Source organism: Paenibacillus sp. LjRoot153 (assembly GCF_964253085.1).
Taxonomy (GTDB): Bacteria; Bacillota; Bacilli; order Paenibacillales; family NBRC-103111; genus Paenibacillus_E.
The window spans coordinates 7,565,001-7,622,671 of the sequence record NZ_CAXUQH020000001.1 but is presented as its reverse complement, the minus strand read 5'-3'; the positions used below and the strand labels follow the sequence as shown (position 1 = coordinate 7,622,671).

The window sequence follows — 57,671 nt, the reverse complement described above, 5'->3', positions numbered from 1 at the left end:
AGGGCACTCCACGATGAATGTTCCAGTCAAACGCTGGGGCGGAAATGCGATGACGCGTTACAACTGGGAAATCGATATGACCAACCGTGGCGGCGACTGGTACTTCCTGAACATTGCGAATGATAACACGGACCCGTCGAAGCTGCCGAACGGTTCCTTGTCAGACCGGTTCATTCAGGATTCCAAAAATACCGGCACAGAGGTCTTACTGCAAGTGCCGACGATTGGTTGGACGCCAAAGGACCGAAATACGAGCTGGAGCTTTTCCATTGATAAGTATGGTCAGCAGCAAGGCAACGAGTGCGATTGGCACGAGTCCTGGTGTCGCAAGGATGCCGGAAATGGCAGAAATGCGGACGGCAGTTATATGACCGGCAACAATCCTACAGATACATCCAAGCAGGTCAGCTATGATTTCGTGAGTAGATGGGTCCAGCATCTCCAGCAGCGCTTTGGTCCTTACGTGCACAACTATGCGCTCGATAATGAGCCTATGCTGTGGCCGCATTCCCATTGGGATGTTCACCCGCAAATGACAACCTATGATGAGGTTTGGAATTATACACAAGGCTATGCTCAGGCGATCAAACAGGCAGATCCAGAGGCCAATATCTTCGGTCCGGTTCCTTGGGGCTGGTGTGAGTACTTCTACTCGGCAAAGGATGGCTGTTCACCTGGCAAAGATATGGAGGACCATAACAACAAGCCCTATTTAGAGTGGTTTTTGGGCAAAGTAGAGGACTATCGCTTGCAAACCGGTCAACGTTTGGTTGACACGCTCGATATTCACTATTACCCTGCTGAAAATAACGTTGCGTTCTCAAGCGATGAATCTAAGCTGATGACGAAGCGCCGCTTTGATTCCTTGAAGTCGCTATACGATCCGAACTTCACCGATCCGTCCTCTTGGATTCAAGAGCCTGTGAACCTGATACCACGGATGCATGACCTCATTGCGCGTAACTCGCCGGGGATGAAGCTATCTATCTCCGAATATAACTTTGGTGACGGAGCAGGTATTGGAAGCGGACTTGCGCAAGCTGAGGCGCTAGCCTTATTCGCCCGTGAAGGCGTCGATTATGCCATGCGTTGGGGGGGGCTTCTTGGCAATACGCCACTAGAGGACGCGTTCAAGTTGTACTTGGATTATGACGGTCAAGGCAGCCGCATTGAAGGTGAAGTTGTCAGCGCAACGAGCTCCAACCTGAATGCGCTAGGCGCTTATACAATTGTATCGCCGCAAGGCAAGCAATACGTCTTGCTGTTCAATAAGGACACAGCCCCACGTGAAGCCAAGATCCAATCGGATCTATCACTGAATGCGGCAGCATCTGTATACCGCTTTGATGCACAAAAGCGTCTTGCCCCAGCAGGAACCGTTCAAGGAACAAGCCAAGGCCTCTCCGTGAAGCTGCCAGCGATGTCTGCAACACTGATTGTCATACCTTAATTAAGCGAAGGAGGAACCATAGATGAAAATACGTTTGCGAAACAAAGGAATCGTCATCTCCATACTAGCCGTTATGCTCACGCTCTTTTTGACGCAGCAGAGTTTGGGAGCAGGTACATTAACGGAAATTAATGTTTTTTTGAACACGGGTATCAAGGTGATGTTGAACGGCAAACCCTTTGAACCGACAGACAAGGACGATGGGACGAAGCTTGTGCCAATCACTTACAGAGGTTCAACTTATCTACCGATGCGGGCAGTAGCCGAAGCAGCAGGTATACAAGTCACCTGGGACCCTCAAACCGAAACGGCCTACTTGGGTGAAGCAGGTGGCAAGGTGGCTCAGAATTCTATAAGCTACATCAAAGCATCGCCGGAATTTGTCTACAATGGGAATCTAACGTATCGCTTGGCAAGCAGAACACCAGAGGAGTTAACAATCGCTGACGGAACTAAACTGAACTATGGGTATGTGACTGGAGGAAGTCGTTCAGTCAATATAGAGGTCACCACGGATTTCCAATACGATAAATTTAAAGCTAAAATATGGGCGGCAGACACCCTGACTAGCGATGATTTGCAGGTAAAGGTCGTGGATGAAAATAATGTTACTGTGAAGGATATGCAAGTAAAGTCAGGTAAAATCACAGAGCTAGAGCTCGATGTCAAAGATACGAAGGCTCTTCGGATCTATGTGCAAGGGAATAAAAGCATTGTAGGTGAACCGATGTTAGGGAAATAATCATCGAGCAACATGCATTAAAGTGACCGTCGGGACTTCCCTGACGGTTTTTCTTGCTTGTCTCCATTAAGATAGGTTTGCCAAAGTGTGGTTGTGTTCGATTGGGATGAAGTTGTGTTCAATTCTCTCATTTTCTTGGTGGGAGGGGTCTTTTATACTGAGGGTATAAGAAATTACTTTTAGAAAAGGGTGAGCCCCGATATGCGTACACAACCTACGACAAACTCCACTAAGCAGGCTCAAAAGTGGTTCGCCGCCTTCAATTGGAAGGGCCGCTGGGAATCGCCTTTAGCAGGGTATTTGTTCATCTCCCCATGGCTGCTTGGTTTTTTGCTCTTAACCTTATGGCCGATGATCCGGTCGGTTTATTATTCCTTTACCAAGTTTACTTTGCTGGACGCTCCTGAATGGGTGGGCTTGAGAAACTATGAGCGGATCTTCACCGATGATGAAACGTTCAGACAGTCCCTTTCTGTTACGCTGATGTTCGTTGTCATCTCCGTGCCGCTGAAGCTGATAAGCGCCCTGTTGGTTGCGATGCTGCTCAATAAGAACATAAAAGGTATTTCCATCTACCGGACATTTATTTATTTGCCATCTTTGATCGGAAGCAGTATTGCTGTCGCAGTTCTATGGAAGAATATTTTCGGAATCGACGGCTTTATCAATAAGTTTTTAAACATTTTCGGAGTTGAAGGGGTCAGTTGGATCAGCAGTCCTGGTACGGCCCTCGGCACTTTAATTATTTTGGTAGCATGGCAATTCGGCTCTTCGATGGTTATTTTCCTTGCAGGACTGAAGCAAATTCCATCGGAGCTGTATGAGGCTTCATCGGTCGATGGCGCGTCGAAGCTCAGACAATTTTTCAACATTACGCTGCCTATGCTCTCCCCGGTTCTACTGTTCAATCTAGTACTGCAAACGATTGGCTCGTTCCAAATGTTCACGCAGGCATTCATCATTACAAAAGGCGGTCCAATCAACTCCACGTATATGTATGCACTGTATTTGTACGAAAGAGCGTTCGCCCGCTATGATATGGGTTACGCTTCGGCATTGGCCTGGATTCTACTTGTTATTATCGGCATTGCGACTGCTCTGATCTTCGCATCGTCCCGTTACTGGGTATTCTATGAGACTGAAGGAGGCCGTAAGAAATGACTCTAACGCAACGCCGGACTCTCGGCTCCCATATCTTCTTGTCCATATTCAGCATCCTCATGGTCTATCCTATCCTGTGGTGGGTTGGAGCGGCATTTAAATCGAATGATGAGATGAGTTCGCCTAATCTATTCCCGAAAGTGTGGTTGTGGAGCAACTTCACTGATGGCTGGGTCGCTCTGCCGAAATTTACGTTCACACACTTCTATATCAACTCTTTTGAACTTACCGCGGGCGTGTTGATTACATCGGTGCTTTCCTGCAGTCTCGTCGCTTTCGGTTTTGCCCGTCTTGACTTTCCTCTCAAAAATTTCTGGTTCTCTATCCTGATGATCACGTTGATGCTGCCAAGTCAGGTGACGTTGGTTCCGCAGTATATTATGTTCAATACATTCGGCTGGATTAATACGTATCTGCCGTTCTATGTGCCGCATGCGCTAGCTGGCGGTATCGGTGGACCATTCTTTATTTTCCTTCTCATTCAGTTCATTCGGGGGCTTCCAAAAGATCTGGACGAATCGGCCAAGATTGATGGCTGCAGCTGGTTTGGCATTTACTGGCGCATCATCTTGCCACTTACCAAGCCTGCACTTGTTACGGTAGCCATATACTGCTTCCTATGGAACTGGGATGATTTCTTCGGTCACTTGCTGTATATCAATTCAGTGGATAAATATACGGTAGGGCTTGCGCTCAAATTGTTTGTAGACAGTCAATCTGCTCTGCCTTGGGGTCAATTGCTCGCGATGTCACTCGTATCGGTTGTTCCTTCATTAATTATCTTCTTTATGGCTCAGCGCCATTTTGTGGACGGCATTGCATCCGGTGCAGTGAAGGGGTAAAATTTGGTGAGTTACTTGAAAAGCTGCGATATTGTGCAGCTTTTTTGGCTTTTGTGATTGCAGCTCGAAGGGGGAGTCTTGATGAACTTATTCAAACGCGTGCGGATTGACCGCTTGTTTTTCAGGAGCTTCGCTTCTTTCCTATCGATCTTGCTGCTCGTCTTTACATGGATCAGCTACAGTATGACGTCCAGAGAACTGGCGAATACGTCATCTTACTACCAGCAAGATATGCTCAATGAGTTGAATAAGCAGATTGATATCCAGCTTAAGTCGATCGAGCAAATGTCGCTGGCTGCCTCCCGAAATATGAATACGATCGGCTATGATCCCTTTGAAATGGATTTGTTCGAGAAATTTCATCGCAAGGACGATATGCTGCGGATGCTAGCGAGTATCACTTATAGCACGACTATGGTACAGTCCATCTACTTATACATAGATAATCCATCTCAGACTGATCCCCAGGCTCCTGTGCAAATTCTCGATATGGCACATGTTCGGGAAGAACCGTGGTATCCGGAGATTCAGAATTCAGATTTCACCTGGATCGGGGAACGGACGCTCCCAACCTACAAGGGGCCGCAACAGTTTATCAGCTTCGCCCGCAAGCTATATAACAATTCGGACAAATACTATGGGCTGCTGATGCTAAATGTGAAGGCGTCCGCGATCGAGAGCATGGTTCGCGGGGAGACCGACGGTAAGGAGAAGAACCGGCTGCTGTTGGATGCCAGCGGCAGGACGATCGCAACGATTGGAAAGCCAACAATAAGTAAGGATGACCTTCAGCTGATCAGTAGTAAGGACATCGCATCGGATTACATACATCTTCCAGTCAATCGCGGCGAAGGGGCTCTGCTCGTATGGAGCAAGGTGCGATCGGACTGGATGTTGATTGAAATCACGCCATGGAATGACATTGTACATGGCAGTATCCGCCTGGCTTATATTTTAGTCTCCATTGGTCTGATAGCCATTTGCATCGCCGCCTTCTTCACGCTGTTTCTGTCTAGGCAATTCACGAAGCCAATTCGTTTGTTGCTTGCGCGAATGGGACGTGTGCCGGCCACAGGAGCTGCAATAGATCTGCCTACCGACTACGAGAACGAGTTCGGGAGCTTATTCAACGGCTACCGCCGGCAGATGGAGCGGATTGAAGAGCTGCTGCAATCGCTGCAGTCACAGCATAAGCGTAAGCGGGAAGCTGAGATATTGGCGCTGCAAGCGATGATTAATCCCCATTTTTTATACAATACCTTGGATCAGCTGAATTGGATTGCTATCGATTCCGGGCAAGAGAAGATCTCTACGATCGTCTCGCTTATGGGCAAAATGTTCCGTATTGGTCTTTCCAACGGAGAGACAGTCATTCCAATTCGGGATGAGTTGACGCATGTGGAGTGCTACCTGCAAATTCAAAAAATTCGTTGGGGAGATCGTCTTACATACAGTATTGATACCGAAGAGGAACTGAAAGATCTGTATATTTCGCGGTTAACCATACAGCCTTTTGTGGAGAATGCGTTCATTCATGGATTTCATGGCAGAAGGGCTGGCGAAGTTCACATCGCCCTTAAGCGTAAGGAAAACGAATTAGAAATTATCATTAGCGATAATGGCGTAGGACTGAAGCTTGATTGGGATATACCGAAGCCGCGCAAAACCGGAGGCTATGGCGTCAGAAACGTGATGGATCGCATCGCTGCCTATTTCGGGGAGCCATACGGGGTCACTATGCGAGGTCGAGAGGAAGGCGGAACCGAAGTAGTCCTGAGGCTCCCTGTTCTGCACAATAAAACAGAAGTGGAGGAGGCATTTCATGTGGAGAGTACTTATTATTGATGATGATTTTCAAGTGCTGGAAGGGATGAAAAAATCCATACCTTGGGAGCGGCTGGAGGCGGAATGGGTAGGGGAAGCGATGGATGGGCAAGAGGGGCTTCAAAAGGTTAAGGAAACGAGCCCGGACATTATCATTACCGACATCTATATGCCCGTGATGAATGGTCTCGAGATGATCGAGCAGCTGAAGCAGGTAGGATTTGCGGGGGAAATCATCATTCTCAGCGGTTATTCCGATTTTCAGTACGCGCGCCAAGCACTACGACTGCAGGTAAGTGATTATTTGTCGAAGCCGGTCACGATGGATGAGCTGGGTAGCGTGCTGGAGCGGGTTATCCGCGAGCTGGAGACCAAGGAACTGGCGAAGCTGGAACAGGAGGAGACGCGGCGCAGGTTGATGATGTACGAGCCATTTGTGCAGAAGGAATGGCTGAAGTCAGTCGTCACGGGTACGCTGGGGCGGGCTATGGCGGAGGAGAGTATGGAGCCCATCGATGAGAAATCGTGGCTTAGACAGAAACATCTGATCATGGGCATCGAGCTGCTTGGGACAAACCGTGTTTTGAACCTAACCTTAACGGACTGGAGCTTGTTCCGGTTCGCCCTGGCCAACATCATCTGTGAAGTACTGGAGCGGGATTGGCCGCTATCTGAGTTCATCGAACTGCACAGCCATCATGCTGCCATCGTTTTTCACATCCCTTTGGAGCAATCGGATGCAGAGGCCCTAGCGTGTATAAGAGGTATTGGAGAGTATATCACGGAATGCACCGAGACTTATTTGAAGCTGAGTACCCGTATCGGAATTGGAAGTGTGCAAGAGGACTGGAGGCAACTCTCCAATTCAACGGAAGAGGCCTTCCTGGATCTACTGCAGCAAACATTGACCGAGGATCAGGGTACTCGCTTGTCTAACCTGGATGCGGCAGAGCCCGATTTCACGATACGCCCCATCAAGTTTTATCAGGAACTGGCCGAGGCTATCGTATACGCCAAGAAGGAGGAGACGCTTGCGATTATTGACGCTTACTTGGAGCAGCTTCGCCAAATGCCTTCCGTTTCGCCAGCTTATCTCCAATACTTATGCTCGGAGCTATGGACGATTCTCGCTTATTCGTTATACAGCACCGGTGTCGTGCTCGACGACCTGTTCCCCGGTTTACCGGCAAGCCAGGAAATATCCAAAATCTCAACGATCGACGAACTCCGCGATTGGCTCGAGAACAAAATCTCTGGCATCTGCTCACAACGCGGATGGAGCGAACATTCCAAGCATAAGGAAGCCATCGATTTCATGATTCAATATGCGCATGAGCATTATGCAGAGGACATCGCCTTGGAGGATTTATCCAAAGAACTATATCTAACCCGCAATTATTTGAACCGGATGTTCAAGAAAGCAACGGGGGAAACCTTCACGAACTATTTGATCCGTGTACGACTGGAGAAAGCCAAAGTACTGTTGGCGGAAGGCAAGCACATGATTTACGAGATAGCCGAAAAAGTGGGCTACAAAAATGTGGCATACTTCAGTTCCATTTTCAAAAAACATTACGGTATGAATCCCAGCGAGCTCGGAAAGAAATAGGTTGTGCTCGATTGTGGTGGAAATGTGTTCATTACCCTTATTTTGATTGTGTCCTTCGGTTTATATAATGAAGATATAAGTGCTGCTGATGAATGGGGGTGCCACAGTACCTTCGTTCCTTTATCGGAAAGGCTTTGACACTTGGACCTGAATACAGGAAGGGGTTAACAGAATGATGAACAAGCAGATAAAAAGATGGGGTTTACTGACAGTTACGGCACTTACAGCTGTAAGCCTGACCGCTTGCGGTGGCAATACCACGACCCAAACGACCGAAACTGCAAAACCGAGCAGCGGCGCAGCAGCAACAGCAGCAGCGAGCGATAAGGCGGTGAAGCTTCGTATTGTATGGTGGGGCTCACAAGCCAGACACGATGCCACATTGAAGGCGCTTGATGCCTACACGAAGAAACATCCGAACGTTACGTTTGAACCGGAATTTTCCGGGTTTGATGGCTATGCAGATAAGTTGGCCACTCAAGCTGCGGCGAAGAATGCGCCCGACATCATCCAGATGGATCCAGCTTGGTTAGCGGAATATAGCGGCAGAAACCAGCTCGTGGATCTATCCAAAGGCATCAATACGGCGGATATCGATAAATCTTTGGTTGATTCCGGTAAGTATAAAGACAAGTTGTATGCGATTCCGCTAGGGAATAATGCTACGGGGATGCTATTCAACAAGAATGCAGTGGATAAGCTCGGCATCACACCTCCGGCCAATGGTTGGACATGGGATCAATATTTCCAATTTGGTAGAGACGCGAAAGCGAAGCTGGAGAAAGATAAATATGCGTTAATGGATGCGACAAATGATTACACCGTTTATGCTTCCTACCAGACCAGCCAAGGAAAAGGCTACCCGGTTACCGTAGACGGCAAATTCAATTTGGACAAGGATACGTACCTCACCTACACGAAGAAATATGCTGACCTTCGAAAAGAAGGCGTTGTTCCCCCTCCGGATATTGCAACGACAGATAAAGAATCGGATGCAAAAATGGATCTGATGAATAACGATACTCTCTTGATCAAGCGCAGCTTTGCGGCCCTGTTGCCTGGCTATGAAGGCGTGAAGCCGGGCGCTTATAAATTTGTTACACAGCCTAAAGGTGCTCAGGCCAGCGGCTTTTTGAAGCCGTCCATGTTCTGGTCGATCAGTGCGGATTCCAAGAACATTGAAGCGTCTAAGGCATTTATCGATTGGTTTGTGAACGATACGGAAGCAGCGGATATTTTGACGACAACGCGCGGTGTACCTGTATCCAAAAAGGTTCTCGAGTATTTGACACCGAAGCTAACTTCAGCAGATAAACAGCAAATCGAGCTGATCAAGAGTGTAGCTCCGGATGCGCAACCATTCAATCCTGGCGCTAAAGGCTGGAGTAACTATACAGCTAAGGACTTTAAGGATATTGGTGAAAAAGTGATGTTCGGCAAAATTACACCAGAAGCGGCGTATGAAGAATTGGTGAAGAAAGCAAAGGATTACCAATAATACGATTACACGAACTGGCTTTGCAGATGGAATTTCACCTGATTTGGATTCAGCTATCATAAGAGATTAATAAAAAACTCAGGCCGGCGAGATGTTCTCGACAGCTTGAGTTTTTCTCGTTGAGGAGACCTAATGCTGTGACCCCCTTTCGTGAATGGGTAATCCATCCTAGATTTGTGTATAATCAGGGAGAGAATCACATCATCGCGAGGAATAGGTGAATAGTATGATGGGGAAAGCGGTACTTAGGCAAATGGGCAGCTCAACGTTGGCATTGTCGCCACTAGGGCTCGGCTGCTGGCAATTCAGTAACGGTCAGGGGATGGTAGGGAAGTTCTGGCCTGTTCTGAAGAAAGAGGATGTGCGTAATATTGTTCAAACCAGTCTCAATGGCGGGATCAATTGGTTTGATACAGCGGAGGTCTACGGAAAAGGTCAATCTGAGCAAATGCTGGCAGAAGCGCTGCGCGAAGCGGGTCCTTTGGCGGACGGAGCGCATATCGCAACGAAGTGGTGGCCTATGCTGCGCACTGCGAGCAGCATCACGGGGACCATCGACGAGCGCCTGCGTTTACTCGAGAATCGGACGATTGAGCTGCATCAGGTGCATCAACCTTTCTCCTTCTCATCGGTACGGGCGGAGATGAACGCAATGGCTGAACTGGTGAAGATGGGCAAAATAAAAAACGTGGGTGTCAGTAATTTTTCTGCTGATAAAATGCGTGAAGCCGACCGCGTCCTGCGAGAGCACGGACTCCGCTTAATATCCAACCAAGTAAAATACAGCTTGCTAGACCGCCGCATCGAGCACAATGGCATCATGGCAGCTGCGCAGGAGCTTGGTATCGCTATAATTGCGTACTCACCGCTGGAGCAGGGGATTTTGAGCGGAAAATTCCACAAGAATCCCGCGCTCGTGAAAGCGATCAAGGGTCCGCGTAAATTCACGTCTGCTTTCCGCAATACAGGGCTGCAGAAATCGAAGCCGCTGATCGATAAGTTAGATGAGCTCGCTCGGGTGTATGATGCATCGCCAACGCAAATTGCACTGAACTGGCTGATTCATGCCCATGGGGAGACGGTTTTCGCCATTCCAGGCGCGTCGAAGACGCATCACGCGGAGGAAAATGTGAAAGCCATGCAATTCACACTAACCGAAGAGGAATTAAAGCAAATCGGCGATGTTTCGAATCGGGTGCTGAAGTCATATAAATGATCGGCAATAAGCCGTCATGTAAATGTAACAAGATTGAAATCTTATTTTCAGGTAGATTTAAGGAAACGAGCCTATACTAAATCTCGACCCCCTTTAAAATATAAACTTTAGACCTGCAGCCCGTTGCTGTGGGTCATTTTTTTTGTTGTAGATAACATAAGACTTAGAAAAATCCGAATTCAAGATCTATATGTGCCCATAAATACATCAAATAGGCCCCTGTCAGGATGGCGGTGAGTATAGAAATAAATGCTTTACCTTGATTGAAAACGATGGAGGCCAGTAAGATCGATAGTGGCAGATAGTACATGTAGATTTGACTAAACATCTTGTAATACGCCTCCAAATAAGGTGAACATAGAACCATAATGATGACGGATAAGATCAAATAAAGAGAACCTACGAGAATACCCAGCAGGATTAAACCAATGAACTCGATAACTTTCAAATACACACTTACTCTTTCCATACATCTCACCTACCTTTCAATACTTACATTTTATAAAATCAAGTTCGAGAGGATAAGTACTAACATTTCATAGTACCGATCTATGAGACTATCAATCTACTATTTACTGGTATATAATGCTATGTATTGCCTTTTAGTTGTATGTATTTTACAGGGGGATGGACATGAAGGTTTCTTTTCGAAAAGCAGTAGTTTCAATTTTGGCGGCGGTATGGATTGCGGCCGTTGTGGTTCCAATCGGCGTTCAAGCGAGCAGCGATGTATCGGCCTATGCGGACGTTCCGGAAGATTATTATGCGAGTCAAGAAATCGCCATTCTTAAGCAGCAGGGCATTGTCGATGCGAAAGAAGACGGTGGCTTTCATCCGGATGATGCCGTTACCCGTGGAGATGCTGCGGTATGGCTTAGTAAAGCGCTGAAGCTGAATAAACCGAAATCGCTGAACGCGTTTAAAGATGTATCCGAAACGAGTCCTTATGCAGAGGCTGTCAATGCTTTGAAGGAACAGAGCATCGTGCAGGGCAATGAAGGGCTTTACCAGCCGAATGCGCTTCTTACTCGTGAACAGATGGCGAGCTTGCTGGTCCGTGCTTTTCAGCTCAAAGATAACGGCATCCAAGCGTGGCTCAAGGATGAAGCAACCATTGGCAAGGCGCATCACGACGATGTCATTAGGCTGAAGCAAAATTTCATTACCGAGCAAGTGGCGTTTATGCCGCAGGAGCAGGTGACCCGTGCGCAGCTTGTCTTATTTCTATATCGGACAATTTCCCAGAAGGAAGAAACAACGCAAGGTGCTGTTCCATTGGATGACTTCTTGAAGCTGCCAGATAAGGCTTATCTGCGGCTATCGCCGAATAACCAAACGTTGGCTTTTTTGCAGCCCTGGGAAAACCGGATGAACCTCTACATCCAAAAGGTTGGCGAAACGCAAAGTACGCGGATTACGAGCTCCAAGGACGAGAATATCGGTAGAATATTTTGGATTACTGATAAGGTGATCCTCTACACGTTGGATAGCGGTGGTACCGAAAATACACATCTTCGGGTTGTAAATATGGATGGTTCCGGTGATCGTGACCTGACGCCGTATACGAATGTGAAGGCAGATATTCTCGATGTGCTGCCTGCGAAGAATGAGAGTGATATAGAGCTGTTAGTTACAATGAATAAACGGGATCCGAAAGCTATGGATGTATACCGGGTTAAATTGGCCACTGGGGAAACGTTCGTGCAGGTGCAGAATCCCGGGAACGTCGATTACTGGGTTACAGACAATTGGGGGGAAGTTCGGGCGGGGATCGCCAGAGATGGCGAAACGACCAGTCTGATTTATCGGGAAGATGGGGATAAGGCTTTTGATAAAATAGCCACGTTTAACGCCAAAGATTCCTTTATTCCAGTTATATTCACGTTCGATAACAAACAAATCTACGCTGCTTCTAACGTCGGACGCGACAAGCAAGCTTTAGTGAAATATGACCCCGTCACCAAGAAAGAGACGGAAGTCATCTATGTGAATGACGAAGTCGATATCGATAATTTCATCGTGTCGTACAAAAAGAAATCGATTCTAGCTGTATCTTATGAGACAGATGATAGGCAAATGCATTATTTGGACAATGAATTTGAAGAGATGTCGCACAAAATTGAAGATAAGCTGCAAACTCGTCATTGGGGTCTAATTGGATCGCCGGACAAGGACGTGTTGCTCTTGTATACGGAGAGCGATAAATCGTATGGCAGCTATTATTTATATGATCGCAGAGGGGATAAAATCGACAAGATTGCAGACATCCAGCCTAAATTCGATGAAAAGAAGATGGCAGATATGCAGCCGATCTCCTTTAAAAGCAGGGATGGATTGACAATTCACGGCTACTTAACGCTTCCCAAGGGTGTTGCACCGAACAAACTGCCTGTTGTCGTTAATCCACATGGAGGGCCGTGGGCTCGCGATTCGTGGGGTTATAATATGGAAGTCCAGTTGTTAGCCAACCAAGGTTATGCGGTGCTGCAGCTGAATTTCCGGGGTTCAACAGGCTACGGGAAAGCATTCCTGCACGCCGGAGATAAGCAATGGGGCCAAACGATGCAAAATGATATTACCGATGGCGTGAAATGGCTGATTGGGCGGGGGACTGCGGACCCAGATCGCGTGGCGATCTTCGGTACATCCTACGGTGGATACGCGACGTTGGCTGGGATGACGTTTACGCCTGATTTGTATGCAGCGGGCGTTGATTATGTAGGCCCGTCCAACCTCCTTACGTTCATGAGCACCCTGCCTCCTTATTGGGAAATTGATCGTCCACAGATGGTTGGGCAGATAGGCGACCCTGTTAAGGATAGGAAGCTTCTCGAAGCGGCATCGCCCTTGCTGCATGTCGACCAAATCAAGTCACCGCTGATGATTGCTCAAGGTGCGAATGACCCTAGGGTGAATAAAGCCGAATCGGATCAAATGGTCGCAGCACTACACAAGTTAAATGTAGACGTGGCATACATGCTCAAGATGAATGAGGGTCATGGTTTTCATAAGGTGGAAAATGAACGCGATTTTTATCAGGCACTTATCCATTTTCTTAATAAGAACGTGAAAAACAAGAAGAAATCGTCCTAAGGCAAAAACCTTCAAACCCACGATTATTGTGGTCTTGAAGGTTTTTCTGTTTCTAAAATGAGTTGTCCAAGCAAAATCACCTAACCCTTAAGTCACCGCACGCCCGTGCTCAACACGTCGGTACTCCTTCGGCACAATCCCCTTACTCTCTCGGAATATCCGCGAGAAGGTTTTGTACGAGCCGTAGCCAACTTCCAATGCGATCTCCGTAACGCTCATGTCGGTGGAGACCAACAGGCTGCAGGCATGACGCAAGCGCAGATCGTGCAGAAAGTGAACGAAGGTTTGGCCTGTCGTTTGCTTAATCACTTCGCTGATGCGTGACACGCTCATCGTGAAGCGAGCCGCCAGATCGGACAACGCCAGATCCTCTTGATAATTCCGATGGATATAATGAATAATCGGCCACACGGCGTGGCTGGACCTTGCGGGGGAAGATTTAGCCAACGTCGCAGCTTCTTCCTCCTGGCCTGCGTTCTGGAAACGATGGCGATCAAAGCGGATCAGAATTTCCTTCAATTTGGCCTTCAAGAGGGTCTGTCTGTAACGCTCGTCGCCGTGATACTCTTTCGCCATCTCTTCGATGATAGCAGACATCATCGCCTGCTCGGCTCCTTCGAACTGTACATAGGCAGGCAAACCATTCGAATCACTAAACAGATCAGAGAGTCCTTGATCGTTCCCTGGCTCCATGAGCAGATCCATGCTGAACATACCGTTGAAGAGAACTAACTTTTGACCAGGATCAGTAAAAATCTCATGCACCTGATAGGGCAGTACAAAGGTAAATGTGCCCGGCACCATCGCGTGTTTCACATCATTTATCGTTTCTGCGCCACGTCCTTCTACTACATAAGAGAACTCTAGGAAATCATGTCGGTGCGCGCGAAAGCCGTGCTCCAATGTATTTCTACTAAGGTGAAATGGGAAGGGGGAGTGCATATTTGGGTATGTTTTCAGATAATCTGGAAAATACGTCATGATCAGTCAGGGCTCCTTCGAAAAAATGGGACGTTTTCCGAATATACGGTACGACTTCTTGGTGATCTTATTTTATCATAAAAGCAGGGTCAACAGCGTGTACTTATGAGGAGGAACGAATCGTGGAAAGCGTTAACAAAATTAGAATTGGGATTATTGGTGCAGGCAATATTGGCGGGGTTCATATTCGGGAGTTTTCAAAGCTGGCGGAACTCTGTGAAATTACAGCGATTACGGACGCTTACTTGCCTTTAGCTGTGGCGAAAGCACAAGAACATGGTATTGCCCATGTGGCAGCTACACCGGAGGAGCTTATCCAAAGCGCTAACGTCGACGCCGTCATTATTGGGGTGCCGAATCAATACCATGCTTCCCTTGCTGTACAAGCGATTGAAGCGGGCAAACATGTACTAATCGAGAAGCCGATGGGCATTAACGCCGCGGCGGCCAAACAAATATATGAAGCAAGCAAAGCGTCGAATACGATTGTGATGATCGGTCACCAAATGCGTTGGGAGTCTGTCCCTATGCAGATCAAGGAGCAGGTTGAAGCAGGCGAGCTAGGCAAAATTTATACGGCCAAAACCGGTTGGTTCCGTCGCAAAGGTATCCCAGGTTGGGGAACATGGTTCACGAAAATGGATGAGTCCGGTGGCGGTCCATTGATTGATATCGGCGTTCATATGTTGGATCTTGCCCTCTATTTGATGGGGAATCCGAAGCCTGTATCTGTCGTGGGAGCAACATATGCCGAATTCGGACCGCGTCGCAAAGGGATTGGCACATGGGGGAAACCGAATTGGAACGGTACGTATGATGTAGAGGATTTAGCGACTGCGCTGATTCGTATGGAGGATGGCAGCACGCTGACGCTTGAAGTGAGCTGGGCGGTGCATATGGACACGGACAACACGCCTTTCGTACACCTCATGGGAACTGATGGCGGAGCTAGCTACAAGGGTCCTACGGGTAAATTGTTGACGGAGAAATTCAACCGTGCGATCGAGACTGAGTTGAAAAAGCCTGATAATGATGAAGGCGAGCGCCAACGTCTCAGCCAACATTTCCTAGATTGCATTCGTGAAGGCAAACAGCCAATTACATCGGCACTTTCCGGTTATACGAACAATTTGATTTTGGATGCCATTTATGAGTCTTCGCGTACAGGTAGCGAAGTTAAGCTGAATTGGGATTAGTCGAGTAAACAAACAACCATTTGGAGGATGATCCGATGCTTAGAGGGTTAACAAGAGCAGGGCTTGGCAAGATCGAGAGCAACGAACAATTCATCGAATTGGCGGCAAAATATGGCTTCCAAGCGGTCGATATCGACGCTTTAAGCCTTGTAGAAGCTCACACCATTGCTGGTGCTCGTGAGTTATTGGAGAAGAATGGACTCGTTATCGGGTCCATCGGTTTACCCGTGGAATGGCGTTCCACGGAAGAGGTGTTCCGCGAGGGGCTGCCGAAGCTAGCCCAAGCCGCGGAAGCGGCAGCAGCGCTCGGCTGCACGAGCTGCTGCACCTATGTGCTGCCCTCCACGGACTTCGGGGCAGCGCACTTCATGGCGCTCGCGACGCGCAGACTGCGCACGTGCGCCCAAATCCTAGGCGCCTACGGCATCCGCCTAGGGCTGGAGTTCGTCGGTCCGCATCATTTGCGGACACGATGGAAGCATCCGTTCATCTGGACCATCGATGAAACGTTGGATTGGATCGATGCGATCGGTGAGCGCAACGTAGGTTTGCTGTTCGACGCGTACCACTGGTACACGAACGGTGGGACCGTCGCGGATATCGAGAAGCTCCGCGTCGATCAGATCGTGCATGTGCACATCAACGATGCGCCGAATGTGCCGGTTGAGGAAGTGCTCGACAACGGACGTGTGTACCCGGGCGAGGGTGTTATTGATTTGGCAGGCTTCCTGCAAGGCCTGCAGCGCATTGGCTACACCGGCGCCGTGGCGCAGGAGATCCTGACGGCCGAAGCGCCGACAGATTCTCCTGAGAGCTTGGCGGAGCGGTCCAAAGCTGGCTTCGACAAGGTGTTTGCCGCGGCGGGGCTGTAGGTTGTATATAGAGCGAATCCTTCGGGATTCGCTTTTTTTGTTTCTATGGGGCTCTGCTGACCCAACCCAACCCAACCCCATTGGACAATTCCAATGGATGGGGGCTTTAAACTAGCTAATAATCAATTTGAGTGGATAAATCCACTAAATTTGAGCCTATTGGATTGGGATACACTGTATTTGTCTAATGGGTAGGCCTGCGTCGATACCAAGTTGTGCAATAACTGGATTTTCTCCCGCTAATTCGCGGGAAATCCACGTCATGAGACGTATAACTGGATTTCCTCCAGTTATTTTCAACACTTTTCAGCCTCCAGGCCTTAAAGCCGGAAATTAGCTGCAGAAAATCCATCTAATCACTGATTCACGGTGAATCCGCCGAAATTAGCTGTAGTTTTTCCAGCTAAAATGGCTCCACCGCCTCGCCAGAAGCCGCACACCGCGGCGATTCACCCAATTTAACTAATCCCCTTCGACAAAAATTCCTACATTTCGTCCCTAAAGTGTGACAAACTTCTCACGGAAACTCGGGTACGATTTTAAAAAAGCGAAAAGGAGATAAGATCATGCAAATTAAGAATAAACAGGACATCAGCTTGATTTTGGACAACTTTTCAAACTTCGCAGAGTGGGACGCAGCAGGGAAGAAGCTTTACCTTGTTTTTGCCGATAAAAAACGTGGAGGTCAATGGACCTTAATGAGTTATGAAGGCGATCGCTTCAGTGTTCATGGTGTGGGGAAAGATTACGAGGACGCAGAAGAATTGTTCTTCGAAGAGCGTAACCAGGTGCTTTCCTTCCTGTGGGACAACCGTGCTGCGCTTAAATCAGCGGTCGAATCCAGCCAAGTCGTTTCCGCTTAAGCGCGTAGAAACGAAGATATTGTGGACAAGCCTCCTAGAGGCTGTCCTTACATCCCGCAAGGCGAACAACAGCCTGCGAAACCACCAACAATCATGTGGTGGCTTCGCAGGCTGTTTGCTTTCTGCAGCGGTGGCTTCGCAGGCATTTGCTTTTGGCAGGCTTTTCGCCTTATACACTCAGCGCCCCCGCATTTCGCTCCAGACTTAAGTACTAGGCGGCAAGCCCTCCTTCTGCTTATCCCGGTACTGACCGGGCGTAAGCCCTTCCTGCTTACGGAAAGAGCGGATGAAATTCTGCGAGTTGTTGTAGCGCAGCTTCGAGGAGATATCCTTGATCGGCATATCGGTCTCGGAGAGCCATTTTTTCGCCATATTGAAACGGTAGTTCGATAAGTAATCACTGAAGGAGCAGTTCGTCTCTTTGCGGAAAATGCTGCTCAAGTAATTGGCATTGTAATGCAAGCGAGAAGCGCACTCCTCGAGCGTCAGATCCGTGTCGTAATAATGCTGTACGAGATCGATGATTTTCTCGGAAATGTTGTGGTACTGCGCGTCCTGACGGTCGCGGTAAATACGGATCAGCGGATGGATGACCTCGGTCCAGAACCAGTCCTCGATTTCGGCGGTCGTATGCAGGCCGAGCACTTCTTCGAACAAAGAGCCTTTGTTCGGATGAATTTGATTTAAGGCGATGCCGGATTCCTGCATCATCATCAACAGGTTGTTGAGCAGTCTCGCCAGCGGGATCTGGTACTCCTGCGGCGAGAGCTGTGCCGCGAAGACGGCATGCAGCAGCTGCTTCAGCAGCTCGCGGGATTTATCCTTTTCGGCTAGCTTAATGCTGTCGATCAGTTCGTTCTCAAGAGGCTTTGGATAGTTCAAATTCAAGTAATGCTTACCTGAGTTGATATTCTCATATTGAATAATGATGCCCTCTCCGAGCTTAATACGATGCTTCAGGGCCTCTAACCCTTCTTTATAGGCTAGCGACATCTGGGTGAAAGCATGAATCGGCAGGGAGATTCCGATGGAAATATGCAGCTTCAGGAAGTTATAAATATGCTGTTGGACCTGCTCGGTTAGGCCGTACACCATCGTACGGAAGTCACTGTCGACGCTGTCCGAACTGCCGATCATGGTCACAATGGTTTGATCAATCAGAATCGGCGCTAAGCGCTGCTCCGAAGGGATGAGCTCCTCCATCATGTTGTGCACGGCGAAGAGCAGCAGCTCCATATCCTTTTTCTCATAGCGAGTGTGGTCGATGGCGTCGATTTGAATGGTGATGACGGACATCGTTTTCCAAGCAGCAATATGGTCGGTGTAGCCGAATTGCGCAAGCTTCTCTACCAGCTCAGTCGGCTTAATATGACCCTGAAAAGCCTTGATAAGGAAGAAGGTCCGCACCTGCCCGATATGTTGATGGACTTCTTTTTCGAGCTGTGACTTTGATTGGAATAAGGTATGCACATGCTCGCTGATCATTTGAAACTCATTCGCCTTGCGTTTCTGATTCCCGCTCACCAAGCCTCCGATTTGATTCAGAAGCAGCTGGATCGGTGAGTACATTTTACGCGAAACCAGCCATGCGAGCACCAAAGCAAGCAGTAGCATCAGGACGCAAATGTAGATCGTATAGGTTCCGATTTTGCTGGATTCCTTGGTCAAGCTGTCAATCGAAGTCAAGGAAAGATAAGTCCAGTTGTTCAGGTTCGAACGCAAATAAGTAACGGAATAAGGCTTATCGTGAATGCTGGCGCGGAACTGTCCGCTCACGTCTTCAGTAAGGTGTGTCAGGTCGGTCAGACCGGCGGCTGTGATTGATTTTCCGATTAGACTCGGATCTCGATTCATCACAATTCGCTGCTGTTCATCCATGATGACAATGTCGTCGGGATGTTCGCTATCACTTTGAATCATATCCTGCAGGGAACAGGCAGGGATATTAGCTAGAGCAAGGCCGAACTTATCCAGTCCAGTGGTTGGCAGCTTTTTAACTAGCGAAATACTGTAGTCACAGGTCACACTCCGCGCGTTTTCTTCGGTGTAAAACCATTCGGAAGGAGTTAGGGTCCAAGTGCTATTATCTTGGGCGTTCATCAGAGAAATCAATTTATCGGCAAACGGATAGTTGTCAAATTTGTAGAGCCCTGAATTTTTGATCATCCAATTCTGTTTCGCATTAATCAAGAGCACATCTTCCAGTCTCGTGTCAAAAGATTGCATATACCGAATTTCGCTTCGCAGATCATCGTACATCATGAAATCGGTTACAGTCAGAGGCATTTCCATGGCCTTTTTGAGAACGGTGGAATTGATGACCTGATTTAGTGTATGGTTGACAGTGGTTAATTTCTGCTCTACATTGGAGTTAATTTGGGTGATTAACTGCATTTTTCCTTCGTTGACATTTTTTTGGATTTCACTAGATGATGTCACGAAAGCGAAAGCGCCGATAAAGATCACAGGCAGCGTACTAAGCAGGAAGCTGAATATCGTCATTTTGCTAAGAAAACTTAAAGAGCGCATCGTATCCAACACCTTATCTGTTTAAAGATTCATTCGTCATAGTATCTATGTATTGTAGTCAAGAGTGCGGTTCAGATCAATAATCATCTGCAAATGGGATAATCATTATCTCATATTTGCCGCCCAAAACACAGCTGTTGCAAGGGGGAGTTAGCATGAGAAGTAGTTTGTTTGGCCAGCGGTTCAAGTGGACAAGACGAATGAGTATAGTTCTAATTGTCATGATGTTGATCAGTGCCTGTCAGAACGACAACACGCCAAAAGCAGAAGATGATAAAGGCGCAAGGCCTGTTATTTCTATTATGGCACCTCTTCATTTTCCGCATCCGCCGATACCTGAGCTTGTCCAAGCGATTGAGAATCGGACGCAAACGAAGCTGGAATTGAATTGGGTTCCGGACGGCATCTACACGGATAAAATGAATACGGCCCTTACGACGAACTCGTTGAAAAAGGCGACCTACGTGAAATATACGGACTACATGCTGTTGAAAAATTCGATCCGTTCCGGCGCATTCTGGGATATTGGACCGTATTTAGCTGCGTACCCGAATTTGAAAAAGTTGAATAAAGAGATCTTGGGGCAAGCGGCAGTCGATGGCAAAATCTATGGTTTATATACCGAGCGCCCGTCCTCTCGGCAAGGAATTATTATTCGTGAGGATTGGCTGAATAATCTCAAGCTGAAAAAGCCAACCAATCTAGATGAACTGTATGAAGTGCTCAAAGCGTTTACGAATGGCGATCCTGATCGCGATGGGAAGGACGATACGATAGGATTAACGGACCGTAATGATTTGGTGTTCGGTTCATTTAAAACGATCTCCTCCTATTTTGGGACACCGAATAATTGGGGTGTTTCGGGAGGCAAGCTTGTACCGGAATTTGAAACGCAGTCCTATATAGAAGCTATGAATTTCATGAAAAAGTTATATGATGAGAAGCTGATTAATTCGGATTTTGCCGTAACGAGCAAGGAAGTACAGCGGGATAAGCTGATTCGCGGCACGGCCGGTGTGTACATCGGCAGTATGCAGGATGTGCAGCGTCTTTCGGATGAACTTCAGTTGGTGAATCCGGAGGCAAGATTGACGTTGGTGAATCATATTGAAGGGCCGCAAGGATTTCATATTTGGTCCATCCCTAACTATAGTGCGTTATATCTTTTTTCGAAAAAGGCGATAAGAACCGAAGCAGAATTGAAGCAGATGCTGCAGTTTTTTGATCGGACGATGGATAAAGATGTCGCCAATCTCATGAAGTACGGTCTAGAGGGACGTCATTATACGGCTAAAAATGGGCAAATCCAGCTCTCCGAAGAGACGTCGAAGATTCGTGTCAATGAAGTCAACGCGCTGTATGCGTTGATGATCGCAGATCTGAACAATCCCAACGTCATTCCCGTTGTGGAAAGTGAATCGTTGTCCCAGCTGGCCGATACGCTTAGCTTGGATAATGAGAAATACGTCGTCAAGGACCCGACATTAGGCATGGAGTCGAAAACCTACGACGAGCGAGGTGTCGAGCTGTACAAAATCATCTCCGATGCGACATATAACTACATTTTAGGCAAGTTGGATAAGGTGGCTTTCCAGCAAGAGATCGAGCGTTGGAAGCGCGGCGGCGGGAATCAGATGATACAAGAGTATAATGAGGCGTATGGGAAGAAGTAAGTTGCGAGTATAAAACAGGCGTGATAAGATTATAAATAGAAAAGAGACGTGCTACCAACACGCCTCCTGCACAATCATTTGGTGGGCAACCTCCGAGGTAGTTGCAAGGTGTAACCCACTAGTTAGGTAGTCAGCCTGAGTGGGTTACTTTCGTTTTTCGATATATGTTAGAAGCGCCAGTATAAACGTACCGAACGCGAGCATAACGATTATCGTTTGGAAAGTTTCCATGGCATCAACCTCCTTTCCGGAGGGAGCCGCACACAAGTTGAGATTGTACCCAATAAATATATCATAACGAGTCTACCAACCGGTAGGCTTTTTCTTTTGCCCTTTTAGGCCTAAAGACTCAACCCCATGGCCTGAAAGGCCTTCCTCAATAATCATCTCCCCTCCCGATAATCATCATCTCACATCCCGCGCCGGACGTGGGTTATATGAGTAAATGATTGTTTCGGCACCCACCCCGAACCGTGTAATGTGTGAGTTGTAGCACACAACATTTTCACGGAGGTCAAACCGATATGAAGAGAAATTTAGTTACGATTCCACTAAGCGTACTACTCGTTTCCAGCTTTGCTTTAGCAGCATGCGGAGATAAAGAAACGCCTGCATCGACATCAGTAGCAGCATCAACAACGGCAGCAACGACAACAACAGCACCGAAGCCGACAGACAATACACCGACAGCAATTACGATCATGGCACCACTCAATACGGCACAAACGCCACCAGATACCATTATTAAAGAACTTGAAAAGCTGACGAACACGAAGCTGACGTATCAATTCTTCCCGGCAGACACGTATGAAGAGAAGTTGAATACGACTTTCGCAACTGGCGCACTGCCACAAGCAACATATTTGAAAAACCAAGCAACGTTCATTCAAATGAAATCCGCGATCCGTGACGGACAGTTCTGGGAGATCGGGCCTCTATTGAAGGACTTCCCGAACCTTAGCAAATTGAAATCCACAACGAATGACAATACGAAAGTCGATGGTAAATTGTACTCCTTGTACCGCGGCGTAGACATCGCTCGTCAAGGTCTCATCTACCGTAAGGACTGGGCAGACAAGTTGGGGCTGAAACCTCCTGCTAATTTAGATGAATTGTTCGCAATGGCGAAAGCATTTACGGAGAACGATCCGGATGGCAATGGTAAAAAAGATACGATTGGATTAACAGATCGGAACGATCTCATCTACGGAGCGTTCAAAACCATTGCTGCTTGGCAGGGCACACCGAATAACTGGGGCGTGAAAGACGGCAAGCTAGCTCCTGAATTCATGTTCCCGCAATATGTAGCGACCATGGATTATTTCAAAAAAATGCGTGATGCTGGCTACATCAATAAAGATTTCGCAGCAACAAGTAAAACGGATCAACAAAAACTATTCACGAGTGGTGCAGCAGGTATGTATATCGGCGCCATGACGGACGTTTCCACATTGAACAAAGACTTGGTTAAAAATGTACCTACTGCTGTAGTAGATGTTCACAGTATGGTTGCTGGACCTGACGGCAAATTCGCAGCATGGGCACTGCCTGGCTATGCAAACGTTGTTCTATTCCCGAAATCCGCGAATAAAACGGAAGCTGATCTTCGCAAAGTACTCGCTTACTTCGACAAAATGATGACACCAGAAGTAGCTAACATGGCGAACTGGGGCATTAAAGATGTGAACTACAGCGTAACAGATAACAAAGCGAAGAAGCTGGATGAAGAAAAATGGACACGTGAAGTGAAACCATTCACAGATGCAGCAATTGGTGATGAGGATACGTCCGGTAGATTCTTGGGTATTCCAACGATCCCAGCGCAAGGAAAAGCAGATGAGTTGAAAATTGCTAATCTGAAGTTTGCAGTTCAAGATCCAGTAGCTGCACTTGATTCCAAAACAAACCTTGAAAAAGGTGTTCAAGCGCAAGCCGTTATCACGGATGCAACGAACAAATACATTTACGGAACAATCGATAAAGCAGGCTTTGATAAAGCAATTGAAGATTGGAAAGCTCGTGGCGGCAGCAAAATCATCGAAGAATATAACGCGCTTAAAAAGTAATTCTGCAACAAGTGTCTGACAAGTCAAGGTGAGAGGGCTGCTGAAACCGCGGCGGCCTTCTCCTTTTAAGGAAAGGAAGAAGTCCTATGCAAGAAGTGAAAGTTGCGCAAAACATGGTCGCTAGGAAGTCAAAGTCAAGCAGTGAGCTGAGCAGACGTCTTTGGAAAAATAAATGGATCTATGTCATGTTGCTGCCGGGGATTTTGTATTTTATCGTTTTCAAATACATCCCGATGTATGGATTAATCATTTCCTTTCAGAACTACAAGCCTTTCAAAGGTGTTACCGGAAGTGAATGGGTTGGTTTGGAGCATTTCAAGCGCTTGTTTACAGAACCGGATTTTCTAAATATTTTGAGCAATACGTTAATCTTGTTCGTTATGAATCTCTTGTTTTATTTTCCGATTCCGATCATTTTGGCGCTCATGTTGAATGAAGTCAGAGGGGATCTCTTTAAGAAAGTGTTTCAAACAATCGTGTACCTGCCTCACTTTATGTCTTGGGTAATTATCGTCTCCATCAGCTTCGTCATGTTGACTATGGATGGCGGGATTATTAATGAACTTATTTCATATTTTGGCCTTGAAAAGATTAATTTTTTACTAGCTCCAGAATGGTTCAGACCGATTTATATTTTGCAAGTCATTTGGCGTGAAGCAGGTTGGGGAACGATCATTTATTTAGCGGCGATTGCTTCTATCGATCCAGGTTTATATGAGGCTGCTCGTATGGATGGTGCAGGACGTCTTAGACAAGTGTGGCACATTACGCTGCCCGCGATCCGAAGTGTCATTATTGTTTTATTAATTTTGAAAATTGGTGCGGTTCTCGAGCTCGGTTTTGAACATGTGTACTTGCTTCTTAACTCCATGAACCGAGAAGTTGCTGAGATCATTGATACTTATGTATATACAGCGGGTCTTAAACAAGGGCAATTCAGCTACAGCGCAGCGATTGGTTTGTTCAAATCATTCATTGGACTTGTGCTCGTAATGATTGTGAACCGGATTGCGAAGAAAATGGGCGAAGAAGGCGTTTACTAGGCTCGGGTAGAGCGTTAAGCAGCTAGGAGGTTGAAGTCGTGGTAGAAGATAAAACATTAGCCGGCAGAATGTTCGGTATCATCAACTATTTGTTATTAACCATCATCGGATTGATTACGATCATCCCGTTCGTGCACGTGGTGGCAGGTTCCTTCACGACGAGTGCGGAAATGGCGACTAAGAAATTCGTCCTCATTCCGACGGATTGGAGTATCGAGGCATATCGATTTATTTTTTCGACGAATACCATTTTTAAAGCAATGGCCGTATCGATAGGGACGACGGCTATCGGCACAGTGATCAGTATGTTCATCACAGCGTTGATGGCGTACGGCTTGGCACGCAGAGATGTGGATGGACGTAAAGTGATCATGTTCCTGGTTGTATTTACAATGCTGTTTCATGGCGGCTTGATCCCGACGTTTCTCGTGGTGAAGGAGCTTGGTATGATCGACACCTACGCGGCGTTGATTCTTCCAACAGCAGTCAGTGCATTTAACTTAATTATTTTGAAAAATTTCTTTCAAAACATTCCTGAGGGGCTCGAAGAGTCGGCGAAAATCGACGGCTGCAGCGACTTCGGTATCCTATTCCGTATCGTCCTGCCGTTATCGATGCCTGCGATTGCAACGATCTCATTGTTCTACGCGGTAACCTATTGGAACACGTACTTGAGTGCGATTCTTTACATCAATGAGAGTGCCAAATGGCCGATTCAAGTCTTGCTACGCCAAATTGTCGTTCTTGCCAGCGGTTTGGACGTGAGCTCGGACTTGGACAGCGCGACACCGCCACCGGCGCAGTCGATCAAAATGGCTGTTATCGTCGTAGCGACGATTCCGATTCTGATTGTGTATCCGTTCTTGCAGAAGCATTTTGCTAAGGGCGCGATGATTGGATCCATTAAGGGTTAGTCTGTAAAGGACAAGACATCACAGTAAGCGGGGAAATGCGCATGACAGATGGGGAAAATCAGAGACAAGATAAGATACAAGATCAAAGTGTGGAGATCAGCAAACTGCTTGCCGAAATGGATCAATTGTTTGATGGTTTTGGAGCGTGGCTTGGCGGGCAAAAGGATGCGGAAAGCGGCGGGTTTTATTACGCCGCAAGCTCCAGACGAATACCACGCGGCGCTCCAGATATTGAATCTACGGCGCAAGCACTGAACATTCTGGAACGTTGTGATTGGCTCGATGCCATGTCGACAGACATGAAGCGTGGGTGTATCCGTTTTTTTCAAAGTAAGCAGGAAGAATCGTCAGGTTACTTCTACGATAAGAATCCGCTGATGCGTGAAGATGAAGTAATGGTTGCCCGCGCCATCTCCTATAGCTTGAATGCGTTACGCAAGCTAGGCGGGCAGCCGCTTCATGCACTTCCTTACGAAGCCCAGCAAGCGCCATCGTATATGTCCTCACCGGAGGACTATCTTGCGTGGCTGAAGTCGGTTGAGCTAACGAACAGCTGGCGAGGCTGTGATCGCCTTTCGACCTCAAGCGTGTATGTGAAGCAAGTAGAGCCGGCGAGCCGCAGAGCTGAGTTTGCCCAAACAGCATTCGATTTCTTCGCTAATAAACAGGATCCTTTTACCGGTTTATGGGGGGAAGGGTCCTATTATGTGCGGATCTCGGGAACGTTCAAGCTGCACATTTTCTATGACCACTTCAACGTGCCGTTGCCAAGAGAGGAACGAATTTACCAAAGTATCCTCTATGCCTTACGGCATGAGGAAGCAGTTGACATGTGCTATATTCGTAATCCGATTCACTTACTGTCCTATATGAAGCTATTCATTCCGCCGGAAGATTTGCGAGAAATCATTGCAATTACATTGGCCAATATGAAGCGTCTGCTTCGTGCAGACGGGGGCTTCTCCCGTGAGCTGGCCCACTCGCCAACAGCGCCTAACGTGGCTCAGGTGAAGGAGGGTGAATATTACCCCGGCATGCCGAAGGCTGTCCAAATCGGGGGAGGCGAAGTGGAAGGCGATATGAACGCGGGCACACAGGCCTTGTTGATTCGTTCGGTCTGCTACCAGTTAGCAGGCAAAAAGGCACCACCCCTGACCAAGGAGCCGATGTTCACTGCAATGGAAAGAAATTGAAATGTTTCAATCTACTAGTTCCCAATAGGAAAGGGGAATCTGATCATGGCTCCTGTTCAGACCAAAACACCACTGGAGTGGGCACAAGCTGCCTGTGACTCGATCATGGACATGCATACACCGATGCAGCTTCCGCCCGCAGGGCGTTGGCATTACCATCAAGGCGTATTCCTGTGCGGCATGGAAATGCTCGCGCAAGCGAAGCCGAACACGCGCTATGACGCGTATATCCAAGGCTATGTCGACGGCCTAGTCGACGACAATGGCAGTCTCTACTTCGCGCGCGACGAGCTCGACGCGATGCAAGCTGGGCTGCTGCTGTTCCGCTTGGAACAGCGCACAGGCCAGCCCAAATATCGCGCAGCTGCAGATAAGCTGCGCAATCTGCTCAAAACCTTGAACCTCACCTCCGAAGGTGGGTTCTGGCACAAAGACAAATACGCCAACCAAATGTGGTTGGACGGTCTATACATGGCCGGCGTATTCTCGCTCAAATACGCGAACGCCTTCGGCGAAAAAAGCTTGCGCCAAACCGTGCTGCATCAAGAGCAGCTCATGCGCAAGTACATGAAAGACGAGCGCACGGGTCTGCTGTACCATGCGTGGGATGAAAGCCGTCGCATGCCGTGGGCGAACCCCGAAACCGGCTGCTCGCCGGAATTCTGGGGACGTTCGCTTGGCTGGTACGGCCTAGCCGTCTCGCAATTCTTGGACGAATTGCCGGCTGACGAGCCTGGGCGCGCAGCTCTGGTCAGTTCGCTGTGCGACTTCGTTTATACGATCATCCACTATCAGGATGCGGAAAGCGGCCTCTGGTATCAGGTGATCGACAAAGGCGATCAACCGGATAACTGGCTTGAAAGCTCCTGTACAAGTCTGTTCGTCTACACGATCGCCAAAGCCGTGAACCTCGGCGTTGTCGGTCCTGAATGTGCGGCAGCAGCCATGAAAGGGTATGAAGGTTTGCTGCGCACGTTGAAATTTGATGAGCAAGGAAGAGTTATTTTGCCGCTGATTTGTATTGGTACTTCTGCAGGGGACTATGAGAACTATGTCACGCGGCCAACGAGTGAGAATGATCTGCATGGTGTGGGAGCTTTCGTCATGGCATGCGTGGAAGTTCAAGCATTGAACAAGTAAGGATCCAAAGGAGCGACCTATGGCGATAACTAACATAACGACGTTCGGCGCTGTTGGTGATGGCGTAACGGATAACACACAGGCTATCGCAGAGGCGATTCAGGCCTGCTCCCTTCAGGGGGGCGGAACGGTTTATATCCCAGCTGGGACGTATGTAACGGGGCGTATCGAGCTGCGAAGCTATATCACTTTGGAGCTTGAAACGGGTTCAAAGCTGATGTTTACCAACGAGTTCGATAAGTATCCGCTAGTACAGACACGCTGGTCAGGCTATGAATGCTACGGGTACTCCCCGCTCATTTATGGCAGAGGCTTGAAGAAGGTGTCTATCAAAGGTGATGGCATCATCGACGGTCAAGGCAGCGCTTGGTGGCAAGCGTACCGTGAGATTCGCAAAGGCGGCACGGTGGACTCGGCACAAACGCAAGAACTCAAGGTGAAGAATCAGACTTTGCTGGAAACGGTGAAGAGCAATATTGTGGAGTGGTCCTCCCAATTTCTAAGACCGCCGCTGTTGCAATTAATTGATTGTGAAGGCGTTAGACTGGAAGGCATAACCTTGCAGAACTCTCCTTTCTGGAATACACATTTGGTCTATTGCTCAGATGTTCAGCTTCACGGGGTTTCGATTAAGAACCCGAATGATACGCCTAATGGCGATGGGCTGGATATCGACTCGTGCCAAAATGTCCGTATTTCCGATTGTTTTTTCGATGTTGGCGATGATTGCTTATGCATTAAATCCGGCATTGACGAAGATGGTCGTCGGGTGGGCAAGCCATCCGAGAATATCGTAATTACCAACTGTACGATGTTGAGAGGGCATGGCGGTGTCGTGCTCGGCAGCGAGATGGCTGGCGGTATTCGGAATGTGGTTATTTCCAATTGTATTTTCACAGGGACAGATCGTGGCATACGGATGAAAACGAACCGCGCTCGCGGCGGGTATATCAAGAATATTTTAGTCAGCAATATTTATATGGAAGATGTGTTCTGTCCGTTAACGATTAACTCGTTCTATCGGCACGGGGTTGACGAAAGCGACCCGTTGATCAGCAGTCCAGATGCCGTTCCCATCACCGAATGCACACCTGTGATCGAACACATTCGGATTCATCAAGTAACCGCGAAGCGGACTCGTGCAGCTGCTGGTTTCCTCTATGGCTTGCCAGAAATGCCGATTCGTGACGTGCAGTTATCTCATGTTCACATCGAGATGACGACGGATCCTTCGGAGATGGGGGATGAACCTGATATGGTCAGGGAGCAAATCATCATGGCTGGCGACGGCATGCTGTGCAAGCATGTAGCGGATTTGGAGCTTCATCATGTGCGTATCGAAACGCGTCAGGGTCCTGCTCTTCGATTAGAAGATGCGCGATGCGTCGATGTTCATTCGCTTACCATGAAGGGGAAACATGCCGCGACGCCGGTTGCGCGTGTTGCCCGTTCGGAGGATGTGTTCTTCTCGGGAAGGCAGTCGTTGGAGTCGGACTATCTGGAAGAAGTGAAAGAGATGGTTCGTTCACAAGTATGAGATTTGGAGTGAAAGGACGCCGGATGGCGTCCTTCTATCCGAGATACTGCGGTGAGCGGTATTACTCTTTTCTTGGAATGAAAACGCATACAAACAAATACCCTTCGCAAGTTCAACTATTAGATACATACCCTAGACCCCCAACGACACAGATCAGATTTACTCGTAATCCAATTAAAAGGAGATATGTGACTTGAGGAAAAAGAATCGTTTGATCGCTTTTATGATGGCTGTATGCTTAGTGGCAGCGATGCTGCCGACTGCAGCTTTGGCTGCAGATCCACCAGCAGGGATGATCAACATTCCAAACACGAGTGCTTGGAAAGGAAGCGTCTTCGGTGATATTGGCGGAAATCCGTCGACAAGTATTTTTGGCATTACGGAGAATGTGGATAAAACAGTTACGATAACGAGTGCTAAAGGTCCTAATAATAATACAAGTAGTGTTAAGGGGAAAATCTCTAGCGCTAGTGAAGGTTTGGCTTACTATTATCAGCAAGTCAATGCAAATGATAATTATGAGCTTTCCGCAACAGTCAAAGTGGATACTTTTACATATCCTGCTGATAGCTCAGGAAACAAAAAGCAATCCTCATTTGGTATTATGCTGAGAAATAATATTCTCGAGAATGTAAGCCAAGGAAACTCAACCAATCCTCCTAGTACAGCATTTACAGGAGAATATATTGCCGTTGGTGCTATTGATCAAAAAGTGCAGGGTTTTTACAAGAGTGGCAGTCCTACACTTACTCAAGTAAAAACAGGTTATGAATTCAATAAAGCAGCTGTTCCCGATGCAGGGGTTAGCTATGCGCTGAGTATAAAAAAGACTGGGAATGTTTATCAATTAAAAGTTGCTGATCAAACCCAGGTGATTGACAAAATTACAGGAGATATTGCTTATGCAGGGCTTTATGTTGCTAGATATACGGCGGTTACCTTTAGCGACGTAACTTTCACAAAAGACACAAGAGCTCCTATTAGCCTAAAAGTGGATGCTGACTCCATGAAAAAAGATTATTACGTAAGTGACAGCCTTGATCTAACAGGACTGAAAGTCACGGCTGTATATGAGGGCAACGTTGAGAAAGAGCTATCGACAAGCGACTATATTGTCTCTGGATTTAATAATACGAAAGCCGAACCCAGTTCAATTACTGTAAACTTCAACGGGAAAACGGCATCTATTCCGTTAACCTTTAAGCCTCTAATCGTAACCGGGATAGACATTAAATATCTCCCTGCAAAGACGGAATATTACCCTGGTGAAGCCTTTGACCCCCAAGGTCTGACCGTGTTAGGACAATACAATTACGGTAGTAATTGGGTGGAGATGGCAAGTAGTCAATATGCATTCTCTATTATTCCAGAAGCTGATGTAACCGTAACGAATGCAACTTATACATTCAAACCAACAGCAACGGCAGGAACAAAAACCGTAACAGTGAGTTCCACCGTCACTTCGTCTACCTATACCACGATAAATGTTACGGTTAACAATGCGCAATTGACAGGTCTAGAAGTTAGAGAGTTGCCGATAAAGAGGGAATATTTTGTCGGCGACAAATTCGTTCAAGACGGCATTGTCGTGTACGCGAAGTACAATGATAATAAGGAAGTTAAGCTTTTGAAAAGCGAATATGCCATTACACCTGCAGACATGAGTACAGCAGGTACGAAGACATTACTGGTTTCTACGATTAATGGGACACTGACAGCTTCATTTACGATTACTGTTTTGCCACAAGAGATTATTGGCAGCCAAGTAACGAAATATCCTAGAACGACATATGCGATTGGTGAAGATTTTGATAAAGCAGGTATGGTTGTATCGGCTGTTTACAGCAGTAAGTTAGAGGAACTGCCAGATACCCAGTATACGGTCAATACCAACGCTTTCGATAAAACGATGCCAGGCGTGTACGATATCGCTATCGTTCCGAATAATACTGCAATCCCTCAGACCATCCTTAAAGTAACAGTAGTTGAAAATAAAACGTATGAGTGGAAATCGATTCGTTTTGGACAATCCACATCGAATACGAATAATACAGTAACGGTTAACGAAGATGGGTCGGTTAAGCTGGTAGCGTTGGAGGGCGGCGGTAAAGTAACCGGTGACCATGACGGCATCACCTTCTACTATACGGAGTTGGATGCAAGGAAGGATAACTTTGAATTATCGGCAGATATCAAAGTTGAAGCTTATGCCAAGGAGCCGCAGGACGGTCAAGAATCGTTCGGGATCATGGCTAGAGATGCTATAGGTACGCAGGGTGATTCCACTGTATTTGCATCCAACATTGCGGCAATTGGTGGTTACAGCGGTGGAACGACTTTACCGAACGGTACACAATTGTTCGTTAGAACGGGTGTTACCACGCCAGATGGCGCAGGCAGTAAAGGAATTCAGAGCAGTATGCTTAGTTCGGTCAGACCAGCAGCAAGCAATACGGCAACAAATTACAAGCTCACGCTAATCAAAACGAACAACGGATTCACTGGTCGATTAAATAGCGGGACAAGTGCCGAAATTTATGCGCCGGATATCATGACAATTCAAGATGGCGATAAAATGTATGTAGGCTTCTATACGGCTCGACTTGCAACGATTGTGGTAAGTGGTATGGAGCTAAAAGTTACCTCTGCGGATACGGATTCACCTATGAAAGCACCAGATCCACAGCCTGTCGTGCCCGATGTTAACTTTTTGGGATTGACGAGAACTTCAATAACAACGTACACCTTAGGACTGATGTCCAATGTGAATGGTAAAGTTACAATTAAACAAGGCCCCAACGTCTTCGAGCAAGATGCAGTTATGGAAGCAGGTAAGCTTCATACTCTAAACAGAACGGTTACTGCTAACACGTATACGAACTTTACAGCAACTTTCGTGCCTGACGATACGCAGTATCTGACTAGCTATAATAAAATCGTCAAAAATCATACGGTCGATATGAAAACATTTGTAGATAACGGTGACATCTATGTATCGCCAACAGCGACTGCCACGAGTGGCGGAAATGGTACCATCGATAGCCCGCTTGATTTGGATACTGCGATTGATTATGTTCAGGCTGGTCAAAAAATTATCCTGCAGGATGGTCGATACGTACGCAACGCTAAATTGGATATCAAGAAAGGCAATGACGGCAGAGCTGATGCGATGAAATATTTGGTCGCTGCCCCAGGTGCTAAGCCGATTATCGATTTTGACAAAAGATCAGAAGGTGTTGTGCTAAGCGGCAATTACTGGCATGTAAAAGGTATTGATTTTATACGTTCAGCAGCAAATACCAAAGGCTTTACGGTTGGCGGCAGCAACAACATCGTGGAAAGCAGCAGATTTTATGACAATGGAGATACAGGTCTCCAAATAAGCCGTACAGACGTAACAGAGTCCAATAAGTCGTTGTGGCCTTCCAACAATCTCATTCTAAATTGTGAATCTTTTGATAATGTTGACCCCTCGAATAATAATGCGGATGGTTTTGCTGCCAAACTAACATCGGGCACAGGCAACATTTTCAGAGGCGATATTGCCCATAACAATATTGATGACGGTTGGGATTTATACACGAAAGCAGGTACAGGGGCTATTGGCGCCGTTCTAATTGAAGACAGTATCGCTTATAACAATGGTACATTAACGAATAATCGTGTAGGTGATGGTGATAAAAACGGCTTTAAACTGGGTGGCGAAGGCATTCGTGTAAACCATATCATCCGTAACAGCATGGCATTTGGAAACGGTGCATATGGATTTACGAATAATAGCAATCCAGGCGTCATAGCTGAAAACAATATCGGCTTTAACAATGCGAGAGGGAACTTATATTTCCAACCGTATGCAGATAAACCATCATACTTTAGCATGAATGGATTTGTATCCTATCAAAAGGATTATTCAACGAAAGACAGTTATCCAGCAGAATTAAGAGCTGATAATAACTTTATGTTTAATGGTGCAGTCTCGGCTAATAAATCTGGTGTATCACTTTCAAATGCGAACTTCGTAAGTTTGACGGCATCCTTGCCATATCAAAGAAATGCAGAAGGAAACATAATCAGAGGAAGCTTCCTTCAATTTATTGCACCTCAAGAATCAACTAACAATTCACCTGGGGGTTCGGCACCAGCTGCTCCAATAAGCAACACTGATGACGGCGTGCAAGTTTCAATTGACCCCGTGAATCAAACGATTAATGGGAAAATTGTTGCGGTCGTTACTGTCGATGGAGGCACATTGGGTAAAGCATTTGATGCTCTCAAATCCAAGGAGTCCAAAATTCAAAAAATTACGATTGATGTAAATAGCAACGAAGGGGCTGCTAAAGTTCAGTTTGATGCTAACGCCTTATCGGCAGGTCTGAAAAACGCTCCAGATACGCTGTTATCCATTGCAAGTAATGATATTACTTACGATCTCCCAGCCAAGTCGTTGGATCTTACGAATATAGCGACAACGCTTGGTACTGATGTAAGCAAGGTGAAAATTAATATCTCTATTGAAAAAGTAACTGGCCCTACGGCCGAACTGATTAACGCTAAGGCTAAACAAGCTGGATTATCACTGCTTTCTGGTGCAGTTGATTTCACCATTACCGCGGAAGGCAATGGGAAGACTGTAACAGTGAACAATTTTGGGAATACCTACGTGTCAAGAACGATTACCTTGGTTAAAGCGGCAGATTCCAATCAACTTACTGCGGTATTGTTCAACCCGGAAACCGGGGAAATGTCTTTCGTGCCTGCGATTGTAACAACTGTAAATGGCAAGGCTGAAGTCACGATCAAACGTCAAGGTAACAGTATCTACACCGTTGTTCAATCTTCCAAAACGTTCGAAGACATAAAAGGACACTGGGCGAAGAGTGAGATCGAATTGTTGGCTTCCAAATTGGTCATCAAGGGTACTTCGGATACTACTTTTGGACCTAACAATCACATCACGCGTGCCGAATTTGCGGCTCTTCTGGTTAGATCGCTTGGCTTAAAAGAAGAGGCATCAACGCGTTTCACGGATGTACCTGCGAGCAGTTGGTTTGCGGGGACAGCAGGCGCATCGGCTAAAGCTGGTTTGATCGAGGGCTTTGAAGATGGCTCGTTCAGACCGATTGAACGCATCACGAGAGAGCAGATGGCAGTCATGATTACGCGAGCAATGACATTTGCCGGCAAATCAGCTGCTGTTGAGCTCAAGCAATTAGACAAATTTACGGATAGCAAGAGCTTAAGTGCGTGGTCCAAAGATGCTGTAGCTAGGGCGGTAAGCGCTGGTATTGTAAATGGCGTAACCGAAACGGAATTTGTCCCGGCAGCACCAGCAACTAGAGCAGAAGCTGCGGTCATGTTGAAGAGATTCTTACAATTTGTTCAGTTTATCAATTAATTTGTTCGTGAAGGACGTCCGCTCAGGACGTCCTTTTCACTGCTTCCACATGGATTTCCATAATTAAGGAGGCTCGCAAGCGACGAAATATGCTAAAATAAGCTACATATACATGGGAGTTTGACAAGAGAACATCAGGGGGAAACGTCTATGAAACGACTGCTAGCTGTCAGCGATATCCACGGTTGTGCTGATGAATTTAAGGAATTACTAGATAGAGTTAAGTTCAATGCGGAAGAGGATCAGCTTATTTTGCTTGGAGATTATGTAGACCGGGGACCAGCGAGTCGGGAAACTGTGGAGCATGTGATGTTCCTGGTACGTGAGAAGGGTGCGATTGCGCTCAAAGGGAATCATGATCAGCGTTTTCTGGAAGTGATAGGCGGGACCGATGACTTGACGGAAATGAAGTTTTTTGAACATGGCGGCATACAGACGTTTCAAAGCTTTAGCGGAGTCAGAGACTTTGATTTGAAAACAGCAAAAGAGCGTATTCGGGCGAATTGCAGTGAGCATCTCGCATTTTTACGTGAGCTGCCGCTTTATTATGAGAATGACACGCATATTTTTGTCCATGCAGGGTTGAATCCCGCTTATGTAGACTGGAAAACACAGCCGGAGCGGGACTTTATTTGGATTCGTGCGCCATTTGTGCAGCAGAAAACAGTTGTGAAGAAGATTGTTGTGTTTGGACATACGACGACGAAAGATATTCATGGGAAAGCGGAAGTGTGGTTTGATACGGATAAAATCGGGATCGATGGCGGTTGTGCCTATGGTCTGCAGCTGAATCTTCTTGAAATTAAGGGGAAGAATCAATACAAAACGTATTCCGTTGCTTCCAAAGGAAGTTGGAAATAAGGAGCAAGAAATATCAAGAAGCGTAGTTCCGAATGGCTTAAACTGAGATTACCAAGTTGAAGGGGGCAGACGATGGACACCAATTATGAGACGCGGATTCAGATGACGCTGGATCATATTGAGGAGCATCTATCGGGACCGCTGTCCGTGGAGTGCTTAGCCGAGGTAGCCTGCTTCTCCGCCTTTCATTTTCATAGAGTCTTTCAAACCATGGTGGGGGACGCTGTGATGGAATATGTGCGCAAGAGAAGATTGGCGAGAGCGGCTTATCAAATCGCACATACGGAGCAGAAATTGATTGATATTGCCCTCGACAACGGCTTCCAATCCCCTGAGAATTTCACACGGGCATTCAAAAAGGTGTTTGAACGTACGCCGCTTGCTTATCGTAAGGAAGGCATACGACCGCCTAACTATCCCAAAGTGAATGTGCTGGATCGGAAATTTAATCCCTATTTAGGAGGAATACGTATGGACTACGCATTGAAAACGAAACCCGGCTTTAAATTGATTGGATATGAATTGAAGACTTCCTGCAAGGAGGGGCAGAATCACCGAGATATCCCGTTGTTCTGGCAGAAGTATATGCAAGAAAGGCTAGGGCAACATATTCCAAATCGTGTTCACACGGGGCTTCCTGTTGAACTTGGAATTTGTGCAGATTTCGACTTGGAGAGCGGGGATTTGACCTACATCATCGGGATGGAGGCAACGAGCTTCGAGGACGTTCCGGAGAATATGGTATGTCGCGAGTTTCCGGAGGCGAATTACGCTGTGTTCACGACACCGAAGGTGAAGCAGGATCAGTTTGTGGCATCGATTCAAAGTACGTGGCAGACGATTTTCACGGAATGGTTTCCTCATTCAGGATACGAGCATGCGGGGAGTGCCGAGTTTGAATATTATGATGAGCGCTGTCATTCGAACCTGCATGAGCTTGTGGAGATGGATATTTATATTCCAATCAAGCCTAAGTTGGCTGAGTAAAGAAACGAAGTGCAGCTGTAATAAAGGAGGAATCATTTGTCACGGAAATGACATCTGAATTTCATCTCCCTTTAAGGTTCGGAACCTATAATGAAATTCGACCCCCTTTTAAATATATATACTTAAGACCCGCAGCCCGTTGCTGTGGGTCTCTTTTTTTTGTTAGTGTGAGCACGTGTTGATATATTTTCAGCGTATACTCAGCTAAGTTTAAGTTGAGATTCAAATTAGTAAATTGGAGATGTACTATAATCGAGGAAACAGATTTGTAATTGAAGGAGACCTCGTAGATGGAACCAACAGTAAAGCCATTTCAATCTAAGTTTAAGATGAAGTTCGGCTCGGTCAGAAACAAATTAGTCATTTCGTTCATGCTTGTCCTGTTGCTGCCTAGCATAGCAATTGGGAGTTTTTCTTACATTACCGCGAAGGATAAAGTGGATGATCAGCTGCAGAGCATGGCGACGACGGATATTGCTCTTGTTAGTAAAATGACCGATCAATACATACAAGCAAAGATCAATGATGTTCAAATATTATCACAGCAATTATCAGCTCAATCGGCTAATGAGCAACTTCATGTATATACACAGAACCATCCCGAGGTAGAAGCAGTCACGGTTGTTCAGAGCAGTGGTGGGTACCTCTATTCCCCTAGCAGTCTAAAGTTCGCCACGGATCCAAAGGAAAGCACATTCTACACGCAGGCGATGAAGAGCAATGGCGCGGTCGTTATTACGGAGCCGTACACGTCTAAGGAAACGGGAGACACGGTCGTGGCTATAGCGAAATCCGTAAGTAATAGTCAGTCGGTAGTCGCCGTCGTGCTCAATTTGACAGAGCTCAAGCAAATTGTTGGCGATGTAAAAGTCGGGGAAAATGGTTTTATTATTATTCTCAGCTCTAGTGGGTCTGCCATCGTTCCCCCTCCTTGGGGAATCGGGGGTGCGCAGGAAGGGACGGATAGTGCTGCTGTTACTGCTAATCCTAGTGCTAATGGAACCGACACAACGACAGCTGATGCAGCTAGCCAACCACCATCGATATTCACCGGCGAGTCAGGTCAAATTGAACAAGTATCGCCAGAGGGTGATACTCGGCGGTTGATCTACATTACCAATCCTGTAACAGGATGGAAAATTGCGGGGGATAGGTCTCCAAGCGAGGTTACGCGTACAGCGGCCCCTATATTAAACAATACGGTGATTGTCATCGTGGTGTTCACGCTGATCGGAGCGTGCCTAATGTTTGTTATCATTCGTTCAATAACGAACCGTTGAGAGCTTTATCGGAGACATCCCGGATCATCAGTCGGGGCGATTTAAGCCGGCGGGTGGACGTGAAGTCGAAGGACGAGTTCGGGGAGCTTGGCGATACCTTTAATCTAATGGTCGATTCGCTTAGATCAGTTGTGTCCGAAGTAGGCCATTCCGCCAATCAGTTGGTGACATCGTCGGAACAGCTGTCAGTAAGTTCGGGGCAAACCGCTTCGGCATCGGAGCATATCGTAGGCGTAATTGAGAAGATGGCGGATGGTGCCAACGAGCAAGTAAGCTTAGTCGAAGAAAGCGCACAAACGATCCATGAAGTTTCGGGTAAAATACAGCAAATTGTAACTCGCGCGCATACTGCCGCAAATACGACAGAGCAGGTTTCGGTGAAATCAACGGAAGGCGGACAAGCTGTTCAAAGTGCTGTGAAGCAAATGAGCTCTATAAGCAGTTCAGTCGATGGATTGGCAGACGTCATTAGCCATTTGGTTAATACTTCAATGGAGATTGGTCAGATTATTGAAGCGATTTCGGAGATATCCCAACAAACCAATCTGCTAGCGTTAAATGCAGCAATCGAGGCAGCCAGAGCAGGGGAACAAGGTCGCGGATTTGCCGTAGTTGCGGGAGAAGTGAGGAAGTTGGCTGATCAATCCTCTCGATCGACAGAGAAAGTCGCTGCTCTAATTGTCGCTATTCGTGAAGAAATTGGCGATGTGGAGAATTCGATGCGAGTAGCAACGAACGAAGTGAGTGCAGGTATGAGGGTGGTTCAGACGGCGGGTAGGCTGTTTGCTGAGATTGAGCGTGCTGTCGATGAGGTAAATAGCCAAGTTCGGGATGTATCCCTCACGGCAGAGCAGATTTTTATAGGGACGAAGAAAGTCGTGAGGGCAATTGAAGACATCTCCCACGTTTCCCAATCGACGGCGGCAGGCGCACAGACAATATCAGCAGCGACGGAACAGCAGCTTGCTTCCATGGAAGAGATATCCTCTTCCTCGTCCTACCTGACCCATATGGCAGTAGAACTGCAAGCGGTAGTGGACAAATTTAAGCTATAAGTGGATCTCATGAAGGGTGCCCCGAATGGGCACCCTTCATTTCGCCGTTAGAGACAGTACTGCAGGCATATTCACGGTCTGAGGACGTGATGTTCGTGAGGTTCAAGACTGCATGCGTATATAGTATTGACACATATAATATGTAATGATATTATATGTATAAATACTATATGAGGAGTGTTAAATAATGTGGAAATTTGAGCACACTGTAATGACAACGGCAAAAGCGGAGACGATTTGGAATCTGTACAGCGATATCTCAACTTGGGTGGAGTGGGACAAGGGGATTGTACATGCTTCGTTAGAGGGTGCGTTTGTCGCAGGTACACGTGGGTTGCTGCAGCCGGAAGGCCAGGACCGCCTGAACTTTGAATTGAAGGAGGTCAATCCTCTGCGCGGCTTCTCGGACGTTACTGATATTCCGGATGCAGGGATTCAAGTGCACTTCACGCATCATTTAGTGGAGACTGCCGAAGGGACGCAGCTTACGCATGAGGTGACGATCACGGGGCCCAATGCGGAACATTTAGGGCCAGTGATTGGAGCCGGTATGGCCAAAGGCATACCGCATACGATGGAGGGAATTGCCGCGTTGGCGTTGGAAAGGGAGCGTAAACATGCTGTCTGAAACATGGAGCGATCAAAGTCGCTATTGGATCGGGGTTGTGTCGTCTTCTCACGTGAGACGGGGTGTGCAGGGCGGTTTCGCCCAGCTCTGTCATGGAAAGGCAGCGCCTTTAAAACGAATGCGATCCGGCGATTGGCTTATCTATTACTCCCCTCGCACGGAGATGAAGGATGGGGAGCCGCTGCAAGCCTTCACTGCTATCGGTCAGGTTCTAGATGACAAGGTATATGAATACCCGATGTCAGATTCTTTCATACCCTTTCGTCGTGACATTCGCTATACTGACTGTAAAGAAACGAAAATTAGCTCCCTGTTGGAGCAGCTTAGCTTCACACGCGGAGTGAAAAATTGGGGTTACCCGTTTCGTTTTGGCCACTTTGAGATATCGTTGCAAGACTTTCGGGTCATTGCGGATGCCATGTTGAACAGTGTTGGAGGAAACAAAAATGAGTTCGAAGTACAATGACGCAGAGGAAAGTCCCGGCTTTATGCTGTGGCAGGTAACGAATGTTTGGCAAAAGGCGATAAGGAAGGCATTGGATCCTTTTGAATTGACACACCCGCAATTCGTGCTGCTCTTTTCTTGCAAATGGCTCAATGAAAAAAATGACCATACTGGCATTACGCAAGTTCAATTAGCCCAGCATGCACAGATGGACGTCAACGTCACGTCCCAGGTGCTGAGGATATTGGAGAAAAAAGGATATATCGAACGCAAGCCTCATCCGACGGATTCTAGAGCGAACGTAATATCGGTAACTAAGTCTGGAGACGAGATCGCTTCACACGCCGTTCAGGCTGTAGAAGAGGAGGATCGGGCTTTCTTCTCCGACCTTGGTGATGATATCGGGCATCTGAACCGACTTCTCAAGCAACTTGCACACCGTTAACCGCTTCTGGAGAAACCTCCCTTGACCATCATCAAGGGAGGTTTTTTCCGATGCTGTTAAATAAAAAAAAGCGTGCAGGCCTAGTGGCTTGAACGCTTTTGAATACTTAGTGCCGCTCTCGTTCTCGTCCGCGCGAGCTTTTCACAACGATGAATATCGCCATCGCGAGGAAGATCAGCGGCAGTACGGAAGTCCGCATCCCCTCGTGGGAGCGGATATGGGTCAGCATCGCGCTCGCCATAATCATGGCGATGACACCTGCGGAGAGTAACGCAACCCGCGGGTGCCACAGGCCGATGATGAGCCCGACCCCGGCGACGAGTTCGACGGCTCCGACGATGTACATGAAACCTACACTGTACCCGTAGGTCGATGTGAAGACTTCCATTTGCAGGTCATGGGTGGACAACTTCAAAATCCCGAACATGACAAACGCTGCTGCCAATAAGATTTGAATGATGCGAGTCGTCCATGTCAATGCTTGAGCACCTCTGTTTGTTGAAATTGGTTATGTTAGCATGTGCAACCTAACCAATTTCATGCGGGGCGGCTACAGAGGGTCGGCGCCTGCAATGCCGCTTAAAAAGAAACGGCTAAATAACTCAGCGATCCTACTTCGTAGCTGCGGTGAATGATTTGGACAGGCCGCTGCTGATCGCCGCTGCCCATAGCAATGTAAAGCGGGATGAAATGCTCAGGGCGCGGTACGGCCAGCTTCGCATTAGGGGCTTCTGCGGCGTAGTTGAACAACGCCTCCAGGTTCTTGGCTTGCATATTCGAAGCAAGCCAATCGTCAAAAGCTACCGCCCACGCATCAGGCTCGGTCGCATTCCAGTTCAACGCGCGCAGGTTATGCACGGTGGCGCCGCTGCCTATGATCAGGATATCTTCCTGATCCAGACCACGCAGGGCTTCGCCGATCCGGTACTGCTCGGCTGGCGGCAAATACGGATTCACCGAAATTTGAATGACGGGGCATTCAGGTGTAGGGAACATCCGTAACAGTGGTACCCATGAGCCGTGGTCTAGGCCGCGGTTGTTATCGAGTTGAACGGGAATGCCCTTGGCTTGAAAACGCTCTGCAATCGATTGAGCCAACGCAACGTCCCCTCTAGCTGGATATTTCAATTGAAACAGCTCGTCGGGAAAGCCGCGGAAGTCATAGATGGTTTCGTACACATCATTCGTGGAGGAAATGGTAAGGACTTCTGTTTCCCAGTGCGCGGTGAAAATGACGATGGCTTTGGGTGTCAGCTTTTTACCGTAATCGAGTAGAAATTGCGTACAAGCGGTATCCTGCAGCGCCATCATCGGTGAACCGTGTCCTACAAAAATCGGTGAAATCATGGAAAAACATCTCCTTGTTTATAATTAATGTACTTAAATATATTTAATTACTTTATGTAACTAATGATACGCCTTTGGTTTCTCTTCGTCAAGTAAGTAGATTACTTTTTGTAAGTTATATGTGATTGGAGTAGGAGTACGGAGTGAAAGTGAAAGTGAAAGTAAAGTCAGGGGGATTAAAGTAACAAGAGAAGGTAGTGTGGAGGGATAAGTGGAATAGGATTAAAGAATGAGAGTGAAGGGTAGGGAAGTGAAGTGAGAGGAAAGGAGTGGGAGAGAACTGGAGTAGAGTAGAGTAGAGTAGAGTAGAGTAGAGTAGAGTAGGAGTCGCGGGATCCCAACTTCAACGCCACCCCCACCCCAACGCCAACGCCAACCCCAACCCCAACCCCTCGCCAATGGCGGGGCATCTATCCGGTATGTGGTGCGTTCTCCGAGGGAAGTTGATGCAAATAACTGGATTTTCTCCCGTTAATTTGTAGGGAAGATGCCTTTTAAAACGAATTACTGTATTTCCTACAGCTAATTCCTTCGATTTTTGGACTATACGCCGAATTCCATTGAATTAACTACATGAATTCCATCTATTCCGCGATTTCAGGTGAAAACGCCACAATTAACTGGAGTTTTTCCATCTAGTCCATTTCACGCTGCCCATCGCAGCTTATCTCCGCCCATCAGTCGCTCTCAGTCGGCGGCGGCCCGTCGCAGCCCATCACAGTCGGTTGCACAGCTCATCGCCCAACTAGCCGCTGCAATCTGCCAAAACAGTAGCGAAACGCAAAAGAGTCTCCCTAAATGGGAGACTCTTTGCGCAATGCATCTATTTCTCAGGATCCACCACTTCAAGTGGAGTGAATTTGAGCTCAGCTGCATCATCATCCTGCTCAACGAATCGTTTGAGCACATTAAGTTTATTTTCCCAGTAGCGCTCGTAATAGGAAAGCCAACGTTTGAGCTCCATCAGCGGCTCGGCCTCCAATCGGTAACGGGTCTCGCGGCCGACTTTACGTTCTTTCACTAAGCCGGCCTCGGCGAGAATACGAAGGTGCTTCGATACCGCTGTACGGCTCATGGGGAAATGACCTGATATGACCGTGACAGGCATTTCTTGATCCCCGAGCAAGTGGAGCAAATGACGACGCGTAGGATCGGCAATGGCCTGAAAGACGTCATGCTTCTGCGAGGGAATAGCCATCTTAAGCCTCGATGTAAGCAGATAGCCTTTGGACGATGCCTGCCCAGCCTTGTGACATCGTATCGCGAACCGTATCATGCGGTTGACCGAATTCGGTAACCTTGTCGATATCCCAGCCGCCATGGATGAGGGTGAACTGTGTTTTGCCATCTAACTCGGTCAATTCAAAAGATAGGAACCAATCCTTGCCCCAAGAGAAGCTTAGGCGATTCGGAGGATTTAATTCTGTAACCTTACAAGGGGATTTACCGAAAGGACCAGCTTCCAAATGGAATTCATAGCCGATTTCTGGCATGAAATTGTTGGGCATGAACCAAACCGCGATGCCTTCAGAAGTGGCTACGGCATTCCACACTTTTTGAATAGGCGCATTAAAAACGAGTGTTTGTTTAATATCAGGTAGGGATTGCATTTGATTTTCCATAGTAAAAGGCCTCCAGTGGTAGTATAGTTATTTACTTTTTACCTTACTCTTATGACGAAAACGCAGCGCTGACCAGGTATCATCCACCGCGACATTGCTGACCGCTCGATAGTCTGTTGAATCGCCAACTAACGCGAATAAGCTGTCACGGTTAATATCCGTTTTGATCTTCGAGCTTTGCTTAGGATACGTAATCCAGAACAAGGCATCCTCGTTCAAATGAGCAATCGCTTTATGGACCCATGTATCCACGTCTGCTGCATGGTTAATAAAAAGTTGAACAAATTCATAAGTTCCACTCGGCGCTCCATGATCCTCGATACCGAGTTTATAGCCTTCAGGCGCTTGCATCACAAGTGCTCGCCCTTCTTTATAACGTAGTTTTTTCAGCAATTCCTCTTGCATCAGACAATCTCCCTTCAAATTGAAGCTCATCCACCTAGTTTTCCCGTAAAATCACTTTTCCATCGGACTCGCCAACGCGAAACCGTTTGGTTACATGTCATATTATACGAAACCATTTGGTTTCGTGTCAAGCTGCGTGTCCAAGCGTAACTTTGGGCGAAATGGAATATTTTAAGCGTAACTGCTCAGAATAAAAGAAAGCATTAGGTGGGGGGATCGTGCATGGCCATATGGGATCGTTTATTGTTTTCTTTCTCGCGGCAAGTAGACAGAGAGCCTAAACGATTTGAGATACCTGCGTTAACGGAGACCTCCAATACAGATGAGTCGATATCATTAGCTCATATTCTGGAGCAATTTGAGGATTGTATTGATGTGTTTCATCGAAACATACCCAGTATCCAAGTTGATATTGTTTATATTCCTCATATGATTGATCACACGCAGTTGTCTCGGGAAGTCATGGATCCATTATCGAATGTGCAAACGGATGATTTAAGTCCCATTTTGGAGCAGTCGCAATTTGAAGAATCGGATGACCCTAAGAAAATTGTCATTGGTATATTGTCTGGGCAAGTGGCTATTTTTCATAATGAAAAAGTATATTTATTCTTTGTTTATGGCCCTGAATCCAGGAGTGTGCAGCAGTCCGAAACCGAGACCGTTATTACGGGACCTCATGATGCGTTTACAGAAACAGCGGGAACGAACCTTTCGTTAGTGCGAAGACGGGTGAAGAGCTCCCATTTAAAAGTTATTAAACTAGAAGTTGGTGAAGTCACCAAAACCATTGTATTTGTCCTGTACATCAAAGGCATTGCGAATATGGATCTGGTAGATGAATTTGTTCGCCGTATTCGTGAAATCGAGATTGATGCCGTCTATGATGGCAACATGTTTTCTCAGTATATCGATGATTATCCGTACTCGTTATTCCCACAGTTCCTAATTACGGAGCGTCCAGATACAGCCGTTTCCAAATTGGTGGGAGGCCGCATTCTGGCAATTGTAGATGGGAGTCCGGCTGTGGTGAGCGCTCCGACAGCTTTCTTCGACTTCTTCTCTTCCGCGGATGATTATTATCAAAGATGGTCGATCGGGACTGCTACAAGGATGCTCCGGTTTATCGCCTTCTTGATAACCATTACGTTTACAGCCGTTTATGTATCCGTGACTACGTATCATTATGAGATGATCCCTGAAGCGTTGATTTTAACGTTGAGAGATTCACGAAGTAAGGTGCCTTTTCCCCCGGTTATTGAAGCGATGTTGATGGAAGTAACGATAGAACTACTGCGAGAAGCAGGGGCACGTCTGCCGACCAAAATCGGACAAACCATCGGCATTGTTGGCGGTATTGTTATTGGTCAAGCGGCTGTTCAAGCAGGGCTTACAAGTAACATTCTCATTATTGCAGTCGCTTCATCAGCGATATCGTCCTTTGTTATTCCGAGTTACGTGATGAGTGCATCGATTCGTCTTATCCGTTTTGGTTTGATATTGCTAGCGGGCATATGGGGGAATTTCGGGCTGATGGCGGGCATTGGTTTTATTGTCATCCATTTATGTGGGTTAACCAGTTTGGGGACGTCCTATCTTTCACCCTTTGCTCCTACAAAATGGGCTGATTGGAAGGATGTTTTCATTCGTAGTCCTTTCTCTATGCTGACAGCACGGCCGAGTCAGGTGAAAACGACCAATTCCAAGAAGAATAAAATGAGAAAATAAGGATGATCCGTGCGTGAATGAGAAACTGAACGGTTTCCATATCTTCATTTTGATTCATATGATACAAGTTGGGGTGGGGATCTTTGCTTTACCGCGTATTGCAGCTGAATATTTTGGCTATAACGGTTGGCTTATGTTAGTTATCATCGCTGCTATAGTCGCGTTCAATATCTACCTGATTGGGGTCGTTTGGAAGATGGGGAACGGAGCAGATATATTCACTATTTTTGAAAGCTTCCTGCCCAAGTGGATCGTTTATCCATTATATGTCATTGTAGGGCTCACTTGGGCACTTACGGCTAGTCTGGTTGCTAAGGAGTATGTCCTTATTTTCCAAGTTACCGCATTTCCAACTGCAAACCCGATGTCTTTCATGTTCGTTATCAGCCTACTTGCGTATTTACTGCTCGTTAAAGGTGTGTATACGATTGTGAAGGCAGGTACCGTATTTTTCTTTTTGCTATTGTGGATGATGCCTTTGGAAATTCCATTTTATAATGATTTGCAATTATCGCGATATACGCACTATATATTTCAAGAGGGGAAAGAGCACTGGACAGGTTTTTTTAATCTATATGGTTCTTTCTTGGGGTATGAGCTCTGCATGTTGTTGTTCCCCTATGTTCAGCAGAAAACGCGATTTATTACAGGTGTACAGCTATCTAGTGCGTTTAGCTTTCTTATTTATGTGAGTGTGTGCCTAATTTGCTTCGGTTTCTATAGCTTGCAGCAGTTGAAATTAATTATGTTTCCTTTTATCGACTTACTTGCGTATATTAAATTTCCTTTTATCGAGCGAGCGGAGAATATCCTCTTTAGTTTTCTTGTCTTTCGGGTTCTCATTACGATTGTCATGTATCATTGGGCGGCAAGTTTAACTATGCAGCGAATTTTCAAGAATTGTAAACTTAAGCGGATCACGCTATTTATGATGGTTATCACTTTTCTCATTTCGTTTATGCCAAGTGTGTTGGATGAAGTGGGTAAATGGTTGACTATTTGTACGTATTTGAATATTGCTTATTGCTTTGTCCTACCGATCTGTTTAATTGGCATTCTTTCTATTCAAAGGTGGCGAAAACAGCTTGCTTAAGATTCGGATTCAATGTCTGATTACTTGTATACTACTGATGACGATCACAGGCTGTGGGAATGACCAGCGGATCTTAGAGAAGATTGGATTGACCCATACCACAAGTTTCGATTTAATGCCTGGGGGTATGCTCAAGGTAACCAATAGTATTCCTCTAGCTGTGAGTGAAGGCCAAAGACCGAGAGAGGTACTGACGAGCATTTCGGATAGCAGCAAAGGTTCGAAAGTAGATCTCTCTAGGCAGACTCAATTGGTTCTGGTCAGCGGCCAGATGCGTAATATTTTGTTTGGGACGACACTAGCACAGCGAGGGTTTTGGGATGATATCGACACCATGGTGAGAGATCCTTCAGTTTCACCTCGTGTCAAAGTGACCGTTGTGGATGGAGATGCCCATGATTTATTAGTCAAAAACTACAGCAATTACTTGCGAACAGCACAGTATATTGATCGAATGATGGAATCCGAAACGAGGTTTCAGAGCATTCCGAAGGTTACGTTATATGAGTTCACCAGAGATTATTACGATGATGGTATTGATCCTGTTGCTCCCATCATTAAAGATATTGGCGATCATGTGAAGGTAAATGGAATTGCTTTGTTTCAGGATGATCGTTATCTCATGAAGATTGCCGATAAGGAGACGCTTTATTTCTCGATGTTAAGCAAAAATTTCAAGTTAGGTTCCTTACCTATGCGTCTCAGTAAAGACGAAGAGGCTAAGGAACTTGTGTTGTTCGATTCGTTGGTTAGCAAACGGCGGATTCACGCAACTCGTACGGGCGGAAATTCGTTTAAAGTGGATTTTGAGATTTCGGTAAGCGGCGCTATTCTGGAGTACATGGGAGATTTGAAAATTAGTAAGGAAGAAGATCGGCATGCATTAGAGGGCAAAATTGGAGAGAAAATTACCTCGCAAGTGGAAACCATGCTGAAAGATATGCAGAAGCATAATGTGGACAGCATCGGTCTGGGAAATGAGATTAAGCGTATCGTTCCCTATAAGGAATGGAAAGCTATGGACTGGCGTGAGGTGTACCCCGAGGTAGAGATTCATTGTCAAACGAAAGTGAAGATCAAGCATTACGGGAAGTTTCAATGAGTTTAAAGTAGGCAGATTCGTAATGACAATTGAATTCGGAGGGGGAATTTGATAGGGTGGAGGTCAGAGAATATTGCTAGGATGAAGGGGTTGTGGGGAAAATGATACGATTTGCAGTTATTGGTACGAACTGGATCACAGAGGAATTCATTCATGCAGCACTCGAAACGGGAGAGTTTGAACTGACTGCTGTTTACTCTCGCACGGAAGAAAAGGCTGCGGAATTCGCTGGAAAATTTGATGTGGCACATCAATTTACAGACTTAACGGCATTTGCGCAAAGTGACGCGTTCGATGCTGTCTATATTGCAAGTCCGAACTCCTTACACGCGGAGTATGCTGTTCATTGCATGAAGCATGGGAAGCATGTCATTTGCGAAAAGCCTGCGGCTTCCAATAGTGCGGAGCTTGCAGCGATGATTGACACAGCGCGGAGCCAGCAGGTTGTGTTCATGGAGGCGTTGAAATCAACGCTCATGCCTAACTTTAAAGCGGTACAAGACAATTTACATAAGCTTGGCAAAGTGCGCCGTTATGTTGCGAGCTATGGTCAATATTCGTCTAGGTATGATGCCTATAAGCAAGGTACTGTGTTGAATGCTTTTAATCCTGCATTTTCGAATGGCTCAATGATGGATTTAGGTGTGTATTGTATTTATCCATTGGTTGTGTTGTTCGGTGCACCTGAAAGGGTACAAGCGAGCGCGGTAATGCTGGAATCAGGCGTTGATGGCGAGGGCAGTTTGTTGCTAAGCTACAAAGAAATGGATGCTGTCATTCAGCACTCTAAAATCGCTAGTTCCTACCTGCCCGCTGAAATCCAAGGCGAACTGGCGACGATGGTTATCGATAAGATTAACCAACCAGAGAAAGTACAAATTCGTTACCGCGATGGCTCTGTAGAGGAATTGACGCGGGAGCAAAGTACGAGGACGATGCGCTACGAGGCGGAGGAGTTTAGCAGGCTGATTAAAGCTGGTGAGCTGGAGTCTCCGACGAATTCACATGCGAATTCCAGCGCAGCGATGGCTATTATGGATGAGGCGCGGAGACAGATCGGGCTGGTGTTTCCGGCGGATCGGAAGTAGGTTTGGGAAACCACCTGTTCCGCACCTCCACCACGTTTAACTGGAAAAGCTACAGCTATTTCCACGTTTTTTGCGTGGCACGAAGTAGTGATTAGCTAGTTGGCGGAAGAGTGATTCCTGAAGTGATCGGCGAATACAAACGCAAAAAAAGAACCTGAGGAAGTCCTCAGGTTCTTTTTGCTATACACTAGTTCAGGGGAGTTGACCGTGCAGCTCTAATGGTCACGGCGGCATCTTTGGCTTGAGCGGTACGCTTTTGAATGAGATGGTACACCACCCCAATCAGCAGCCAGGTTAGGCCCATCCATAACGCGTCCTTATCCAACAACGACAGCAGATAGCCGATAAATCCGGCACCAAGGAGTGGAAGCGCAAGATACAAGATCGTTTGCTTCGGCGAGCGTTGGCGTTCTTTCATATACTTCTGTGCGATGACAGATATGTTTACGAAGAAGAAGGCGGTAAGGGCGCCGAAATTAACGAATTTCACGGCATTATCCAGGGAGATCACGAGCGCGAGCAGCGAGACGACGCTAACGATTACTATGTTAATAACGGGAGTGCCCAACTTCGGATGAAGGAATGCAAACACTCGCTTAGGTAGCACGTTATCTCGACCCAACACGAAGAGGAGGCGTGACACGCTGGTAACGGAAGATAATCCTTGTGTGAAGATCGCAAGAATTAAGACGGTGAGGAACACGGAGCTTAACGCGGCGCCGCCTACCATTTTCACAATTTCAAAGCCTGCAGAATCAATATGGACGAAAGTTAAATGCGGATAAACAAGCTGTGTTAGAAAAGATGGCACTAAGTAAAGAATGCTGGCTGTAATGATGATGATCATGATGGCGCGCGGGATGGTTTTCTCAGAGTTGACCGTTTCCTCTGCCATTGTCGTTACTGTATCAAAACCTAAGAAAGAGAAACATATAATCGAAGCACCAGCGAGAATGGTGGAGAACGGTACATCCGTTTGCAGAAAAGGCTGAAACGGGTGAATCTCACCAACGCCAGATAAGTTTCGGAATAGAAAGAAGCAGAACACGGCGATGAAAATGATCTGAATCCAGACGAACAATTTGCTGATATTTGCAGAGAATTTGATGCCAATGATGTTGATGAGACCGAGGACGATGTTAAGTCCGATGATCCATACATAAGCGGGAATGGACGGGAACTGTGCATGCAGGTAAATACCGAAGGTTAAGCACGCGATGATAGGGGAGAAGAAATAGTCCAGGAGCAAGACCCAGCCTACGAGAAAGCCTAGATAGGGATGGATACTTTTTTTGGTGTAGGTGTAGGCGGAACCGGAAGTTGGAAAAACCTTAGACATCACACCGTAGCTATACGCGGTGAAGAAGATAGCGATAAAGGCGAGCAAGTAGGCTTGCGTTAGCATGCCATGTGCATTCTCATAGGCGATCCCATAGATGGAAAAATAAATCATAGGAGTCATCCAAGCGAGCCCCATATAAACAACTTGGTACAAGCTTAGGGATTTACGTAGTGTGCCTTCAGTGGTCATAGCGATAACACTCCCTCATCAGTGATTTATGTGAACACAGAAGAGGTTTCTATATGCAAAAAAGCCAAGGAGATATCTAGGTTACAGATATCTCCCGGGCTTTTATCCCTCCGTGAACACAGTCTTTAGCTGTGCGTCTCCTCTTGGTCCAGTCCGGGAATTAGGCTGCCCGCGGAACCCTAGAAAACTTTGTATGTGATGTTTCATTACTTATATGTAAGGTGGTTAATCATTTTATTTATGATGTTAGCTATTCGCTGTTTGTGTAAGTTAATATAACACATTATTAGGGTTATGAGAAGTATTTTACGTATATTAACTAAAATAATTAGAAGTTATTGACACATATCTTTGATGATGTTATGTTTAATGACACAAACGAATACGATTGTTTACTAGGGTTCCGTCGGTACTAACCGGGCTGGTCCGAGAGTAAACCACTCTTGTGAGAGAGTGACACGGAAGGATAAAAACCTGGGAGATATCACCAAGACAATGGTCTTGTGATGTCTCCCTTTTTGTTTAAGCAAAAAGCGAAGGAGAGCGATAGCATGGGGAACATTTGGAGTAAGGACATAGGCCCAGGAGGCAAATGGTCAGGGGTAATTGGCAAAGGAAAGTTGATTCGATTGACTGCACTGGAAGCTGGTGCGAATGTGTCAATCCAGTTGTACCACGCGAAGGACCTGACGGAGCGTTACAATATGCCGGATACGTTGAAGGCGCAGCATACGGCCCATTTGACCCGTGGGAATGTACTAATGAGCGATAACGGCCGTGCGATGGTAAGTATCGTTGAGGACAGCTTAGGCTGGCATGATCCGCTTAGCGGATACACAAGCCGTGCAGCAACAGATGCCAAGTACGGAACGACGAACTACCAGGAGTTGCGCAATGATTGGCTGCGGAGCGGTCAAGAGAACTTTGCTGTTGAGCTGGTTCGTAATGGCTTAAGCATGCGGGATATGATGCCGGTGGTGAATCTCTTTTCCAAAGTGGTCGTGGATGACAATGGGGATATGCGCCTTAGTTTAGAACATTGTCCAGCTGGGGCGAAGGTAACGTTAAGAACAGAGCTAGATACACTAGTCGTTCTGTCCAACACGCCTAATCCATTAGATCCAAGAGAGAGCTATCCATCTGTGCCTGTCAAAATCGAAGTGCAAGCCGCTCCACCAGTGAATGAAGACGATTATTGCTTGAATTTTCGCCCGGAGAATCGCCGTGCTTTTGAAAATACATGGGAATACCACACACTACTAGGTTCTTAAAAGTAATGACAAAACAGAGGAGGCTGGGAGTATGGCAGTTTTTAATCGAGTGGAAAGCCCTCGTCAAGTGGAGGATGCGATATATAGTGAAGTGATTCAGGCAGGGGACGGCTGGATGCGTGTCCTGAAGCCAGGACAAGTGATGCGGATCGTGGATCTGGAAGGCAACCAAGCAGCAGATACGCTGTTCTATGATGCGGAGAATCCAGAGGATCACTACAGTGCGGTGGCGACGATCACAGGTCAAAGCAATATTTACTTGAGCACAGGTTCCATCCTGAGAGCTGAGTCAGGTAAAGAATTACTGACCATCGTCGCCGACACCTGCGGACGCCACGATACGGTCGGTGGATCTTGCTCAGCGCAAAGCAACACGGTGCGTTACTCGCACGATAAATTGTGGATGCACAACTGTCGCGATACATTCATGCTTCAATTGGCTGGGCAGGAAGGCGTGTATACGAAGCGGGATTTGGCGCCAAACATTAATTTCTTCATGAATGTACCCGTGACACCGGATGGTGGTTTGAAGTTCGATGATGGCGTATCCGCGCCTGGCTGCTATGTCGAAATGCAGTCCATTGGAAGTACCATGGCACTGATTAGTAACTGTCCACAGCTTAACAATCCATGTAATGCCTATAACCCGACGCCAATTCAGGTGCTCATCTGGGATAATTAACCAAAATAAACGGCTACCCCGTCCTCTTAGGACGAGTGTTTATGGAGAAATATAGCCAATTTATGATGTGAAACATATACGTTCTACTATTTGAACAGAAACATGAAGGAGTGGTTACGATGTTTACAAAAGTGCTAATTGCGAACCGTGGAGCCATCGCTGTACGTATCGAGCGTACATTGCGCAAACTGGGAGTACAATCCGTAGCTGTTTATACGGCTGCAGATCAAGATAGCTTACATGTGGATGGAGCTGATGAAGCAGTTCTGATCGGTGAGGGGCCAGCCAAGTCGAGTTACTTGAATACAGAGCTGATTCTCCGAACGGCGCTCGAAACTGGTGCGCAAGCGATCCATCCTGGCTATGGCTTCTTGAGTGAGAATGCGGATTTCGCCCGTGCTTGTCGCGAGCATGGCATTGTATTCATCGGACCGACTCCGGAGCAAATGGAGATGTTCGGACTCAAGCATTCCGCACGTGAGATTGCCGAAAGAGCAGGCGTTCCGATGCTGCCAGGTACTCCTCTGATCACCGAATTGGATGAAGCTTTAACGGAAGCAGCACGTATTGGCTACCCTGTTATTCTGAAAAGTACAGCGGGTGGTGGCGGTATCGGCATGCGCGTTTGTGCAGACGAAGCGACATTGTGCTCCGCTTACGATGGCGTACGCCATTTGGCCGAAATGAATTTCAAAAACGGGGGCATGTTCCTCGAGAAATATATTGCCCGTGCGCGTCACGTTGAAGTGCAAATTTTCGGCAACTCCTTAGGTGAGATCGTAACTTTAGGTGAGCGCGATTGCTCTATCCAACGCCGTAATCAAAAGGTTATTGAAGAAAGCCCAGCTCCGAACCTGTCGGATGACGTACGTGAGGCGATGTTTGCTTCGGCGAAGCGTTTGGCGGCAGAAGTTGGATATCGCAGTGCTGGAACGGTTGAATATCTCTACGATCCAGAAACGTGTGAGTTTTACTTTTTGGAAGTGAACACGCGTCTTCAAGTTGAGCATGGTGTGACGGAGGAAGTGTTGGGGATCGACCTCGTGGAGTGGATGGTTCGTGAAGCGGCGCTTGAGCTGAATGACCTGCAATCCTTGATTCGTAAGCCGCAAGGTCACAGTATCCAAGCGCGGATCTACGCAGAGGATTGCCTCCAGCAGTTCCGTCCGAGTGCGGGTCAGTTGGATCGCGCTGTTTTCTCTAGCGAAGCTCGTAATGAGACGTGGGTTCGAGACGGTTTAACTGTAACGACACTCTACGACCCGATGTTGGCTAAAATCATTGTTCACGGCAAGGACCGCTTAGATGCGATCCATAAATTAGTAGAAGCGCTGGCTGAGACGCGCATGTATGGCTTAACGACAAACTTGCAGTACGTGCGTGCGCTTCTACAGGAAGAGGCTTGCCTCACAGGCAATGTTTACACGCAATTATTGAATACGTTTGAGCCAACAGAGCGCGCTCTTGAAGTCGTCGATGGCGGTATCCAAACGACCGTGCAAGACTTCCCAGGCCGTATTCGCCATTGGGATGTTGGTGTACCGCCTTGTGGGCCAATGGATCCGCTGTCCTTCCGTATCGGGAACAAGCTGCTTGGTAATGCAGATGATGCTCCCGGATTAGAAATGACACTGCGTGGCGGCTCCTACAAGTTCCGCAGCGACATGTGGTTCTGCGTAACCGGTGCGGATATGCAAGCTGAGCTCGATGGGGAGACGGTGGCTGCCTACCGTCCGGTGTTTGCATCCCAAGGGCAAGTGCTAAGCTTTGGCGAAGCCAAAGAAGGCATGCGCACGTATTTGCTCATCGGCGGCGGACTCGATATGCCGAAGCTTCTAGGCAGCTCATCCACGTTTACTTTGGGCGGCTTCGGCGGTCATGGCGGTCGTGCACTGCGTACGGGCGATGTGCTTGGGGTGAATGAAGGCGGAGAAAACCGTGTGCAAGACGTGTTTGAATTAGCCCCAGATCATCGCCCTGGCATGACACGCGAATGGACGATTGGAGTCGTTCCTGGACCGCATTGTACAGGTGAGTTTTTGCGCACGGAGTATCTGGATCAGCTGACAGAAACGAGTTGGGAAGTGCATTTTAACTCCTCGCGGACAGGGGTTCGTTTGAAGGGGCCTGCTCCGCTGTGGACACGTGAAGATGGCGGGGAAGCGGGACTTCACCCTTCCAATATTCATGATAATGCCTATGCGATAGGTACGCTTGATTTGACCGGTGATATGCCGATTCTGCTTGGGCCTGATGGGCCGAGTCTTGGCGGTTTCGTATGTCCGGTGACGACAGCATCGGCTGAATTCTGGAAGCTAGGTCAGCTGCACCCAGGTGATACGATTCGTTTCCACTTGCTGACGCTGCCGGAAGCCGAGGCCCTGCGTGATCTGCAAGAGAGCAATCTGCGTGCGATTGGCGAGGGGCATTTTGACCAATTGGTGCATGTGCAGTTGCCTGCTGTAAATGAGGAGATTACACCGGAATATCCGCGACTTTTCCATGAAGTAGAGAACCGCCGCTTCCCAATTACGATTCGCTGCTGTGGAGACCAAAACTTGCTCGTCGAATACGGTGAGCTTGAGTTGGATTTATTGCTTCGCTTCCAAGTGCAGGCTTTGATGCAGGCGATTGTGGAAAGTGGTTCCATTCCAGTGCTTGATTTGACCCCGGGGATCCGCTCTTTGCAAATTCATATTGATCCGTCGCAAATTACGGTGACAGAGGCATGCCTGAAGGTCGTCGAGATTGACGCTGCGCTGCCGCCTTTAGAACAGTTCCGTGTGCCATCGCGTATTGTACGATTGCCATTGTCATGGGATGATCCAGCAACGCAGCTTGCGATTGAGCGTTATCAACAAGGAGTGCGCCCGGATGCGCCTTGGTGCCCGAGCAACCTTGAATTCATTCAACGGATTAATGGGTTAGACACGATAGATGAAGTGAAAAAGATTGTATATGAAGCCAACTACCTCGTATTGGGGTTAGGGGATGTGTATTTAGGGGCTCCTGTGGCAACGCCGGTTGATCCTCGTCATCGTCTAGTCACAACGAAATACAATCCAGCTCGTACATGGACACCAGAAAATGCCGTAGGTATAGGCGGAGCATACATGTGTGTGTATGGGATGGAAGGGCCAGGCGGGTATCAATTCGTAGGGCGCACCATTCAAATGTGGAATCGTCTGCGCTCAACGGAGAGCTTTCAATCGGGCAAGCCTTGGTTGCTGAGATTCTTTGATCAAATTCAATTCTATGAAGTAAGTGCAGAAGAGCTGCTTCAACTGCGTGAGGATTTCCCTCGCGGTCGTTATGAGGCTGACATTTATGAGACAACGTTTGATTTAGGTGAATATCTACAATTTCTAAGTTCTATAGAAGAAACAACGGATACGTTCCGTACCCAGCAGCGTGAAGCGTTTAAAGAAGAGCGTGAGAGTTGGAAAGCGAAAGGGTTAGCTGAGTATGTCTCCGAGCAGGAGACAGGTGATGCTGCGCCAGAAGATGAGCTGCCTGCAGGCACGATTGCGGTACGTGGTATTATGCCAGGCAGTGTTTGGAAAGTGTTGGTATCCCCAGGTGAGCAAGTGAAGAAGGGGGATCAACTGGCGATCCTCGAAAGTATGAAAATGGAGTTCCCGCAGCACGCGCCTTGTGATGGCTTTGTTTCGATGATAGGCGTTAAGCCGGGCGATCAGGTGCATGCCGGACAATTAATTCTGGGTATTGCACAATCTGCGTAAGGGAGAGGTGAAGCGTTATGAGTTTGGCAAAAGAGTTAACCATATCTTACTTGCGTGACAAATATGAAGCGGGCGCATTATCTCCACAGGAGGTTATGGCGACAATTGTAGACCGTTCCATCGCTGACGCAGACATGAATATTTGGATTACGCCGCCGACGATGGATGCGATTCAGCCGTACTTGGATCGTCTGGCATCTCTCTCGAAGGCGGATGCGCCTCTGTGGGGTATTCCTTTTGCGATCAAAGACAACATTGATCTGGCTGGTGTTCCAACGACAGCAGGTTGCGCGGAATATGCGTTTACACCGGATGAACATGCGGGTGTTGTCGAGAGATTGATTGCGGCAGGCGCCATTCCTGTAGGCAAAACCAATCTAGATCAGTTCGCGACGGGCTTAGTCGGCACTCGCAGTCCTTACGGGGACGCGCATAACGCGCTGCGTCCTGAGTTGATCAGCGGCGGCTCGAGCTCAGGCTCAGCCGTCAGCGTGGCCCGTGGCCAAGTGGCTTTCTCACTTGGCACGGATACAGCTGGCTCCGGCCGTGTGCCGGCAGCACTGAATCGCCTAGTCGGCTATAAGCCGAGTCTCGGCGCGTGGCCGACCAAGGGGGTCGTGCCAGCCTGTGCGAGCCTAGACTGTGTCACAGTCTTCGCGCATACATTAGCGGATGCGCTTGTCGTAGACAGCGTGGCGCGGGGTGTCCACGCGGAAGATCCTTGGTCCCGCAGCGTGGTGCGGAAGCCGTCGGGGTTGCCTGAAAGAGTTTGCCTGCCTGCAGGTGATCTAGGCTTTTATGGTCCATACGCTTCGGAATATCGCGCTGCATGGGAGCAAGCGGTAAGTCGCTTGCAGGAAGTCTGTCTACGTGATGGGGTTCAGATTGTTGAAATTGATGTGACTGTATTCGCGCAAGCTGCGGCGATACTATATGAAGGTCCTTGGGTGGCTGAACGCTGGGCAGCTCTCGGTAGCTTTATTGAAGCGAATCCTGGTGTAGCTTATCTTGTAACGGAACAGATATTGCGCTCGGGCGCAGCTAGCGAGTATGACGCAGCATCGGTATTTGTTGCCATGCATAAGCTTCAACAGTATAAGTTGGAAGCTCGAAAGCTGCTTCAAGATGCTGTGCTTGTCATGCCGACCTGCGGAGGCACCTGGACGCGTGAGCAAGTACTTGCAGACCCGATCAGCACGAATCGCGATATGGGTCGTTACACGAACCATTGCAACCTGCTAGATTTGTGTGCCGTTGCTGTACCTGCGGGCGATGCGGCTCCAGAGACGCCTTTTGGGATTACGCTCTTCGCGTTAGCGGAAGAGGAAGGAATGATTTGTGGGGCGGCGGCGTTGTTAGCTGGAAGTGATGCAGCGGCGGTGGAGGTTGCTGCGGCGAGTGCGGGTGCAAAGGCGAGTTCAAGTGCGGATAGCGCCGCCCTTGCGCAAACGACGCTGGTGGCGGTTTGCGGGCTGCACATGCGTGGCTACCCGCTGGAGAAACAGATGCAAGGCTGTGGAG

45 protein-coding genes and 2 riboswitches (2 of these 47 cut by a window edge) are annotated in these 57,671 nt (G+C 47.4%); of the genes, 35 read left to right on the top strand and 10 right to left on the bottom strand.

All coding sequences use genetic code 11. The features are described 5' to 3' along the window. The 8 genes from ACSQ8P_RS33005 to ACSQ8P_RS32970 all read left to right on the top strand — a co-directional run. Positions 1–1,450 carry the 3' portion of a glycoside hydrolase family 44 protein gene (locus ACSQ8P_RS33005; protein ID WP_436239052.1) on the top strand. Its footprint begins 2,168 nt before the window's first position, so the window shows 1,450 of its 3,618 coding nt (coding positions 2,169–3,618); the start codon falls outside the window, past its left edge; it ends in the stop codon at positions 1,448–1,450. A gap of 22 nt (positions 1,451–1,472) precedes the next feature. Further along, entirely contained in the window at positions 1,473–2,192 is a 720-nt protein-coding gene (locus ACSQ8P_RS33000; protein WP_436239051.1) for a stalk domain-containing protein, read from the top strand. A 201-nt stretch (positions 2,193–2,393) separates the two neighbouring features. Next, positions 2,394–3,353: a carbohydrate ABC transporter permease gene (locus ACSQ8P_RS32995; protein WP_436239050.1), complete on the top strand. Its 960-nt coding sequence runs from the start codon at positions 2,394–2,396 to the stop codon at positions 3,351–3,353. Next, positions 3,350–4,195 carry a carbohydrate ABC transporter permease gene (locus ACSQ8P_RS32990; RefSeq protein ID WP_436239049.1) on the top strand — a complete coding sequence of 282 codons (846 nt, stop codon included), beginning with the start codon at positions 3,350–3,352 and terminating at the stop codon, positions 4,193–4,195. The genes ACSQ8P_RS32995 and ACSQ8P_RS32990 overlap by 4 nt, the downstream gene beginning before the upstream one ends. 81 nt (positions 4,196–4,276) lie before the next feature. After that, positions 4,277–6,040 (top strand): sensor histidine kinase, encoded by a 1,764-nt coding sequence (locus tag ACSQ8P_RS32985; protein WP_436239048.1) that lies wholly within the window; start codon positions 4,277–4,279, stop codon positions 6,038–6,040. Continuing rightward, positions 6,018–7,628, top strand: coding sequence for a response regulator transcription factor (locus ACSQ8P_RS32980; protein ID WP_436239047.1), 1,611 nt, complete (start codon positions 6,018–6,020; stop codon positions 7,626–7,628). The genes ACSQ8P_RS32985 and ACSQ8P_RS32980 overlap by 23 nt, the downstream gene beginning before the upstream one ends. A 172-nt stretch (positions 7,629–7,800) precedes the next feature. Further along, positions 7,801–9,126, top strand: a complete 1,326-nt coding sequence (locus ACSQ8P_RS32975; RefSeq protein WP_436239046.1) for an ABC transporter substrate-binding protein — start codon at positions 7,801–7,803, stop codon at positions 9,124–9,126. 226 nt (positions 9,127–9,352) lie between these two features. Continuing rightward, positions 9,353–10,342: an aldo/keto reductase gene (locus ACSQ8P_RS32970; RefSeq protein WP_436239668.1), complete on the top strand. Its 990-nt coding sequence runs from the start codon at positions 9,353–9,355 to the stop codon at positions 10,340–10,342. A 163-nt stretch (positions 10,343–10,505) separates the two neighbouring features. Here the strand turns inward: ACSQ8P_RS32970 and ACSQ8P_RS32965 are convergent, their stop codons facing one another. Beyond that, the gene (locus ACSQ8P_RS32965; protein ID WP_436239045.1) at positions 10,506–10,811 is read right to left on the bottom strand and encodes a hypothetical protein; all 306 of its coding nucleotides are present in this window, start codon (positions 10,809–10,811) and stop codon (positions 10,506–10,508) included. 164 nt (positions 10,812–10,975) lie between these two features. Here ACSQ8P_RS32965 and ACSQ8P_RS32960 point away from each other — a divergent pair, with 164 nt between their 5' ends. Continuing rightward, positions 10,976–13,435 (top strand): prolyl oligopeptidase family serine peptidase, encoded by a 2,460-nt coding sequence (locus ACSQ8P_RS32960; RefSeq protein ID WP_436239044.1) that lies wholly within the window; start codon positions 10,976–10,978, stop codon positions 13,433–13,435. Positions 13,436–13,522: 87 nt separating this feature from the next. Here ACSQ8P_RS32960 and ACSQ8P_RS32955 read toward each other — a convergent pair whose 3' ends face one another. Continuing rightward, positions 13,523–14,416, bottom strand: coding sequence for a helix-turn-helix domain-containing protein (locus tag ACSQ8P_RS32955; protein WP_436239043.1), 894 nt, complete (start codon positions 14,414–14,416; stop codon positions 13,523–13,525). Positions 14,417–14,538: 122 nt separating this feature from the next. Here ACSQ8P_RS32955 and ACSQ8P_RS32950 point away from each other — a divergent pair, with 122 nt between their 5' ends. From ACSQ8P_RS32950 to ACSQ8P_RS32940, 3 genes are all read left to right on the top strand, one after another. Then, a complete protein-coding gene (locus ACSQ8P_RS32950) occupies positions 14,539–15,612 on the top strand; it encodes a Gfo/Idh/MocA family protein (protein ID WP_436239042.1) in 1,074 nt (357 codons plus the stop codon). A gap of 35 nt (positions 15,613–15,647) precedes the next feature. Then, positions 15,648–16,484 carry a sugar phosphate isomerase/epimerase family protein gene (locus ACSQ8P_RS32945; RefSeq protein ID WP_436239041.1) on the top strand — a complete coding sequence of 279 codons (837 nt, stop codon included), beginning with the start codon at positions 15,648–15,650 and terminating at the stop codon, positions 16,482–16,484. Positions 16,485–17,050: 566 nt separating this feature from the next. After that, positions 17,051–17,347 carry a hypothetical protein gene (locus tag ACSQ8P_RS32940; RefSeq protein ID WP_436239040.1) on the top strand — a complete coding sequence of 99 codons (297 nt, stop codon included), beginning with the start codon at positions 17,051–17,053 and terminating at the stop codon, positions 17,345–17,347. A 204-nt stretch (positions 17,348–17,551) separates the two neighbouring features. Here ACSQ8P_RS32940 and ACSQ8P_RS32935 read toward each other — a convergent pair whose 3' ends face one another. Beyond that, a complete protein-coding gene (locus ACSQ8P_RS32935) occupies positions 17,552–19,876 on the bottom strand; it encodes a helix-turn-helix domain-containing protein (protein WP_436239039.1) in 2,325 nt (774 codons plus the stop codon). 155 nt (positions 19,877–20,031) lie between these two features. Between ACSQ8P_RS32935 and ACSQ8P_RS32930 the strand changes: the two genes are divergently transcribed. Then, positions 20,032–21,549, top strand: coding sequence for an extracellular solute-binding protein (locus tag ACSQ8P_RS32930; RefSeq protein ID WP_436239038.1), 1,518 nt, complete (start codon positions 20,032–20,034; stop codon positions 21,547–21,549). Positions 21,550–21,693: 144 nt separating this feature from the next. Here the strand turns inward: ACSQ8P_RS32930 and ACSQ8P_RS32925 are convergent, their stop codons facing one another. After that, positions 21,694–21,780: a putative holin-like toxin gene (locus ACSQ8P_RS32925; RefSeq protein WP_081787580.1), complete on the bottom strand. Its 87-nt coding sequence runs from the start codon at positions 21,778–21,780 to the stop codon at positions 21,694–21,696. A 293-nt stretch (positions 21,781–22,073) separates the two neighbouring features. Here ACSQ8P_RS32925 and ACSQ8P_RS32920 point away from each other — a divergent pair, with 293 nt between their 5' ends. From ACSQ8P_RS32920 to ACSQ8P_RS32855, 14 genes are all read left to right on the top strand, one after another. Next, positions 22,074–23,615: an extracellular solute-binding protein gene (locus ACSQ8P_RS32920; RefSeq protein WP_056618619.1), complete on the top strand. Its 1,542-nt coding sequence runs from the start codon at positions 22,074–22,076 to the stop codon at positions 23,613–23,615. 86 nt (positions 23,616–23,701) lie between these two features. Next, positions 23,702–24,658, top strand: a complete 957-nt coding sequence (locus ACSQ8P_RS32915; protein ID WP_436239037.1) for an ABC transporter permease — start codon at positions 23,702–23,704, stop codon at positions 24,656–24,658. 38 nt (positions 24,659–24,696) lie between these two features. Beyond that, complete coding sequence (locus ACSQ8P_RS32910; RefSeq protein WP_436239036.1) at positions 24,697–25,572, top strand: carbohydrate ABC transporter permease; 876 nt, start codon at positions 24,697–24,699, stop codon at positions 25,570–25,572. A 41-nt stretch (positions 25,573–25,613) separates the two neighbouring features. Beyond that, on the top strand, positions 25,614–26,765 hold the full coding sequence (locus ACSQ8P_RS32905; RefSeq protein ID WP_436239035.1) for a hypothetical protein: 1,152 nt from the start codon (positions 25,614–25,616) through the stop codon (positions 26,763–26,765). A gap of 45 nt (positions 26,766–26,810) precedes the next feature. Continuing rightward, on the top strand, positions 26,811–27,905 hold the full coding sequence (locus tag ACSQ8P_RS32900; protein ID WP_436239034.1) for a glycoside hydrolase family 88/105 protein: 1,095 nt from the start codon (positions 26,811–26,813) through the stop codon (positions 27,903–27,905). Positions 27,906–27,924: 19 nt separating this feature from the next. Next, entirely contained in the window at positions 27,925–29,442 is a 1,518-nt protein-coding gene (locus ACSQ8P_RS32895; RefSeq protein ID WP_436239033.1) for a glycoside hydrolase family 28 protein, read from the top strand. A gap of 193 nt (positions 29,443–29,635) precedes the next feature. After that, positions 29,636–34,837 (top strand): S-layer homology domain-containing protein, encoded by a 5,202-nt coding sequence (locus ACSQ8P_RS32890; protein WP_436239032.1) that lies wholly within the window; start codon positions 29,636–29,638, stop codon positions 34,835–34,837. A 150-nt stretch (positions 34,838–34,987) separates the two neighbouring features. Further along, the gene (locus ACSQ8P_RS32885; RefSeq protein ID WP_436239031.1) at positions 34,988–35,698 is read left to right on the top strand and encodes a metallophosphoesterase family protein; all 711 of its coding nucleotides are present in this window, start codon (positions 34,988–34,990) and stop codon (positions 35,696–35,698) included. Between the two features lie 72 nt (positions 35,699–35,770). Further along, positions 35,771–36,685, top strand: a complete 915-nt coding sequence (locus ACSQ8P_RS32880; protein ID WP_436239030.1) for an AraC family transcriptional regulator — start codon at positions 35,771–35,773, stop codon at positions 36,683–36,685. 290 nt (positions 36,686–36,975) lie between these two features. Next, complete coding sequence (locus ACSQ8P_RS32875; RefSeq protein WP_436239029.1) at positions 36,976–37,965, top strand: cache domain-containing protein; 990 nt, start codon at positions 36,976–36,978, stop codon at positions 37,963–37,965. Next, on the top strand, positions 37,962–39,020 hold the full coding sequence (locus ACSQ8P_RS32870) for a methyl-accepting chemotaxis protein (protein WP_436239028.1): 1,059 nt from the start codon (positions 37,962–37,964) through the stop codon (positions 39,018–39,020). The genes ACSQ8P_RS32875 and ACSQ8P_RS32870 overlap by 4 nt, the downstream gene beginning before the upstream one ends. Positions 39,021–39,207: 187 nt before the next feature. Beyond that, entirely contained in the window at positions 39,208–39,648 is a 441-nt protein-coding gene (locus ACSQ8P_RS32865) for an SRPBCC family protein (RefSeq protein WP_436239027.1), read from the top strand. Beyond that, positions 39,638–40,114 (top strand): EVE domain-containing protein, encoded by a 477-nt coding sequence (locus tag ACSQ8P_RS32860; RefSeq protein ID WP_436239026.1) that lies wholly within the window; start codon positions 39,638–39,640, stop codon positions 40,112–40,114. Before ACSQ8P_RS32865 ends, ACSQ8P_RS32860 begins: the two co-directional genes overlap by 11 nt. Then, positions 40,095–40,538: a MarR family winged helix-turn-helix transcriptional regulator gene (locus ACSQ8P_RS32855; protein ID WP_436239025.1), complete on the top strand. Its 444-nt coding sequence runs from the start codon at positions 40,095–40,097 to the stop codon at positions 40,536–40,538. The genes ACSQ8P_RS32860 and ACSQ8P_RS32855 overlap by 20 nt, the downstream gene beginning before the upstream one ends. A 106-nt stretch (positions 40,539–40,644) precedes the next feature. Here the strand turns inward: ACSQ8P_RS32855 and ACSQ8P_RS32850 are convergent, their stop codons facing one another. From ACSQ8P_RS32850 to ACSQ8P_RS32830, 5 genes are all read right to left on the bottom strand, one after another. Beyond that, complete coding sequence (locus tag ACSQ8P_RS32850; RefSeq protein ID WP_436239024.1) at positions 40,645–41,016, bottom strand: DoxX family protein; 372 nt, start codon at positions 41,014–41,016, stop codon at positions 40,645–40,647. A 101-nt stretch (positions 41,017–41,117) separates the two neighbouring features. Further along, a complete protein-coding gene (locus tag ACSQ8P_RS32845) occupies positions 41,118–41,885 on the bottom strand; it encodes a dioxygenase family protein (protein WP_436239023.1) in 768 nt (255 codons plus the stop codon). 823 nt (positions 41,886–42,708) lie between these two features. Beyond that, on the bottom strand, positions 42,709–43,083 hold the full coding sequence (locus ACSQ8P_RS32840; RefSeq protein WP_436239022.1) for an ArsR/SmtB family transcription factor: 375 nt from the start codon (positions 43,081–43,083) through the stop codon (positions 42,709–42,711). Between the two features lies 1 nt (position 43,084). Then, positions 43,085–43,507 (bottom strand): SRPBCC family protein, encoded by a 423-nt coding sequence (locus tag ACSQ8P_RS32835; protein WP_436239021.1) that lies wholly within the window; start codon positions 43,505–43,507, stop codon positions 43,085–43,087. A gap of 27 nt (positions 43,508–43,534) precedes the next feature. Beyond that, positions 43,535–43,912 (bottom strand): hypothetical protein, encoded by a 378-nt coding sequence (locus ACSQ8P_RS32830; RefSeq protein WP_436239020.1) that lies wholly within the window; start codon positions 43,910–43,912, stop codon positions 43,535–43,537. Between the two features lie 222 nt (positions 43,913–44,134). Here ACSQ8P_RS32830 and ACSQ8P_RS32825 point away from each other — a divergent pair, with 222 nt between their 5' ends. From ACSQ8P_RS32825 to ACSQ8P_RS32810, 4 genes are all read left to right on the top strand, one after another. Beyond that, positions 44,135–45,640: a spore germination protein gene (locus ACSQ8P_RS32825; RefSeq protein ID WP_436239019.1), complete on the top strand. Its 1,506-nt coding sequence runs from the start codon at positions 44,135–44,137 to the stop codon at positions 45,638–45,640. A 13-nt stretch (positions 45,641–45,653) separates the two neighbouring features. Further along, positions 45,654–46,733, top strand: coding sequence for a GerAB/ArcD/ProY family transporter (locus tag ACSQ8P_RS32820; protein WP_436239018.1), 1,080 nt, complete (start codon positions 45,654–45,656; stop codon positions 46,731–46,733). After that, the gene (locus ACSQ8P_RS32815; protein ID WP_436239017.1) at positions 46,726–47,835 is read left to right on the top strand and encodes a Ger(x)C family spore germination protein; all 1,110 of its coding nucleotides are present in this window, start codon (positions 46,726–46,728) and stop codon (positions 47,833–47,835) included. The genes ACSQ8P_RS32820 and ACSQ8P_RS32815 overlap by 8 nt, the downstream gene beginning before the upstream one ends. A 101-nt stretch (positions 47,836–47,936) precedes the next feature. Beyond that, entirely contained in the window at positions 47,937–48,923 is a 987-nt protein-coding gene (locus ACSQ8P_RS32810) for a Gfo/Idh/MocA family protein (protein ID WP_436239667.1), read from the top strand. Between the two features lie 187 nt (positions 48,924–49,110). On the opposite strand, the gene ACSQ8P_RS32805 is transcribed toward ACSQ8P_RS32810, so the two are convergent. Next, entirely contained in the window at positions 49,111–50,454 is a 1,344-nt protein-coding gene (locus tag ACSQ8P_RS32805) for an APC family permease (RefSeq protein WP_436239016.1), read from the bottom strand. A gap of 89 nt (positions 50,455–50,543) precedes the next feature. Beyond that, positions 50,544–50,648: riboswitch (guanidine-I (ykkC/yxkD leader) on the bottom strand. Positions 50,649–50,838: 190 nt separating this feature from the next. Continuing rightward, a riboswitch (guanidine-I (ykkC/yxkD leader) is annotated at positions 50,839–50,937 on the top strand. A gap of 68 nt (positions 50,938–51,005) precedes the next feature. Here ACSQ8P_RS32805 and ACSQ8P_RS32800 point away from each other — a divergent pair. From ACSQ8P_RS32800 to atzF, 4 genes are all read left to right on the top strand, one after another. Further along, complete coding sequence (locus ACSQ8P_RS32800) at positions 51,006–51,725, top strand: urea amidolyase associated protein UAAP1 (protein ID WP_436239015.1); 720 nt, start codon at positions 51,006–51,008, stop codon at positions 51,723–51,725. A 31-nt stretch (positions 51,726–51,756) separates the two neighbouring features. Further along, positions 51,757–52,407: an urea amidolyase associated protein UAAP2 gene (locus ACSQ8P_RS32795; protein WP_436239014.1), complete on the top strand. Its 651-nt coding sequence runs from the start codon at positions 51,757–51,759 to the stop codon at positions 52,405–52,407. 119 nt (positions 52,408–52,526) lie between these two features. After that, the gene (gene uca / locus ACSQ8P_RS32790) at positions 52,527–56,150 is read left to right on the top strand and encodes an urea carboxylase (protein ID WP_436239013.1); all 3,624 of its coding nucleotides are present in this window, start codon (positions 52,527–52,529) and stop codon (positions 56,148–56,150) included. A gap of 17 nt (positions 56,151–56,167) precedes the next feature. Beyond that, on the top strand, positions 56,168–57,671 hold the 5' portion of the coding sequence (atzF, locus tag ACSQ8P_RS32785; RefSeq protein WP_436239012.1) for an allophanate hydrolase. It continues 308 nt past the right edge of the window; the window shows 1,504 of its 1,812 coding nt (coding positions 1–1,504); it begins with the start codon at positions 56,168–56,170; its stop codon lies beyond the right edge, outside the window.

Excerpts from the sequence above, each read along its gene's own strand:
- ACSQ8P_RS33000 (WP_436239051.1), top strand. The coding sequence starts at position 1,473 with ATGAAAATACGTTTGCGAAACAAAGGAATCGTCATCTCCATACTAGCC.
- ACSQ8P_RS32995 (WP_436239050.1), top strand. The coding sequence starts at position 2,394 with ATGCGTACACAACCTACGACAAACTCCACTAAGCAGGCTCAAAAGTGG.
- ACSQ8P_RS32990 (WP_436239049.1), top strand. The coding sequence starts at position 3,350 with ATGACTCTAACGCAACGCCGGACTCTCGGCTCCCATATCTTCTTGTCC.
- ACSQ8P_RS32985 (WP_436239048.1), top strand. The coding sequence starts at position 4,277 with ATGAACTTATTCAAACGCGTGCGGATTGACCGCTTGTTTTTCAGGAGC.
- ACSQ8P_RS32980 (WP_436239047.1), top strand. The coding sequence starts at position 6,018 with ATGTGGAGAGTACTTATTATTGATGATGATTTTCAAGTGCTGGAAGGG.
- ACSQ8P_RS32975 (WP_436239046.1), top strand. The coding sequence starts at position 7,801 with ATGATGAACAAGCAGATAAAAAGATGGGGTTTACTGACAGTTACGGCA.
- ACSQ8P_RS32970 (WP_436239668.1), top strand. The coding sequence starts at position 9,353 with ATGATGGGGAAAGCGGTACTTAGGCAAATGGGCAGCTCAACGTTGGCA.
- ACSQ8P_RS32965 (WP_436239045.1), bottom strand. The coding sequence starts at position 10,811 with ATGGAAAGAGTAAGTGTGTATTTGAAAGTTATCGAGTTCATTGGTTTA.
- ACSQ8P_RS32960 (WP_436239044.1), top strand. The coding sequence starts at position 10,976 with ATGAAGGTTTCTTTTCGAAAAGCAGTAGTTTCAATTTTGGCGGCGGTA.
- ACSQ8P_RS32955 (WP_436239043.1), bottom strand. The coding sequence starts at position 14,416 with ATGACGTATTTTCCAGATTATCTGAAAACATACCCAAATATGCACTCC.
- ACSQ8P_RS32945 (WP_436239041.1), top strand. The coding sequence starts at position 15,648 with ATGCTTAGAGGGTTAACAAGAGCAGGGCTTGGCAAGATCGAGAGCAAC.
- ACSQ8P_RS32940 (WP_436239040.1), top strand. The coding sequence starts at position 17,051 with ATGCAAATTAAGAATAAACAGGACATCAGCTTGATTTTGGACAACTTT.
- ACSQ8P_RS32935 (WP_436239039.1), bottom strand. The coding sequence starts at position 19,876 with ATGCGCTCTTTAAGTTTTCTTAGCAAAATGACGATATTCAGCTTCCTG.
- ACSQ8P_RS32930 (WP_436239038.1), top strand. The coding sequence starts at position 20,032 with ATGAGAAGTAGTTTGTTTGGCCAGCGGTTCAAGTGGACAAGACGAATG.
- ACSQ8P_RS32925 (WP_081787580.1), bottom strand. The coding sequence starts at position 21,780 with ATGGAAACTTTCCAAACGATAATCGTTATGCTCGCGTTCGGTACGTTT.
- ACSQ8P_RS32920 (WP_056618619.1), top strand. The coding sequence starts at position 22,074 with ATGAAGAGAAATTTAGTTACGATTCCACTAAGCGTACTACTCGTTTCC.
- ACSQ8P_RS32915 (WP_436239037.1), top strand. The coding sequence starts at position 23,702 with ATGCAAGAAGTGAAAGTTGCGCAAAACATGGTCGCTAGGAAGTCAAAG.
- ACSQ8P_RS32905 (WP_436239035.1), top strand. The coding sequence starts at position 25,614 with ATGACAGATGGGGAAAATCAGAGACAAGATAAGATACAAGATCAAAGT.
- ACSQ8P_RS32900 (WP_436239034.1), top strand. The coding sequence starts at position 26,811 with ATGGCTCCTGTTCAGACCAAAACACCACTGGAGTGGGCACAAGCTGCC.
- ACSQ8P_RS32895 (WP_436239033.1), top strand. The coding sequence starts at position 27,925 with ATGGCGATAACTAACATAACGACGTTCGGCGCTGTTGGTGATGGCGTA.
- ACSQ8P_RS32885 (WP_436239031.1), top strand. The coding sequence starts at position 34,988 with ATGAAACGACTGCTAGCTGTCAGCGATATCCACGGTTGTGCTGATGAA.
- ACSQ8P_RS32880 (WP_436239030.1), top strand. The coding sequence starts at position 35,771 with ATGGACACCAATTATGAGACGCGGATTCAGATGACGCTGGATCATATT.
- ACSQ8P_RS32875 (WP_436239029.1), top strand. The coding sequence starts at position 36,976 with ATGGAACCAACAGTAAAGCCATTTCAATCTAAGTTTAAGATGAAGTTC.
- ACSQ8P_RS32865 (WP_436239027.1), top strand. The coding sequence starts at position 39,208 with ATGTGGAAATTTGAGCACACTGTAATGACAACGGCAAAAGCGGAGACG.
- ACSQ8P_RS32860 (WP_436239026.1), top strand. The coding sequence starts at position 39,638 with ATGCTGTCTGAAACATGGAGCGATCAAAGTCGCTATTGGATCGGGGTT.
- ACSQ8P_RS32855 (WP_436239025.1), top strand. The coding sequence starts at position 40,095 with ATGAGTTCGAAGTACAATGACGCAGAGGAAAGTCCCGGCTTTATGCTG.
- ACSQ8P_RS32845 (WP_436239023.1), bottom strand. The coding sequence starts at position 41,885 with ATGATTTCACCGATTTTTGTAGGACACGGTTCACCGATGATGGCGCTG.
- ACSQ8P_RS32840 (WP_436239022.1), bottom strand. The coding sequence starts at position 43,083 with ATGGCTATTCCCTCGCAGAAGCATGACGTCTTTCAGGCCATTGCCGAT.
- ACSQ8P_RS32835 (WP_436239021.1), bottom strand. The coding sequence starts at position 43,507 with ATGGAAAATCAAATGCAATCCCTACCTGATATTAAACAAACACTCGTT.
- ACSQ8P_RS32830 (WP_436239020.1), bottom strand. The coding sequence starts at position 43,912 with ATGCAAGAGGAATTGCTGAAAAAACTACGTTATAAAGAAGGGCGAGCA.
- ACSQ8P_RS32825 (WP_436239019.1), top strand. The coding sequence starts at position 44,135 with ATGGCCATATGGGATCGTTTATTGTTTTCTTTCTCGCGGCAAGTAGAC.
- ACSQ8P_RS32810 (WP_436239667.1), top strand. The coding sequence starts at position 47,937 with ATGATACGATTTGCAGTTATTGGTACGAACTGGATCACAGAGGAATTC.
- ACSQ8P_RS32805 (WP_436239016.1), bottom strand. The coding sequence starts at position 50,454 with ATGACCACTGAAGGCACACTACGTAAATCCCTAAGCTTGTACCAAGTT.
- ACSQ8P_RS32800 (WP_436239015.1), top strand. The coding sequence starts at position 51,006 with ATGGGGAACATTTGGAGTAAGGACATAGGCCCAGGAGGCAAATGGTCA.
- ACSQ8P_RS32795 (WP_436239014.1), top strand. The coding sequence starts at position 51,757 with ATGGCAGTTTTTAATCGAGTGGAAAGCCCTCGTCAAGTGGAGGATGCG.
- uca (WP_436239013.1), top strand. The coding sequence starts at position 52,527 with ATGTTTACAAAAGTGCTAATTGCGAACCGTGGAGCCATCGCTGTACGT.